We start from the raw sequence: 57,524 nt of genomic DNA, 5'->3' as shown, positions 1-57,524 counted from the left end.
CAGCGGCGAGTAGATGCCGGCCGACGGGAAGAGCGACTCCATGCCGAAGGTACGGGCCTCGTCGGGGACGATCGGCACCCAGCGCTTGCCGGTCTCCTTGTCCCGCATCAGGTCCTTGACGAGCCGGACGAAGGCCATGGTGGTGGCCATCTCCTGCTTGCCGGAGCCCTTGATCAGCGGGGCGAAGGAGCGCTCGGCCGGAGCCGGCAGGGCCACGTGGTGCACCTTGCGGGCCGGGGCAGGGCCGCCGAGCGCCGCGCGGCGCTCGTTGAGGTACCGCACCTCGGGGCTGTTCGCGCCAGGGTGGCCGTACGGGACGACGCCGTCGGCGAAGGCGCTGTCGGGGATCGGGAGCCCGAGCAGGTCGCGCATGCCCTTGAACTCGTCGATCGTCAGCTTCTTCATCTGGTGGTTCGCGTTCTTCGACTCGAACCCGGCGCCCAGCGTGTAGCCCTTGACGGTCTGCGCGAGGATGACCGTCGGCGCGCCCTTGTGCTCCAGGGCGGCCTTGTACGCGGCGTAGACCTTGCGGGGCTCGTGGCCGCCGCGGGAGCTGTGGAAGCACTCGGCGATCTTCGCGTCGGAGAGCACGCCGGCCAGCTGCACGAGCTCGGCGTTGGCGCCGAAGAAGTGCTGGCGGATGTAGGCCACGTCGCGGGTCGCGTACGTCTGGAACTGCGCGTCCGGTACCTCGCGCAGGCGGCGCACCAGGGCGCCCGTGGTGTCGAGCTGGAACAGCTCGTCCCAGGCGGAGCCCCACAGCGACTTGATGACGTTCCAGCCGGCGCCGCGGAACTGGGCCTCCAGCTCCTGGACCACGCGGAAGTTGGCGCGGACCGGACCGTCGAGGCGCTGCAGGTTGCAGTTGATGACGAAGGTCAGGTTGTCGAGCTGCTCGCGGGAGGCCAGGGCCAGGGCAGCCGTCGACTCGGGCTCGTCCATCTCGCCGTCGCCGAGGAAGGCCCAGACGTGCGAGTTGGCGGTGTCCTTGATGTTCCGGTTCTGCAGGTAGCGGTTGAACCGCGCCTGGTAGATCGCGGAGAGCGGGCCCAGGCCCATGGAGACCGTCGGGAACTCCCACAGCCACGGCAGGCGCCGCGGGTGCGGGTAGGACGGCAGGCCGTTGCCGCCGGACTCCTGGCGGAAGTTGTCGAGCTGCTGCTCGGAGATGCGCCCGTCGAGGAAGGCGCGGGCGTAGATGCCGGGGGAGGCGTGGCCCTGGATGTAGAGCTGGTCGCCCGATCCGTCGGCCTCCTTCCCGCGGAAGAAGTGCTGGAAGCCGGTCTCGTAGAGCCAGGCGGCCGAGGCGAAGGTGGCGATGTGGCCGCCGACGCCGTACTTGGAGCCGCGGGTCACCATGGCGGCCGCGTTCCAGCGGTTCCAGGCGGTGATCTTGGCTTCCATCTCCTCGTCGCCCGGGAACTCGGGCTCGGCGGAGGTGGGGATGGTGTTGACGTAGTCCGTCTCCAGCAGCTTCGGCAGGGCGAGGCCGGCGGCCTCGGCGTGCTGGAGGGTGCGGCGGAGCAGGTATTCGGCGCGGCGCGTACCGGCGGCCTTGGCGACGGCGTCGAGGGAGGCCGCCCATTCGGCGGTCTCCTCGGTGTCGCGGTCCGGGAGCTGGTCGAGCTCGCTCGGAAGGTTTCCTACGGGGTCGGACATCGGTGTGCGCCGCCTTCCGGACAAAGGAGAGGTGGTGAAAAATCCCTGACGGGCAGGACAGGGTCGATGGGCCCGGTTGGGGTCCGTCGACGACTGTAAATCGCTGATCGATGATCGATCAAACGAATGTGACATTGAAATGGCCATCCGGCCAAAAGTCGGCACCCGGTGCCATGGAATCGGGCACCCGGTGCCGGGCAAACCAGGGCATACCAACCCGTCAGGCGCGGGGCGCACACCCCAGAACATGCCGCTTCACGAGCACACCGATGTCCGGATCCTGACTGCGGAACGCCTCCACGAGGGCCGCGTGCTCCTCCGCGTACGACTTCTGGACGGTTCCCAGCCAGCGGATGGACAGGGCCGTGAAGACCTCGATGCCCAGGCTCTCCCAGGTGTGCAGCAGCACGCTGTTCCCGGCCGCCCGCACCAGCTCCCGGTGGAAGCCGACGGTGTGCCGCACCTGCGCGGTCCCGTCCTCGGTCCGGTCGGCCTCCCACAGCGCCGCCACGTGCGGCTCCAGCCCAGAGCAGTCCGCCGCCAGCCGCGGTGCGGCCAGTTCGGCCGCGATCTGCTCCAGGCCGGCCCGGACCGGGTAGATCTCCTCCAGGTCGGCCGCCGACAGGTTCCGTACGCGCACGCCCTTGTTCGGCGCCGACTCGATCAGCCGCAGCGTCTCCAGCTCGCGCAGCGCCTCGCGCACGGGCGTCTGGCTGACCTCCAGCTCCACGGCGATCCGGCGCTCGACGATCCGCTCGCCGGGCTTCCAGCGCCCGCTGACGATCCCCTCCACGATGTGCTCGCGGATCTGCTCGCGCAGCGAGTGCACGACGGGTGGGGTGATCATCGGGGCTTCATCTCCTGTGGGGCGCGCATCGCTTGATGCGTAGACAATACGGCGGAGTGGGCCGCAGGGATGCGTTCCTGGTCAGGGCCGCCGGGTGAGGCTGGTTACAAGGCGCTGCGCCGGATCACGCTCAGGGCCGTGACCGGACCCACCGACAGCCGGTACGCGCCCGGTTCGGGCGGCGGGAACGCGACGCCGTGGCGGCCGCCGCCCAGGCTCCGCAGGGCGCGGGCCACCGGACGGCCCCCGTCGGCCGGGCGGAGCTCCGCCACGGGCAGCCGCGCGTCGTCGGGGGCCGTGACCACGACCTCGTACGGGACCCCCGCGGGCAGCACGGGCACCACCTGCACTCCCAGCCGGGCGGCCGGGTCCGGGCCGTCCGCACCCCCCGCGCCGTCCGCACGGTCCACGCCGTCCGCGGTCTCGGGGAGCGGGGATCCGTCGCCCAGGAGGCCGCGCAGGGCCTCCCGTGCGGCCCGGTTGTTCTGGAGCGAGCCGTGCTGTTCGTACGGGGTGCACAGCTCGTAGGGGGCGCCCGGCCCCGAGGCCGCGCCGAGGCGGGGGACCGTGCCGTCTCCGTCGGCCCCCGGGAGCAGCGTCAGGCGGCCCCCGGCGTACCGCGCGGTCGTCGCCGTGGGCTGGCCGGTGCCGGCGATCGCGTACAGCCCGGCCTGCGGCGGGGCGCTGCGCAGGTCGGCGTGGAAGCGGGCCGCGTCCGCGAGCAGCGCCTCGTCCACGCCCGGCAGCCCCGGCAGGTCGCGCAGGTGCGCGAGCCCGTCCGGACCCTCCACGCAGGCGTAGTCGGGGGCCAGCTGGTGCAGGGAGGGCAGGCTGCGGGCGAAGGGGCCGAGGCCGGGGCCCGCGCTGTGCCCGCCCTCCACCAGGTCGGCCAGGGCCCGTACGGAGCCCCGGTGCGGGGTGCCCAGCGTGATCACGCGACGGGTGATCGCGTGCCCGCCGAGGCGTTCCACGTAGTGCCGGGCCACGAGTCCGCCCATCCCGTGGCAGAGGAAGACCACCCGGGCCTCGCGGCGCTCGGGGGCCGAGGCCCGCCAGCGCTCCAGCTCCAGGTCGATCCGGCCCTTCAGCCGCCCCGCGCTGTGGCGGCAGGACAGCCGCCAGTCGTAGGGGAACGTGAGGAGGTTGTCCGATACGGACAGGGTGAAATGGCGTTCCAGCCAGCGCAGCAGGTCCGTGTAGCCGTCCACCGGGTGCCAGATGCCCGGCAGGGCGTGCAGATCGGGCATCAGGCCGACGGGAACGACGCCGTCGCCCGGGTCACCGTCGCCGATGTCCTTCGGGAGGCGCAGGGCGCCCACCGAGCGGCCGAAGCTGCGCAGGCCGCGTAACAGGGCCGGGCCGGACAGGTCCCAGACCGCTCTGCCGTCGGCGTCCGCCAGCCGGCTGCCCAGGATCCCCGGCAGTACCACGACGAGATCCGTCACCTGTGCCCGTGCCATACGCAGCCCCCCGAGATGTCACACATGGACCCACCAGGGTATGACGACGGCGCCCCCGCCCGAAGTGGTTCCGGGCGGGGGCGCCGTACGAGTCGGCTGCCGATGCGGCGTGAGCCTTACAGGCCGAGCTCGACCTCGAACTCGCCGGCCTCGAGGATCGCCTTGACGGCCGAGAGGTACCGGGCCGCGTCCGCGCCGTCCACCAGGCGGTGGTCGTAGGACAGGGTCAGGTACGTCATGTCGCGGACGCCGATGACCGTGCCCTCGGGGGTCTCGATGACCATCGGGCGCTTGACCGTGGCACCGATGCCCAGGATGGCGACCTGGTTCGGGGGAACGATCACGGTGTCGAACAGCGCACCGCGCGAGCCGGTGTTGCTGATGGTGAAGGTCGCGCCCGACAGCTCGTCCGGCGTGATCTTGTTGCCGCGGACCTTGGCGGCCAGGTCGGCCGTGGCCTTGGAGATGCCCGCCAGGTTGAGGTCACCGGCACCCTTGATGACCGGGGTCATCAGGCCCTTCTCGGAGTCCACGGCGATGCCGATGTTCTCCGAGTCGAAGTAGGTGATGGTGCCCTCGTCGTCGTTGATCCGGGCGTTGACGACCGCGTGGGCCTTCAGCGCCTGGGCGGCGGCCTTGACGAAGAACGGCATCGGCGAGAGCTTGACGCCCTCGCGGGCCAGGAAGGAGCCCTTGGCCTGCTCGCGCAGCTTCATGATCTTGGTGATGTCCACCTCGACCACGGAGCTGAGCTGAGCCTGCGAGTGCAGCGCCTTCATCATGTTGTCGCCGATGACCTTGCGCATGCGGGTCATCTTGACGGTCTGACCGCGCAGCTCCGAGACCGCGGCGGCCGGGGCCTTGGCGGCCGGGGCGGCGGCGGCCGGAGCCGGGGCGGCAGCGGCGGCCTTGGCGACCTCGGCGGCGGCCAGGACGTCCTGCTTGCGGATGCGGCCACCGACGCCGGTGCCCGAGACCGAGGACAGGTTGACGCCGGACTCCGAGGCGAGCTTGCGCACCAGCGGGGTCACGTACGCACCCTCGTCACCGGCGGAGACCGCGGCGGCGGGGGCAGCGGGAGCGGCGGCCGGAGCCGGGGCGGCCGGAGCCGGAGCGGCCACGGGGGCCGGAGCGGCGACCGGAGCCGGGGCAGCGGCCGGAGCCGGGGCGGCCGGGGCGGCCGGAGCGGCCACGACCGGAGCCGGGGCGGCGGCCGGGGCGGCAGCGGCCGGAGCCGGAGCGGCGGCCGGGGCAGCCGCGGCCGGGGCCGGGGCGGCGGCCGGAGCGGCACCGGCGGCGCCGATGACGGCCAGGACGGCGCCGACCTCGGCGGTCTCGTCCTCGTTGATCCGGATCTCCAGCAGGGTGCCGGAAACCGGCGCGGGGATCTCGGTGTCGACCTTGTCCGTGGAGACCTCGAGCAGCGGCTCGTCGGCCTCGACGGACTCGCCGACCTGCTTCAGCCAGCGGGTGACGGTGCCCTCGGTGACGCTCTCGCCCAGGGCGGGGAGAACGACGTCCGTGCCGGAGGCGGCGGGCGCGGCGGCGGCCGGGGCCTCGGCGGCGGGGGCCGGGGCCGCGGGGGCCTCGGCGACCGGAGCCGGAGCGGCGGCCGGAACCTCGGCCACGACCGTCTCGGCCTCGGCGGGGGCGGGGGCGCCGGAGCCGTCGTCGATGACGGCCAGCTCGGCGCCGACCTCGACGGTCTCGTCCTCGGCGACCTTGATGGAGGCCAGGATGCCGGAGACGGGCGACGGGATCTCGGTGTCGACCTTGTCGGTCGAGACTTCGAGCAGCGGCTCGTCGGCCTCGACGCGCTCGCCCTCGGCCTTCAGCCAGCGGGTGACAGTTCCCTCGGTGACGCTCTCGCCGAGCGCCGGAAGGGTTACGGAAACCGACATGGTTTCAGTTGCTCCTTACGAAAGTGCGGAAGTGGTCGTCGCGCCCGTGACTGTGGATTAGTCGTGGGAGTGAAGCGGCTTGCCGGCCAGGGCCAGGTGGGCCTCGCCGAGCGCTTCGTTCTGGGTCGGGTGCGCGTGGATGAGCTGCGCGACCTCGGCCGGCAGAGCCTCCCAGTTGTAGATCAGCTGGGCCTCGCCGACCTGCTCGCCCATCCGGTCACCGACCATGTGGACGCCGACCACGGCACCGTCCTTGACCTGGACGAGCTTGATCTCGCCCGCGGTCTTCAGGATCTTGCTCTTGCCGTTGCCCGCCAGGTTGTACTTCAGGGCCACGACCTTGTCCGCGCCGTAGATCTCCTTGGCCTTGGCCTCGGTGATGCCGACGGAGGCGACCTCGGGGTGGCAGTACGTGACGCGCGGAACACCGTCGTAGTCGATCGGGACGGTCTTCAGACCGGCCAGGCGCTCCGCGACGAGGATGCCCTCGGCGAAGCCGACGTGCGCGAGCTGCAGGGTCGGGACGAGGTCGCCGACCGCCGAGATCGTCGGCACGTTGGTCTGCATGTACTCGTCGACCAGGACGTAACCGCGGTCCATCGCGACGCCCTGCTCCTCGTAGCCCAGGCCCTGGGAGACCGGGCCGCGGCCGACGGCGACCAGCAGCACCTCGGCCTCGAAGGTCTTGCCGTCCGCGAGGGTGACCCGTACGCCGTTCTCGGTGTACTCGGCCTTGTCGAAGAAGGTGCCCAGGTTGAACTTGATGCCGCGCTTGCGGAAGGCCCGCTCCAGCAGCTTCGAGCTGTTCTCGTCCTCGACCGGGACGAGGTGCTTGAGCCCCTCGATCACGGTGATCTCGGAACCGAAGGACTTCCACGCCGAGGCGAACTCGACGCCGATGACGCCGCCGCCCAGGACGATCGCCGACTCGGGGACGCGGTCCAGGACCAGCGCGTGGTCCGAGGAGATGATGCGGTTGCCGTCGATGTGCAGGCCCGGCAGCGACTTCGGCACGGAGCCGGTCGCCAGCAGGACGTGGCGGCCCTGGATGCGCTGGCCGTTCACGTCGACGGAGGTCGGCGAGGAAAGGCGGCCCTCACCCTCGATGTACGTCAGCTTGCGGGAGGCGACCAGGCCCTGCAGGCCCTTGTACAGGCCCGAGACGACCTCGTCCTTGTACTTCTGCACGCCCGCGACGTCGATGCCCTCGAAGGTGGCCTTCACGCCGAACTGGGCGGCTTCGCGCGCCTGGTCCGCGATCTCGCCCGCGTGGAGCAGTGCCTTCGTGGGGATGCAGCCGTTGTGCAGGCAGGTGCCGCCGAGCTTGTTCTTCTCGATCAGGGCAACGTCCAGACCCAGCTGGGATGCGCGCAGAGCCGCGGCGTAACCGCCACTGCCACCGCCGAGGATCACTAGGTCGAAAACGGTGCTGGCGTCGTTCGCCACGTCACGTCCTCCATGCATGTGCGCCGGGCACCGGTCCTCTGTGACCGGGCGGCGGCTGGTAATCGGCCGCTAGTTGTTCGGCCCTGTGGTGGGGGCCCTGTCCTGCCGAGAACCCATCTTCGCATTTGTCGGGGGAACGCGGGACGCCGGGCCCAGGATGTGGCAGGTCGTTCCGCCCGAAGTGAGGGTTACCAGTGCGTAGAAACCTACGGATTTCGTTGTCAGTGAACAGGCCTCAAGCCTTGATCGAGTGGGATCAAGGCTTGAGACATGTCACAGCCGGCGCTGCGGGGCTGCGTCAGCCCAGGTCGCCGGTGGCCGTACGCTCGGCCAGCCGCACCAGGGTGCGCACGGCCGAGCCGGTGCCGCCCTTGGGGGTGTAGCCGTACGGGGCGCCCTCGTGGAAGGCCGGGCCCGCGATGTCGAGGTGCGCCCAGGTGATGCCCTCGCCCACGAACTCCTGGAGGAAGAGGCCGGCCACCAGGCCGCCGCCCATCCGGACACCCATGTTGGCGATGTCGGCGGTGGGGGAGTCCATGGTCTTGCGCAGGTCCTCGGGGAGCGGCATCGGCCAGGAGGCCTCGCCGACCTCCTCGGCGATCTCGTGGATCGAGGTGCGGAAGGCGTCGTCGTTCGCCATGATCCCGAAGGTGCGGTCGCCCAGGGCCAGCACCATCGCGCCGGTCAGGGTGGCGACGTCGACGATCGCGTCCGGGTTGTCCTCGGAGGCCTTGGTCAGCGCGTCGCCCAGGACCAGGCGGCCCTCGGCGTCGGTGTTCAGGACCTCGACGGTCTTGCCGCTGTACATGCGCAGCACGTCGCCGGGCTTGGTGGCGGAGCCCGAGGGCATGTTCTCGGCGAGCGCGAGCCAGCCGGTGACGTTGACCGGCAGGCCCAGCTTGGCCACGGCCACGACGGAGGTGAACACGGCGGCGGCGCCGGCCATGTCGCACTTCATCGTCTCGTTGTGGCCGGCCGGCTTCAGGGAGATGCCGCCCGAGTCGTAGGTGATGCCCTTGCCGACGAAGGCGAGGTGCTTCTCCGCGTCGGGGTGGGTGTAGGCGATCTTCACCAGGCGCGGCGGGTTCTCGGAGCCCCGGCCGACGCCCATGATCCCGCCGTAGCCGCCCTTGGTCAGCGCCTTCTCGTCCAGGACCTGGACCTTGATCCCGTGCTCCTTGGCGGTCGCGGACGCGACGGCGGCGAAGGCCTCGGGGGTGAGGTCGTTCGGCGGGGTGTTGATGAGGTCGCGGGCGACGTTCACCTCGGTCGCGACGACCGTGGCGCGCTCGGCGGCGGCCTTGTGCTCCTTGTCGCGCGGCTTGGCGCCCAGCAGGACCACCTCGGCGAGCGGCTGCTTCGGGCCGCCGTTCTTCTCGGCGCCCTTGCCGGACTTCTTCTCCCCGCCCTGGTAGACGGTGAAGGCGTACGCGCCCAGCAGCGCGCCCTCGGCGACGGCCGTGACGGCGGAGGCGTCCTCCAGCGGGAGGGCGAACGCGGCCTTCTTCGAGCCGTGCAGCGCACGGGCGGCGGCGCCGGCGGCGCGGCGCAGGGCCTCCTCGTCGAACGCCTCGTCCTTCTCGGGGACGGGGCCGAGTCCGACCGCCAGCACGACCGGGACCTTCAGGCCGTCCGGCGCCGGCAGCTTGGTGGTCTCGCCTTCGGCGCCCGAGGCGCCGAGTGCGTCGAGCACGGCGGCGAGCTTTCCGTCGTACGCCTTGTCCACGGCCTCGGCGCCCGCGGCGACGACCGGACCCTTGGGGCCCTTCGCCACGCCGACCACGAGGGCGTCGGCGCGCAGCGTCGCCGCGCCGGCAGTGCTGAGAGTCAGAGCAGTCACGGTGGTGAAGTCTCGCTTCCGTTTGTGTTGTGGGCCGAGTGGGTGGCCGGCCATCCGCAGCGATCGTATTCCGGCCCGACGGCCGCCAGAAATGAGCCTACGCGTACCGGCTGGTCCGCACGGCACTCGAAGGTTTGGCAAGTTGTTCGATCAAGACGCCGGGAGATTCACCCATCCGTGGTTTCCGGACCAGGTTTGCCCCTTAGACCTGACGAGGTCCGAGAGACTCGACCCACTCTCGCAAGGGGGCGCGGGGTCCCTTTGCATGATTTCCACAGAGCCTCCTCGGCCCGGCCGACCGCCACAGGGCCGTAGTCGAGTGATGCCTGCGGGGGGAAAGGCCGAAATGGTCAACAAGAACCGGATGAACAGGGCTGCCGCCGCGATGGGGGTGGCAGCGCTGATGTCCGTGGCACTGCCCGCCGCGACCGCGCACGCGGTCGTCACACCGCGCATCGACCTGAAAGTGCTCGTCGTCGACGACGGCGGCAGCTCGGTCGAGGCCATCACAGCGGAGCTCCGGGACACCGGCGTCCCCTACACCAGGGTCCTCCTGGGCAGCTCCGGGCGCCCGGTCATCGACGCAGGGTTCCTCAGCGACACCGTCGACGGCCGGCCGCGCGCCAAGTACCAGGGCGTCGTGCTGCCGAACGAGAACCCGTTCGGCGAGGGCTCGGCCGAGATGGCGGCGCTCAGCGCGTACGAGACGACGTACAGCATCCGCCAGGTCGACGCGTACACCTGGGCCCACCCGGGCGTCGGCCTCGAATACACCGACAACGGCGGCTACAGCGGGCAGCTCGACGGCACGCAGGCCGCCGTCACCGCTGCCGGCAAGGCGGGCCCCTTCGGCTACCTCGGCGGCCAGGTCGCCTTCGAGGACAACTCGGCCCTGGTCCCCGAGAGCTACGGCTTCATGGGCAAGCCGCGGGCCGGCTACACCAGCTACCTCGACGCGCCCGTCGCCGGGGGACGGGCCTCGCTCGTCGGCGAGTACGCGCACGACGGGCGCAGCGAACTGGTCGTCACCTTCGGCTACAACCAGTACCAGCAGCAGTTCCGGCTGCTGGCCCGCGGCATCGTGGACTGGCTGACCCAGGGGGTCCACCTCGGCCAGGAGCGCAACTACTTCGCGGTCCACGTCGACGACGTCTTCGCCCCGGACGCCCGGTGGAGCAAGGAGCTCAACTGCACGCCCGGCGACTACGCCTGCGCGGGCGGCGAGGGCAAGGAGAGCACCATCCGGATGACCGCCGCCGACGCCCAGTACGCGGCGCAGTGGCAGACCGGCAAGAACTTCAAACTCGACCTCCTCTTCAACGCCGGCGCCGGCGAGGAGTGGAAGACCGAGAACGGCGGCACCGACGCCCTCACCGCGCAGCTGGTCGCCGACCGGGCCAAGTACCGCTGGATGAACCACACGTACACGCACCCCTTCCTCGGCTGCGTCCAGGACACCGCCACCATCCCGTGGACCTGTACGAAGAACACCGCGGGCGCGATCAACTGGATGAGCCGGGCCGACATCTCCGCCCAGATCCGCGACAACAACAACTGGGCCGCCGCCAAGGGCATCACCACCGACCGCACCGAGCTCGTCACCGGCGAGCACTCCGGTCTCAAGACCCTGCCGCAGCAGGCCCAGGACAACCCCAACTTGGCGGGCGCCCTCGCCGACAACGGGGTCAAGTGGGCGGGCAGCGACAGCTCGCGCGAACCCGCGCAGCGCGCGGTCGGCGCCGCCCTGACCGTCCCCCGCTACCCGATGAACGTGTACTACAACACGGGCACCAACGCGGAGATGGCCGACGAGTACAACTGGATCTACACCAGCCGCGCCGACGGCGGCAGCGGGGTCTGCGAGGACAACCCCGCCACCTCCACCTGCCTCCCGGCCCCCCTCGACACCGGCACCGGCTACCTGGACTACATCGTCCCCGCCGAGGCACGGACCGCCCTGCGCCACGTCCTGGCCAACGACCCGCGCCCGCACTACGTCCACCAGTCCAACCTCGCCGAGGACCGCACCCTCTACCCGGTGCTCAACCAGGTCCTCGACACCTACCGCGCGCTCTACGCGCCCAGCGCCCCGATCGTGAACCAGAGCATGAAGGACACCGGGGTCGAGCTCAGCCGCCGGGCCGCCTGGGACAAGGCCATCGCCAACAACCAGGTCACCGCCTACCGCATCGGCACCGCCGTCACCGTCAAGGCACCCTCGGGCGTCGTCGCCCCCGTGACCGCGCCCACCGGCACCAAGAAGCAGCTCCTGCTGGGCGCCGCCGACTTCGGCACCGCCTACGCGGGCAGCCGCTCGGCGTGGACCGCACCCGAACTGCTGCAGAGCGCGGTCACCCTCAAGCTGCCCAGCTGACCGCTGCCCGGCCGACCACCGTCCGGCTTCGATACCGGGTACCACCCAGCGCCGGCGCTCCACACACGGGCGCCGGCCCCTTTTCCGTCCTGGGGGGACACAGCACATGAGCCATGGGCGTCACGTCACCATGCTCACCGAAGGCACATATCCGCACGTCCACGGGGGAGTCAGCACCTGGTGCGACCAGCTGGTGCGCGGGATGCCGGAGGTCGACTTCAACGTCATAGCCCTGACCGGCTCCGGACGCGAGCCGGTCACGTGGGAGCTGCCCCGCAACGTCTACCGGCACACCGCCGTCCCGCTCTGGGGACCGGTGCCCGGCCGCGGCCGCCGCTCGGCCCTGCGGGGCAAGGCGCACCGCCGGTTCACGGCCACCTACGAAACCTTCCTGCACTCCCTGCTCGACCCGGCCCACGGCGGGTTCTCCGAAGCCCTGCACGAACTCGCCGTCCTGGCCCGGGCCGGCCGCCTCGCCGCGGCCCTGCGCTCCGAATCGGTCCTGCGCCTGCTGATGGCCGTGTGGACCCGCCCCGGCCTCCCCACCGCCGCCGCGGAGCCCACCATCCACGACGCGCTCACCGCCACCGACCTGATCGAGCACGCGCTGCGGCCGCTGTCCGTACGCATCCCGCCCGACAGCGTCGCGCACGCGGTCAGCAGCGGGCTCGCCACCCTCCCGGCCCTCGCCGCCAAGTACCTCGACAAGGTGCCCTTCCTCCTCACCGAGCACGGCATCTACCTGCGCGAGCGCTACCTCGGCTACCGCACCGCCGAGCAGCGCTGGCCCGTCAAGGCCCTGCTGCTCGGCTTCTACCGGGAGCTCAACACCGAGGGCTACCGGCAGGCCGACCTCATCACCCCGTGCAACCAGTACAACCGCCGCTGGGAGGAGCGCGGCGGCGCCGCCCCCGACCGCATCCGCACGGTCTACAACGGCGTCGACCCGTACGCCTTCCCCGACGCCGGACCCGAACCCGAGGTGCCCACCCTCAGCTGGTGCGGGCGCATCGACCCGATCAAGGACCTCGAAACCCTCATCCGGGCCTACGCGTTCATGCGCGAGGAGCTGCCCGCCCTGCGGCTGCGCCTGTTCGGCCCGGTCCCGGCCGGCTGCGAGGAGTACAAGCTGAGCCTGGAGGCACTCGGCGCCGAACTCGGCGTGGCCGACGGGATCTCGTACGAGGGCCGCATCGAGCAGGTCGCGCAGGCGTACGCGGCCGGCAGCGTCGTCATGCTGTCCAGCATCAGCGAGGGCTTCCCCTTCAGCATCATCGAGGCCATGTCCTGCGGCCGCACCACCGTCTCCACCGACGTCGGCGGGGTACGGGAGGCCGTCGGCGACACCGGGCTCGTGGTCCCGCCGCGCGAACCGGAGACCATGGCCCGCGCCGCCCTCGCCCTGCTCCGCGACGACGAACGCCGGGCCGAACTGGGGCGCCGCTCCCGCAAACGGGTCGTCGAGAAGTTCACGCTCCACCAGTCCGTGGACGGCTTCCGGCACATCTACCGCGAACTCGCCGGCCAGCCCGTCCTGCCCGTCCGCGCGGGCGACGACTGGACGCAGCGGCTCGCCGACCCCTGGTACCGCGAACTCGCCGCCGACGGGAGCCTGTGGTGAGCGGATCCCTCTGGCTGCGCGTCCCCGGCGGCGACACCCTCCCCGCCATCCCCCGGCCCCGCCGCACCGGGCCGGGGGACCCCGGCCCGGCCGGCGACCCCATGGACCAACTCGCCGAACGCCTCGACGGGTTGATCGCGGCGGCCGTCCACCCGGACGAGATCGCCGCCGTCCTCGAATCCGACGGGATGACCGACGAACACATCCGGCTCACCTACGGGCGCCACGACTCCTTCGGCCTCGCCGAGGAGCTCTACGCCCGCGTGCCCCGCGCCTTCCCGGAGCCCGAACACGTCCCCGACCCCTGGAAGGTCTCCCTCACCGCCTGCCTGCTGCGCGGGGTCGTCTTCGCGCTGCCCGGCCTCGCCTACGTCCTGGGCGCCCCCCTGCTGGAGGGCCCCAAGGACCGGCTCGGGCTACCCGCCGGGACGCTGACCCTGCTCGCCGGGGCGCTCATCGGCTGGGTGTGGGACCAGACCCTGTCCCACCGCGCCTACACCTGGCTGGGCCTCGGCGACCGGGCCGCCGCCGGGCGGACCCTGCTCGTCGGGGCCCCCGTCGGCGCCCTGCTCGGCATCGCCGCCGCGCTGACCGTGCCCGGCGGGCCGCCGTTCAGTTACGCGTTCGCCGCCGGGCAGGCCCTGTACGTCGGTGCCGCCACCGTCCTGCTGGTCCTCGGCCGGGAGCGGGTGCTGCTCGCCGCGCTCGGCCCGATGGCCGCCGGGGCGGTGCTCGCGCTCTTCACCGACCCGCCCGTGCCCGTACGGGTGGGCCTGCTGGCGGTGTCCCTGCTGGCCGCCTGCGCCCTCGCCGTACGGGAGCTGCCGGTGGCCGAGGGCGTACGGGCCGGTGTGCGCCGGATCCGGGTCCGGGCCGGCCACCGGCCCGGGGAAGGCCCGGTGCGCTGGCGGATGCTGCGGGGCGCCGAGGAGGAGTACGGCCCGCGCGGACCCGGGATCGGGGACTCCGTGCCGTACGGGATGTTCGGCCTCGGCACCGGCCTGCTGGTCCTGTACGCCGCCCTGGGGGAGGTGCTCGCCGGGGGGCCCGCCGAGGCCGTCGCCGCCCCCTCGGCGGTGGCGCTCACCCTCAGCATGGGGCCCGCCGAGTGGCTCCTGCACCGGTTCCGCAGCGGGAGCCTGGCCGGGCTGCGGGCGGCCCGCTCGCCCCGGCAGTTCTGGCTGCGGATGCTCGGCACGCTGGGCCGCTGCCTCGCCGCGTACCTGGCGGTGCTGCTGGCCCTCGGGCTGGCCGGCACCCTGCTCTGGCCGGGCGCCCCCGGCCTGACCGGGGTCCGGGCCGCGACCCTGCTGCTGCTCGGCGCCGTCATGTGGACCGGGCTGCTGCTCCAGTCCTTCGGGGCGGTCCGGCCCGCGGCCGCGGTCTGCGCCTCGGCGGCGCTCGCCCAGAGCCTGGCGCTGCTGCTGGGGCTGGGGCAGCCGCGGCTCGTCCAGCTGGTGGTGGCGGGCGCGGCCGCGGCCGTGCTGGGTGCGCTCGTCTGCCTCCTGCTGGGCCGGGCGACGGCCCACCGCTGATCCCGCCGATCCCGCTGATCCCGTAAAACGTCCTCGTACACAGCGACTTGGTACAACGTGACCCCGTACAAGAAGAAGGTCCTGATGCTGCTGGTGCCGCTCTACGAGCACCCCGCCGACCGGCCCGAGGACTGGGAGCGGCTCATCCGCTCCGCCGGCCGGCTGCACTCCGTGGTCCTCAACCCCGCCAGCGGGCCGGGCGAGGCCCCCGACGAGCGGTTCGCCGCCGTGGCGCAGCGGCTGCGCGACGCCGGGGTGCCCGTCCTCGGGTACACCGACACCGACTACGGGCGGCGCCCGCACTCCGCCGTGGTGCAGGACCTGCTGCGCCACCGCGACTGGTACGGCGCCGACGGGGCCTTCCTCGACCAGGCCTCCGCGGATCCGGCGCTGCTCTCGCACTACGGGCGGCTCGGCATCGCCGCCCGGGCCGCCGGCGCCCGTACCCTCGTCCTCAACCACGGGGTCCACCCGCACCCCGGCTACGCCGAACTCGCCGATCTGCTGGTCACTTTCGAGGGGCCCTGGGACGCCTACCGGGACGCCTCGGTGCCGCCCTGGACGGCCGAGCACCCCGCCCAGCGGTTCTGCCACCTCGTGTACGCGGTCCCGCCGGGCGCGCCCGCCGGCGAGCTCGCCCGGCAGCGGGGGGCCGGGGTGCACTGCGCGGTCCCCGGGACCGGCGCGCACCCGTGGGGGACCCTCCCGTACGCCCTGGAGGCCGCCGGATGACCCGCTCGCCGCGCGGCGCGGTGCGCGTCGGCCGCGTCCTGCCGCTCGCCCTGCTGCTCCTGCTGGCCGCCTGCGCCACCGAGGGGCCGGAGGAGCCGGACGACGTGTCGCCCGCCCCGGCGCCCGGGGAGCGCTGGCAGCCCGCACCGGGCGTCAGCTGGCAGTGGCAGCTCACCGGGGAGCTGGACACCTCGGTGAGGGCGGCGGTGTACGACGTCGACGGGTTCACCACCACCAAGGAGCAGGTCGGCGCCCTGAAGACGGCCGGCCGGCGGACCGTCTGCTACCTGTCCACCGGCGCCTGGGAGGAGTTCCGCCCCGACGCCGAGGCCTTCCCGAAGGCGCTGCTCGGCGAGGGCAACGGCTGGGAGGGCGAGCGCTGGCTGGACATCCGGCGGCTCGCCGAACTGGAGCCGCTGATGGCCAAGCGGTTGGACATGTGCCGCGAGAAGGGCTTCGACGCGGTGGAGCCGGACAACATGGACGGCTACCGCAACACGTCGGGCTTCCCGCTCACCGCCGAGGACCAGCTGGCGTACAACCGGCTGATCGCGAAGCTGGCGCACGACCGGGGGCTGGCGGTCGGGCTGAAGAACGACCTCGACCAGGTCCCGCAGCTGGTGGGGGACTTCGACTTCGCCGTCAACGAGCAGTGCGCCCAGTACGACGAGTGCGAGCGGCTCACCCCGTTCATCGCGGCGGGCAAGGCCGTCTTCCACGTGGAGTACGAGGGCCGGATCGGCCAGTGGTGCGGGCAGTCGCAGGAACTGAAGCTCAGCTCGCTGCAGAAGAAGTACGAACTGGGCGCCTGGCGGCAGTTCTGCCCCTCTAGGTGACGGGGAGGACGGCGTGCACCCGGTAGCCGCCGCCGAACCGGGGCCCGGCGAAGCAGGAGCCGCCCAGGGCCGTGGCCCGCTCGCGCATGCCGAGCAGCCCGTGGCCGCCGCCCTCGCCGTCGTCCTCCCCGGCAGCGGCGGTGCCGCCGTCGTCCAGCACGGTCACCTCCACCGAGGCGTCCACCCGGACCACGCTGACCTCGGCCCGGACCTCCGGCCCGGCGTGCTTGCGCACGTTGGTCAGCGCCTCCTGGATCACCCGGTACGCCGCCAGGTCCACGGCGGCCGGCAGCGGATCCCGGTCCCGGCCCAGTTCGACCATCACCTTCACCGGCAGCCCGGCGTGCCGGAAGGTGTCCACCAGCTCGTCCAGGACGGCCAGCCCCGGCGCCGGCTCGGTCGGCGCCTCCGGGTCGCCGGACTGCCGCAGCAGCCCGACCGTGGCCCGCAGCTCGTTCAGCGCCGAACGGCTCGCGTCCCGTACGTGGGCCAGGGCCTCCTTGGCCTGGTCGGGACGCTTGTCCATGACGTGCGCGGCCACCCCCGCCTGCACGTTGACCAGGGCGATGTGGTGGGCCACCACGTCGTGCAGGTCCCGGGCGATCCGCAGCCGCTCCTCCGCGACCCGCCGCCGGGCCTCCTCCTCGCGGGTCCGCTCGGCCCGTTCGGCCCGCTCCCGTATGGCGTCGATGAACGCCCGGCGGCTGCGCACGGCGTCGCCGGCGGCCGCGGCCATCCCGGTCCACGCGAAGATGCCGATGTTCTCCTGCGCGTACCAGGGCAGCGGGCCGGCCAGCATGGCCACGCCCGTCAGCCCCGCCATCGTGAGCAGGGCGATCCGCCAGGTGGTGGGCCGGTCGGTACGGGAGGCCAGCGTGTACAGGGCGATCACCGTGGACATGGCGACCGGGGCCCGCGGTTCGCCGGTGGCCAGCTCCAGCAGGCACAGCCCGATGGTCACGGCGAGCACCGTGCGGGTGTGCCGGCGCCGGAACACCAGCGCGGCCGCACCCAGCACCATCAGCAGGAGGGAGAGCGGCTCGGGGGTCTGGGTCCCGAAGGTGGGCCCGTGCGGCCCGTGCGGATCGGCGAAGGAGCCGACGACCATCGAGACGAGCGCCCCGAGCGCGAGGACGGCATCGGTGGCGAGCGGATGGGCCCGCATCCAGTGCCGGGTGGGGGCGAACGGCCCGAGGTCTGTCGTCACCCCGATACGGTACGGCCTGCCCCGGGCGGGACGGGCGGGCCCGTCAGGTGCCGGGACGCTGCGGGGGCAGCGGGGCCGGCGGGGGCGGGCGCCGGCCGAGGGGGACGCGGGAGCGCTCCGGTCCCCACTTCGCGCGGACCACGCACACCGCCATGACGGCGGCGATGGCCGCCAGGTGCTCCTTGCCGGCCAGGTTGTCCTTGACCAGCACCTCGCCGATCATCACCGCGATCACGATGGCGCCGGTCAGGTAGGCCCGGTACCGCCAGCACACGTAGATCGCGAGGCCGACCACCGCCGCCGAGGGCCCGGTGTCGTTGACGACGCGGTCCGACACGGGCAGGCCGAAGGGGTGGCCGGGGCCCAGCGAGAGCCCGATCCGCGCGTACGTGGTCCCGGCGAGGGTGGCGACGTAGCCGATGGCCAGCGTGCGCCACCAGCCGATGCAGATCTCCGAGATCCCGAAGACCAGCAGGATCTGGGCGAGCGCCCCCCACACGGGCAGGTCGAGGGCGGGGACGAACAAGGACAGCGGGGTGCGCAGCAGGGCCAGCCACAGCGGGTCGGCGGCTTTCACCGAGCCGAGGTTCTGGACCGGCTGGAACCCCCAGGACGTGTTCTGGACGATCTGGAAGACCGAGGTCAGGCAGACGGCCCCCAGGGTCATCGGGGCCGCCCGCCACTTGTCGCGGACCAGGGCGTCCCGGACGGTCCAGAACAGGGGCCCCCACTCGCGGCGGGCGAACCGCCGCAGGGGGGTGGTCGTCCAAGCCGTCAACGATTGGTCTCCAGATGCTTGCGGTTCAGCCACTTCGGCAGCCCGGGAGCCTCCAGGAAGCCCTCGGCCCGCCCCGCCGCGATACCGATCCGCAGCAGGTCGGAGCTCTTCTCGAAGAGCATGAACCGCGGCTCCCAGATCGGCCGGTATTTGGCGTTGGCCCGGTAGAGGGACTCGATCTGCCACCAGCGGGAGAAGAAGCTCAGCAGCGAGCGCCACATGCGCAGCACCGGACCCGCGCCGAGCTTGGACCCCCGCTCGAAGACGGAACGGAACATCGCGAAGTTGAGCGAGACCTGTGTGACGCCGATCTCCTTGGAGCGTTCGAGGAGTTCGATGACCATGAACTCCATCAGGCCGTTCTCGGAATCGCGGTCGCGGCGCATCAGGTCCAGCGACAGCCCCTTGGGGCCCCACGGCACGAAGGACAGCACGGCGCGCAGATCGCCGTTGCCGTCGGTGCACTCCAGCATCACGCACTGGCCGTCGCCGGGGTCGCCCAGTCGGCCCAGTGCCATCGAGAAGCCGCGCTCGGTGGCGCCGTCGCGCCAGTCGTCGGCCCGCGTGAGGAGTACGTCCATCTCGTCGGCCGGGATGTCGGCGTGGCGGCGGATCCGGACGGTGTACCCGGCGCGCCTGACGCGGTTGTAGGCCTGCCGGACGGTCCGCATGGCGCGGCCCTCCAGGGTGAACTCGTCGGTCTCCACGATGGCTTCGTCGCCGAGCTCCAGCGCGTCCAGTCCGTGGCGCGCGTAGATCTGCCCGGCTTCCTCGCTGGCGCCCATCACGGCCGGCACCCAGCCGTGCTCGCGGGCCTCGGCCAGCCAGGGCTCGATGGCACCGGGCCAGGCCTCGGGGTCGCCGATCGGGTCGCCGGAGGCCAGCGAGACGCCGCCGACGACGCGGTACGTGACGGCCGCCTTGCCGGTCGGGGACCAGATGACGGACTTCTCGCGGCGCAGCGCGAAGTAGCCGAGCGAATCGCGGTCGCCCTGCTTGGCGAGCAGCGCGCGCAGCTTCTCCTCGTCCTCCGCGGTAAGGGGGTCGACGGCGCGGCGCGAGCGGAAGGCGGCGAGCAGCACGGCGATCAGGAGCAGCGTGGACATGACGTTGATCACGATGTCCACCCAGCCGGGCGTGGTGATCGCGGCGTAGTCGCGGGCGTTCGGCTCCAGGGTGATCAGCCGCATCACGCCGTACCGCCAGCGGGCCAGGAACGTGGCCTCGGCGGCGTCCGGGTCGGTGTTGGCGGCGCCGACGATCAGCGCGGCGAGCAGCGAGGTGCACAGCAGGCCCACGGCGCCGACGGCGGTGGCCAGCTTGGGGTTGGAGCGGTCGCCCTTGGCGTAGAACTCGCGGCGGCCGAGCAGCAGGGCGCCGACGAAGGCCGCGGTCAGGGCGAGGGAGACCCAGTTCTGGGTGTGGTCGCGGAACTCCGGGTAGCAGAGGTTGAAGTCACCGCTGGTGCACGGGGCGAAGGCCGCCGTGGCGAAGGCCAGCAGCAGCATGCCGCTGAGCACCAGGTTCAGGATCCAGGCGGCCCGCTTGCGGCGGCCCATGGTGACCGCGAGCAGCAGCGAGAACAGGCCGGAGGCGAAGCCCGCCGTGAGCAGGTACGGGGTGTAGAAGTCGGCGGTGTTGTGCCGGCGCAGGTCCTGGCCGAGCGAAAGCCACACCGCGCTCAGGAAGTTGACGAAGGTGACGGCGCGCAGGTACCAGACCGCGAACGCGGCGCTGCGCCGCGAGCGGGCCGATCCCCGGCCGGTCTCCCGGCCGCCCCCCTCGTCCTTCTTCTCGTCTTTCCTGCTGTTCGTGTCCTTGCCGGACGCCTGGGCCGCCTTGGCGGCCTTCACGGCGGTCCGGTCGATGTCTGCGCTGGTCAAGCGGGCCTCTCCCATGAAACGCGATGATATGGGGCGCCGCCGTGCACGGGTGGCCCGGTCCGGGGGCGCGCGGCCGGTCGGGCCGCAGCGCCCCGGAGCGGGCGCTACGGGGTGTCCCCCTGGTCGTTCGGCTCCTGCGCCGCCTGCTCCGGGAGTTCCGCCGCGAGTGCGGCGGCCGCCTGGACCAGGGGGAGGGCCAGCAATGCCCCGGTTCCTTCTCCCACAGTGACGCCGTGGTCGAGCACGGGGTTGAGTGCCATCCGGTCCAGGGCCTTCGCCTGCCCCGGCTCCCCGCTGGCCTGTCCGGCCAGCCACCAGTCGGGAGCCCGGAACGCGGCGCGCTGGGCCACGAGCCCGCACGCTGCGGAAACGACCCCGTCGAGGATGACGGGCGTACGGCGCACCGCGCACTGGAGCAGGAAGCCGGTGATCGCGGCCACGTCCGCACCGCCGACCGCCGCGAGCAGGGCCACCTGGTCGCCGAGGACCGGGCGGGCCCGGCGCAGCGCGTCGCGGATCGCCGCGCACTTGCGCATCCAGGTCAGGTCGTCGACGGGCCGCCCGCCGCGCCCGGTGACCACGGAGGCATCGGTTCCGCACAGGGCCGCGACGAGCGTCGCCGCGACCGTGGTTCCACCGACGCTCAAGTCGCCCAGGACCACGAGGTCGGTGCCGGAGTCGGCCTCCTCGTCGGCGATCCGCATGCCGAGCCGCAGGGCCGCTTCGGCCTCTTCCCGGGTGAGCGCGTCCTCGACGTCGATGCGCCCGCTGCCGCGGCGCACCCGGTGGCGGACCACGTCCTCGGGCAGCAGCCCGGGCTCGCAGTCCAGACCGGCGTCCACGATCCGTACGCCGGCGCCGAGGCGCCCGGCGAGGATCGACACGGGGCTGTTCCCGTCGAGCACCGAGCGCACCAACGCGTGGGCGCCGCCGGGGGTCCGGGCGGACACCCCCGCGGCGGCGATCCCGTGGTCGGCGGCGAACAGCACGACGCGGGGCCGCTCGATCGGACGGACGGGCACCCGCCCCTGCGCGGCGGCGAGCCACTCGGCGAGCTCGTCGAGCCGCCCCAGTGCCCCGGCCGGCACGGCCAGCCGCTCACGGCGTTCCTCGGCGTCACGCCGGACGCCCCCGTCGGGGCGCTCGATCAGATCGGAGAAGTCGTCGAGATTCAGCGTGGTCATCTGCCAGAGCGTACAGCGGGTAAGGCCCTCCCCAAGCCCCGTCCCGCGACCTCGCCGGGCGGTGCGCGCGGTCACTCCTTCAGGACCACCGCCTGCCCGGCCACCACCAGCAGGACGTGCTCGCACTCGCCCGCCACCAGGCTGTTCAGGCGCCCCAGTTCGTCGCGGAACCGCCGCCCGGAAGCGGTCGCGGGAACGACCCCCGAGCCCACCTCGTTGCTGACGGCCACCACCGTGCGGCGGGTCGCGCGCACCGCGGCCACCAGCTCCGCCACCCGCTCCCGCAGCTCCTTCTGGCCCTGCCCCGCCCAGACGGCGTCGTCCCAGGCGCCCACCCGGTCCATCGCGTCCGTCAGCCACAGCGCCAGACAGTCGATCAGCAGCGGCGGCCCTCCCTCCGCCAGCAGCGGCGCGAGCTCGCAGGTCTCCACCGTCCGCCAGCTCGCCGGCCGCCGCTCCCGGTGCAGGCCGACCCGCGCCGCCCATTCCGCGTCGCCGGCCCGGGAGCCGCCGGTTGCCACGTACACCACCTCCGGGAAGCCGGCCAGGCGCCGCTCCGCCTCGACGGACTTCCCCGAGCGGGCCCCGCCGAGCACCAGCGTCCGGCGCGGCAGGTCCGGCACCGCGTGGTACTCGCCGACCGTCACGGTCGTCCCGTCCGGCACCGCCCGCGCCCCGGCCGCGGCGCACCGGCGCTCCAGCTCCCGGCCCGGCGGGACGTCGTGGTCCAGGTGCACGGCGATCACGTCCGTCGTCGGCCCGGCGGCGCCGCTCGCCCGCAGCCGGGCCAGCGCCTCCGGCCGGCCGAGCACGTCCGCGAGGACCATGTCGTACGGGCGCTGCCCGACGACCCCGTCCGTCCCCGCCGGCGCACCGCCGGGCGGGAGGTACAGCAGCCGGCTCCCGTCGGGGCCGGTCACCTCGTACCCGGTGCCCGGCGCGTCCATCGGCACCGCCCGCACCCGGTGCCCGCTGATCACCGCGAGCTCCCGCCCGTCCGGCACCCGCCCGGCGGCCGGCAGCCCCGGGGGCAGCTCCACCGGCGGTCCGTCGTGCGGATGGGTGAGCAGGACCTGCCGTACGCCGGCCAGCGAATGCCCCGCGCGGGCGCCGGCCAGCACCGCCCCGGGGGTCAGGTCGAGCAGCAGCGCCCCGTCGACGAGCAGGGACGTCGCGGTGCGCGCGCGGGGGCCGACGGAGACCGCGCAGGCCGCGCAGGGACAGCCGGGGCGGGGCAGTCCTTCGGGTGTGCCGGTGCCGAGCAGAGTGAGTTCCACAGGAAGATCCTCCCGCGTCCCCGAGAGTGCTGCGCGCCCGGCTACTCTGCGGGCAGACTTAGGGCACCCCTGGGCGGGAAGCGTGCGGGAACGTGCGAGCAGCGGACGAGCAACGGAGGCGGACATGGCGTGGACGTGGCGGTTCGAGACGGCCGACGGCACCGAGACGAGCCCGGCGGTCGAGCCGGAGGAGTTCACCACGCAGGGCGACGCGGAGTCGTGGATCGGCGAGGTGTGGAAGGAGCTGCTGGACGGCGGCACCGAGACGGTGAAGCTGTCCGACGACAACGGCACCGAGCTGTACACGATGAGCCTGCGCGCGGCGCTCGACGCCTGAGCGGCAGCCGCCGACGCGAGAAGCCCGGACCCCGTACGGGGTCCGGGCTTCTGCCGGTGTCTCGGGGTTCGCTGGCTTCAGCCCCGTACGCCGCACAGGTGCAGCAGCGCGGCGACCCCGCGGTACGGGTCGGTCCGCCCGGCGCGGTCCTCGGCGGCCAGCAGCCGCTCCAGCTCCTCGTCCGGGGGGAGCTTGTCGCCGGCCTCGGTGCCGTCGGTGAAGACGCGTACGCCGTACCAGGCCGACAGCGGGGCGCCGATCCCGGACAGCGTGGCCGTGAGCCCGGCCAGCCGGTCGGCCCGTACGTCCAGGCCCAGCCGGTTCGTGTAGTCGACGGTGTCGAAGGCGGCGAGCGCGGCCGACCAGTCGGCGGCCAGTCCGGGCCGCATCGCGAGGGCGTCGCCGTTGCGCACCAGCAGGGACAGCAGTCCGCCGGGCGCCAGCATCCGGGCCAGCCCGGCCAGCATCGCGTCCGGCTCGGGCACGTACATCAGTACGCCGTGGCAGAGCACCACGTCGAAGCTGCCCGGCAGGAAGTGCGCGCCGGTCTCGCGGCCGTCGCCCTCCAGGAGCTCGACCCGGTCCTGGATCCCGGCGGGCTCGGCCGCCAGCGCCTCCTGGGCCACGGCCAGCATGGCGGGATCCTGTTCGAGTCCGGTGACCTTGTGCCCGGCGCGGGCGAGACGCAGCGCCTGGGTGCCCTGGCCCATGCCGACGTCGAGGACGCGCAGCCGCTGCCCGACCGGGAAGCGGTGCGCGATCTGTTCGTCGACCTGCCGGCCCACGAGTTCCTGGCGGACGGCGTTGCGCAGTCCGCCCAGTCCCTCAAGCCACAGCCTGGCGCCCCCCGCGAAGCCGTCCCCCGACGCTCCGGGCTTTCCTCCGGTCAGGGCCGTTCCCCGCGCTTGACCTGCGGCTTCGGCAGGCGCAGCCGGCGCATCTGCAGGGTGCGCATCAGGCCGTACGCGACCGCGCCGCGGCGCGGCTCGTCGGGGAAGCGCTGGGCGAGCGCCTTGCGCAGCCGGAAGCCGAGGCCGACGGAGTCGACGAGGATCAGGGCGATCACGCCGAGCCACAGCAGCAGGGCGATGTTCTGGATGGACGGCACCCGCACCATGCTCAGCACCAGGATGATCACTGCCAGCGGCAGGAACATCTCGGCGACGGAGAAGCGGGAGTCCACGTAGTCGCGGACGAACTTGCGCACGGGGCCCTTGTCGCGGGCCGGCAGATAACGCTGGTCGCCGTTGGCGAGGGCCTCGCGCTGCTTTGCCATCTCTTCGCGACGGCGCTCGCGGGCGCGCTTTGCATCCTCCTTGCGATTGCCGGTCGATGCCACGACGGCCTTGCGCTGCGACTGGGCCACAGCACGCTTCGGCGTCGGGCGGCCCTTGGGGGCCTGCGGGTCACGGGGCTGCGAGAGGTCGGCGCTCACCTTGTCGGTGGCGGCGGCCTTCTCTTCCTTGGAGGAACGGCTACCAAACACAAAACCCAAGCGTACGTGGTCGCGGCCGGGTACCCCACTCCGCCGGGGAACGATCCGGCAACGGCGGGCGTCTTCCCTGTGCAGGGTTCGTACGGCGGGCGCGCCGGTCGGGGGAGCACCTACTCCCTACGCCTGACACGGGCGCGAGTGGAGTCGTCCTGGAGGAGGAGCGCATCCGTACACGAACAGTGCGGTAATGGAGACAGGGCCCGTACTGTGGGTCCTGTCGGTGACCTGGAGCACAGTCCGTCTAGAAGGGGGCGCGCGAAGCCCATGAGCGGTGTCATGAAGCGTATGGGGATGATCTTCCGCGCGAAGGCGAACAAGGCCCTGGACCGGGCCGAGGACCCGCGCGAGACCCTCGACTACTCGTATCAGAAGCAGCTGGAGCTGCTGCAGAAGGTGCGCCGCGGCGTCGCCGACGTGGCGACCTCCCGCAAGCGCCTTGAGCTGCAGCTCAACCAGCTCCAGGGCCAGTCCGCCAAGCTGGAGGACCAGGGCCGCAAGGCCCTCGCCCTGGGCCGCGAGGACCTGGCCCGCGAGGCGCTGTCCCGGCGCGCCTCGCTGCAGCAGCAGGTCAGCGACCTTGAGGTGCAGCACCAGACCCTCCAGGGCGAGGAGGAGAAGCTGACGCTGGCCGCGCAGCGCCTGCAGGCCAAGGTGGACGCCTTCCGCACGAAGAAGGAGACCATCAAGGCGACGTACACGGCGGCGCAGGCGCAGACCCGCATCGCGGAGTCCTTCTCCGGCATCTCGGAGGAGATGAGCGACGTCGGCCTGGCCATCCAGCGGGCCGAGGACAAGACCGCCCAGCTCCAGGCCCGGGCCGGCGCGATCGACGAGCTGCTGGCCTCCGGCGCCCTCGACGACCAGAGCGGCCTCGGTTCCAAGGACGACATCCAGGCCGAGCTGGACCGCCTCTCCGGCGGTACGGACGTGGAGCTGGAGCTCCAGCGGATGAAGGCCGAGCTGGCGGGCGGCTCGTCGGCGCAGCAGCAGGCCATCGAGGGCGGCGCCCCCGGCAACGCCCAGCAGCCCTCCCAGACCCAGCACCGCTTCGACAAGCAGTAGGACGGGGTCCGTCATGATTGTCCGCATCATGGGGGAAGGCCAGGTGAAGGTGGCCGACAGCCACTTCTCCGAGCTCAACAAGCTGGACGACGAGCTGCTCGCGGAGATGGAGAGCGGCGACGAGGAGGGCTTCCGGCGGACGCTGGGCGCACTGCTGGATGCCGTACGGCGGCTCGGCGAGCCGCTGCCGGACGATGCGCTGGAGCCTTCCGAACTGATCCTCCCGGCGCAGGACGCCTCGCTCGACGAGGTCAAGGAGATGCTCAGCGACGACGGGCTGATCCCGGGCTGACCCGGATGTGACGGCGCCCGGCCGTCCCCCTGCGCGGGGGCGGGCCGGGCGCCGCCGTGTTTCCCGGGGCCTCGCCCGTGCTCCGGTGCCCCGGGGCTCCGGTACTTCAGTGCTTCGTCGGCTTCGTCGGCTTCGTCGGCTTCGAGATCTGCGCCCGCTCCGGATCCGGGGTCCCGCCGATGAAGTTCTCGAACTTGCGGCGCGGGGCCGCCCAGCGCCGGTCGTGGTGGAACGCGCGCAGCCTGGCCTTGGCACGGGCCCGCGGGCGATTCGCGTAGAACCGCTTCGCGTAAGGGGAGCCGGGCCGGGCCAGCCGGATCGCCCCGATCAGCGCCACGAAGGGGACGACCGTGCCGAAGAACGCGGTGCGCGCCTTGCCCTTCCACAGGGCGATCAGGGCCAGGAAGAAGTTGGTGGCGGTGTTCAGGACCACCAGCCCGCGGCTCTGCCGCTCGTCGGCGGTCAGGTCGTTGACGCCGAAGGGCAGGAACCCGCCCAGCACCAGCGCCACCAGTGCGGCGGTCAGGACCACGATCTCGACGCTCTTGCGGCCCTGCTCGCTCCAGTAGACGTCGTCGAGGTGCAGGATCAGCGCGAACTCGTCCAGTACGAGCCCCGCGCCCAGCCCGAAGATCACGGCGGAGAGCATGGCGCCGAAACCGTGCCGGCCGCTGCCCACGGCGCCGAACCCGCCGATGATCACGAGGATGACGCCGGGCACCACGTGGTGGACGTGCACGCCGCCCGGGGTGATGTTCTTGAACGGCCCCCGTCCCGCCCGGATCAGGCGGGTGATCACGCGGGTGATCAGGAACGACAGGACGAACGAGAGCAGGGCGAGGAGCAGCGGGAGTTTGCCCGGCTCGACGATGTTCCGGTACCACCAGTGCCCCATGCCGTCGGCTCCCCTGTTGTGACAGCTCCCCCGATTTTTCCCGTATGCGGCAATTTACCGCCCGCGGCGAACAGGTAGCGTTCGCGCCGATGAAAGATTCGTTCGACGACCAGCTCCCCGAGCCGCCCGAGCAGCCCCTGACGCCGCCCGACGAGCGCGCCTCGCTGCGCGACGGCGTGCGCTTCGCCTTCGGAACGCTCACCGTGCTGCCCGCCCGCATCACCCGCTGGGACCGGCCCGCGGCCCGTACCGGCATGGCCTGCGCGCCGCTCGCCGGGCTCGTCGTGGGCACCCTCGCGGCCCTGCCGGGGGTGCTGCTGCTGGTCCTGGGCGGCGGCCCGATGCTCGCGGCGGCCGTCACCGTCGCCGTACCGGCCGCCCTGACGCGGGGGCTGCACCTCGACGGGCTCGCCGACACCGCCGACGGGCTGGGCAGCGCGAAGCCGGCCGGGGCGGCGCTGCGGATCATGAAGCAGTCCGACATCGGCCCCTTCGGGGTGGTGGCGCTGCTCCTGGTCCTGCTGGTCCAGGTCGGGGCGCTGGCGGACCTCTACGCCGAGAGCTGGGTCCACGGGGCCCTGGCGACGGTCATCGCCGCCGTCACCGCCCGGCTGGCCATGACGCTGGCCTCCCGCGACGGCGTACCGCCGGCCCGCCCCGAGGGGCTGGGGGCGGCGGTCGCCGGGGTGCTCCCCAAGGGTTCGGCCGCCGGGCTCGCCGCTCTGGTGACCGTCCTGGCCGGGGCCGCCGCCCTGCCGGTGGGGCCGGGCGCCGCCGTCCAGTGCGCCGGTGCGGTCCTGATCGCCCTGGCGACGGCGGAGCTGCTGCTCCGCCGGTGCGTACGCCGCTTCGACGGGGTCACGGGCGACGTCTTCGGCGCCCTCGCCGAGATCGGGGCGACCTCGGCCCTCGTCGTCCTGGCCCTGGGCTGACAGCCCTCCCCGGTCAGGCGACCGCGTAGGGTGCGGGGCGTGGAAGAGACGCCGACGACCATCAGGGTGCTGCTCGCCGACGACCAGGCCCTGCTCCGCAGCGCGTTCAAGGTGCTGGTCGACTCCGAGCCCGACATGGAGGTCGTCGGCGAGGCCTCCGACGGGGCCCAGGCCTGCGCGCTCGCCCGGGAGACCCGGCCCGACGTGGTCCTCATGGACATCCGGATGCCCGGCACGGACGGGCTCGCCGCCACCCGCTTGATCAGCGCCGACCCCGAACTCGCCGCCGTCCGCGTGGTCATGCTGACGACCTTCGAGGTCGACGAGTACGTCGTCCAGTCCCTGCGGGCCGGCGCCTCCGGGTTCCTCGGCAAGGGCGCCGAGCCCGACGAGCTCCTCAACGCCATCCGCGTCGCGGCCGCCGGGGAGGCGCTGCTCTCCCCGGCCGCCACCAAAGGGCTCATCGCCACCTTCCTCGCCCAGGGCGGCGGCGCCGACCCCGCCGCCCCCGTCGCGCACGCCGAGCGGCTCGCCGCACTGACCGTCCGCGAGCGCGAGGTGCTCGTCCACGTCGCCGCGGGCCTGTCCAACGACGAGATCGCCGGACGGCTCGAAGTCAGCCCGCTCACCGTCAAGACCCACGTGAACCGGGCCATGGCCAAGCTGGGCGCCCGTGACCGGGCCCAACTGGTCGTCGTCGCCTACGAATCGGGACTGGTCCGGCCCCGGGCCGAATAGCGCCCGGTCGCGCACGGGCCCGGGGGCGCGGCAGCGCGCACAGCCGTGGAGTACGGCCGCGTACTGCGGACGCGGTATGCGGCACATAAAGACGCGGGACCTGGGGGCGACGCAGCGCCGCCCCGGCGTACGGAAGGCTGAAGGCCCGCGGCCTTCAGGCCCAGCCCCGCGCACGCCACTGCAGAGAGATCCCACACCCATGTCCTGGCTGTCCCGCTTCAGCCTGGCCCAAAGAGCGCTGATCGGCCTCGTGTCGATCACCGCACTGCTCTTCGGCGCCATAGCCATCCCGCAGCTCAAGCAGCAGCTGCTGCCGTCCATCGACCTGCCGATGGTGTCCGTGCTCGCGCCGTACCAGGGCGCCTCGCCCGACGTGGTGGAGAAGCAGGTCATCGAGCCCATCGAGGCCGCCCTCAAGGGCGTCGACGGCATCACCGGCATCACCTCCACCGCCAGCGAGGGCAACGCCCTCATCATGGCCAGGTTCGACTACGGCGACAGCGGCACCAAGCAGCTCGTCGCCGACGTCCAGCAGGCCGTGAACCGGGCCCGCGTACGGCTGCCCGCCGAGGTGGACCCGCAGGTCGTGGCCGGCTCCACCGACGACATCCCCACCGTCGTCCTCGCCGTCACCTCGGACAAGGACCAGCAGGCGCTCGCGGACCAGCTGGGCCGCTCCGTCGTCCCCGTCCTCGAAGACATCGAGGGCGTCGGCCAGGTGAGCGTCGACGGGGTCCAGGACCTCCAGGTCGCCGTCACCCCCGACAACGCCAAGCTCGCGGCGGCCGGCCTCGACGGCGCCTCCCTCGCCCAGGGCCTCCAGGCGGGCGGCGCGACCGTCCCCGCCGGCTCCTTCGACGAGGCCGGCAAGAACCGGACCGTCCGCGTCGGCGGCGGCTACACCTCCCTCGCCCAGCTCCAGGACCTGCGCCTGAGCGCCGGCCCCGGCAGGCCGGCCGTGCGCCTGGGCGACGTCGCCACCGTCACGCAGGAGCCCGCCAAGGCCGTCTCCCTCACCCGGACCAACGGCAAGCCCAGCCTCGCCCTCGTCCTCACCATGGACAAGGACGGCAGCGCCGTCGCGATCTCCGACGCCGTCCAGGACAAGCTGCCGGAGCTGCGCTCCGCACTCGGCGCGGGCGCCGAGCTGACCGTCGTCAGCGACCAGGGCCCGCCCGTCGCCAAGTCCATCTCCAGCCTCACCACCGAGGGCCTGCTCGGGCTGCTCTTCGCGGTGATCGTGATCCTGGTCTTCCTGGCCTCGCTGCGCTCGACGCTGGTCACCGCGGTCTCCATCCCGCTGTCCGTGGTCCTCGCGCTGATCGTGCTGTGGACCCGCGACCTGTCGCTCAACATGCTGACCCTGGGCGCCCTCACCATCGCCATCGGCCGCGTCGTCGACGACTCGATCGTGGTCCTGGAGAACATCAAGCGCCACCTCGGCTACGGCGAGGAGCGCGAGGCCGCGATCATCGCCGCGGTCAAGGAGGTCGCCGGCGCGGTCACCTCCTCCACGCTCACCACCGTCGCCGTCTTCCTGCCGATCGGCTTCGTCGGCGGCATGGTCGGCGAGTTCTTCGGCCCGTTCTCCCTCACCGTCGCCGCGGCCCTGCTGGCCTCGCTGATCGTCTCCCTGACCGTCGTTCCCGTGCTCTCGTACTGGTTCCTGCGCGCGCCCGAGGGCGCTGCCGAGAATCCGGAGAAGGCGCGGCGCGAGGCCGAGGAGAAGGAGGCGAAGAGCCGCCTCCAGCGCTTCTACGTACGGACCCTGGGCCTGGTCACCCGCCGCCGGATCGCCACCCTCACCGTCGCGGTCGTCCTGCTCATCGCCACCTTCGGGATGGCGCCCCTGCTGAAGACCAACTTCTTCGACCAGGGCGAGCAGAGCGTCCTGACGGTCAAGCAGCAGCTGCCCCCGGGCACCTCGCTGGCCGCCTCCGACGCGGCGAGCCGGCGGGTCGAGAAGGCCCTGACCGGGATCGAGGGCGTCAAGGACTACCAGGTCACCGTCGGCTCCTCCGGCTTCCTGGCCGCCTTCGGCGGCGGTACGGGCTCCAACCAGGCCTCGTACCAGGTCACCCTGGAGGACTCCGGCGACTCCGAGGGCGTCAAGAAGCGCATCGAGGACGCGCTCGGCAAGCTCGACGGCATCGGCGACACCAGCATCTCGGCGGGCGGCGGCTTCGGCAGCCAGAACCTGAGCGTGGTCGTCAAGGCCGGCGACGCGGAGGTCCTCGCCAAGGCCGCCGAGCAGGTCCGGGCCGAGGTGGCCACGCTCGACGACGTCACCGACGTCCAGAGCGACCTCTCCCAGTCCGTGCCCCGGATCTCGGTGACCGCCACCCCGAAGGCCGCGGAGGCGGGCCTGAACCAGGCCGCCCTCGGCGCGATCGTCGCCCAGGCCGTACGGGGCAACCCGGCGGGCAAGGCCGTACTGGACAACACCGAGCGGGACGTCGTCATCAAGTCCGCGCACCCGGCCACCACCCTGGCCGAACTGCAGGCGCTCCCCGTCGGCCCGGTCAAGCTCGGCGACGTCGCCGAGGTCAAGGAGGTCCCCGGCCCGGTCTCGATGACCCGGATCGACGGCGCCCGCGCCGCCACCGTCACCGCGAAGCCGGTCGGCGACAACACCGGCGCGATCGGCGCCGAGCTCCAGACGAAGATCAAGGCCCTGGACCTTCCGGACGGGGCCACCGCCACCATCGGGGGCGTCTCCGAGGACCAGGGCGACGCGTTCGCCTCCCTGGGCCTGGCCATGCTCGCGGCCGTCGCGATCGTGTTCATGCTGCTCGTGGCCACGTTCCGGTCGCTGGTCCAGCCGCTGGTCCTGCTGGTCTCCATCCCCTTCGCGGCGACCGGCGCGCTCGGCCTGCTGCTGGTGACCGGCACCCCGCTGGGCGTCCCGGCGATGATCGGCATGCTGATGCTCATCGGCATCGTCGTGACCAACGCGATCGTCCTGATCGACCTGGTCAACCAGTACCGCGCCCAGGGGCTCGGCGTGGTCGAGGCCGTCATCGAGGGCGGCCGGCACCGCCTGCGCCCGATCCTCATGACGGCCCTCGCGACGATCTTCGCGTTGCTCCCGATGGCGCTCGGCGTCACCGGCGGGGGCGGGTTCATCTCGCAGCCGCTCGCGGTGGTGGTGATCGGCGGCCTGGTCAGCTCGACCCTGCTGACGCTGCTCCTGGTGCCGACCCTCTACACGATGATCGAACTCCGCAAGGAGCGCCGCCGCGCGAAGCGCGAGGCCAAGCGCACGGCCCGCCTGACGGTGGTCCCGTCCCCGGAGGAGTCCTCGGACGAGGAGTCTCCGGTCAGGGTCTGACGCACGGTCCGGTGAACGCCGAAGGGCCGCCCCTCCCCGGTCGGGGAGGGGCGGCCCTTCGGGCGTACGGGAGGGGACGGCTACGGGAGGGCGAGCATGCGCTCCAGGGCGAGCTTCGCGAAGCTCTCGGTCTCCTTGTCGACCTGGATCTGGTTGACGAGGGTGCCCTCGGCCAGGGACTCCAGGGTCCACACCAGGTGGGGGAGGTCGATGCGGTTCATCGTCGAGCAGAAGCAGACCGTCTTGTCGAGGAAGACGACCTCCTTGTCCTCCGCGGCGAATCGATTCGCCAGGCGGCGGACGAGGTTCAGCTCGGTGCCGATGGCCCACTTGGAGCCGGCCGGGGCCGCCTCCAGCGCCTTGATGATGTACTCCGTCGAGCCGACGTAGTCCGCGGCCGCGACGACCTCGTGCTTGCACTCGGGGTGGACGAGGACGTTCACGCCGGGGATGCGGGCGCGCACGTCGTTGACCGAGTCGACCGAGAACCGGCCGTGCACCGAGCAGTGGCCGCGCCACAGGATCATCTTGGCGTCCCGCAGCTGCTCGGCGGTCAGGCCGCCGTTCGGCTTGTGCGGGTTGTAGAGCACGCAGTCGTCCAGGGACATGCCCATGTCGCGGACGGCGGTGTTGCGGCCCAGGTGCTGGTCCGGCAGGAAGAGCACCTTCTCGCCCTGCTCGAAGGCCCACTCCAGGGCCTTCTTCGCGTTGGACGAGGTGCAGATCGTGCCGCCGTGCTTGCCGGTGAACGCCTTGATGTCGGCGGAGGAGTTCATGTACGAGACGGGGACCGTCGCCCCGGCTACGCCGGCCTCGGTGAGCACGTCCCAGCACTCGGCGACCTGCTCGGCGGTGGCCATGTCGGCCATCGAGCAGCCGGCGGCCAGGTCCGGCAGGACGACCTTCTGGTCGTCCGAGGTCAGGATGTCCGCGGACTCCGCCATGAAGTGGACGCCGCAGAAGACGATGTACTCGGCCTCCGGCTTGGCCGCCGCGTCCTTGGCCAGCTTGAAGGAGTCGCCGGTGACGTCGGCGAACTCGATCACCTCGTCACGCTGGTAGTGGTGGCCGAGGATGAAGACCTTGTCCCCGAGCTTCTCCTTGGCCGCGCGGGCGCGGGCGACCAGGTCCGGGTCCGACGGCGACGGCAGGTCGCCGGGACACTCCACCCCGCGCTCGCTCTTGGGATCGGCCTCGCGGCCGAGCAGCAGCAGGGCAAGGGGCGTCGGCTGGACGTCCAAAGGCTGGGCGGTGGTCACGACACGCACCCTTTCTGTTCTGCGACTAGGGGACTTCTGAAGCGGAGCTTCGACTTCTCGTCTATTTGACGCTATCTATGATAGCCGCTTCACGTCACTTTGACGATGCCGATAGTGTCGATGTGACGAATTCGCCCGGGATGAACCCCGCGGTCCGTCAGGTCCGCCTCCGCGCGACGGTGTGCGAGCATGAATATCTGAAACATGCGTCGGGTCCGGAATGAATCCGCGGACCCGCTCGTTGCCATCGACGGCAAGAGTCCGACGTTTCCCTGCCTTCGGCGGGGAGCCGCCCACTTCGGGAGTGAATGCAGATGTCCGTACAGGACGACAAGACCACTGTGAGCGACGGCATCCTCCTGTCCGACGCCGCCGCCGAGAAGGTCAGGACCCTGCTGGAGCAGGAAGGCCGCGATGACCTGGCGCTCCGCGTCGCCGTCCAGCCCGGCGGCTGCTCCGGCCTGCGCTACCAGCTCTTCTTCGACGAGCGCTCGCTCGACGGCGACGTCGTCAAGGACTTCGACGGCGTGAAGGTCGTCACGGACCGGATGAGCTCCCCGTACCTGCACGGTGCCTCGATCGACTTCGTCGACACCATCGAGAAGCAGGGCTTCACGATCGACAACCCCAACGCCACCGGCTCCTGCGCCTGCGGCGACTCCTTCAGCTAAGCCCGTAGCGAGTACGGACGACGGGAGGCCCCCGGCACCTTCGGTGCCGGGGGCCTCCCGTGTGCTCGGCGGGATACGGGCTACTGCCGGGGGAGCGGCTTGCCCGTGGTGGCGTCGATCACCTTGCGCTCGCCGAGGGGCTGCTGGAGCGTCGTGGACACCGTCATGTCCTGGGCGAGCATGATGCAGGCCCGGCCCGGCTCGTTCGGGGTGTCGGTGATCCTCACCGAGACCGAACCGGCCTCCTCCCGCGCCTCCAGGGCGTACGTGCTGCACACCCCGCCCCAGAAGTTCACGGTCAGCGTCCGGTCGGCCTCGCGGTACGAGGCGCCGGGGAGGGTCCGCCCGCCCTTGGGGGCCGACGGCACCGCGGAGCCGCTCTCACCGGCCGGCTGGACCACCGTGCGGCCGGGCCCGCCGTTGCTGCCCGCCACCTCGAACAGCCAGGCCGGGACCAGCCCGCGCGCCCCGTCCACGGTCCCCGGGGCCAGCCCGAGCACCGCCCCCTTCACGGTCTCGGTCCGCGGCGGCTTCATCGGCCGCGGCTCCGGGTTGCAGGGAGGCGTGTCCCCGGGGCCGACCGGGGTGTCCGGGGTCAGCGGGACCGAGGTCGCGCAGCCGCTGGGCCCCGGGTCCGTACCGCCGGATCCCGCCGAGGAGCGGTTCAGCCGGGCCAGCGCCTCGACGGCCCCGACCACCGGCTGCTCGGCGGCGCGTACCGGGGCCTTCAGCTCGCCGCCGCCCGCCACCACCTGGGAGTCCGCGCCGACGCTGATCTTCGTGGCCCAGCCCTGGGTGGGCAGCCCGTCGATCACCGGGTCGGCCGTCACCACGCGTACGGAGCCCTGCGTGAGCCGGGCGTCCAGCTTGGCCCCGCTCTGGCCGAGCGCCGCGAGCACCGGGGCGGCGGCGGCCTTGGCGGCCTCCTCGCTCACCGGGGTCCCGCCCTTGGCGTCCGCCCCGGCCTTGCCGTCCGCGCCGTCCGCCTGGGGCAGGGTGGCCGGGCCGCAGGTGTCCTTGCCGCGCTTGCAGTCGTCGCCGGCGCCGCCCGTCCCCTGGCCCCCCGTCCCCTGGAAGCGGGAGTAGTTCCAGGTGCCGGGGGCCTTGTGGTTCACCGTGAGCCGGGGTCCGGAGCCGTCGGCGCCCTCCCCGGCCTGCCAGGTCTCACCGGTGAGCCGCGGGGCGCCCGGGATGCCCAGGGCCGTCGCGAGCCGCGCCGCCTCCTCCGGTCCGACCTCGCCGGTCGCGGCGAAGGACGGCGCGGTCGCCGGGGCGTCCGGGAGCTTCACGTCGGCCCGGTACGTCACCCCGCTGCCGTGCGGGTCCGGCTCGCCGGGGGCGATGCCCGGCCCGGAAGGGCTCGGCGCGACGCGGGGCGCCGACGCCGCGCTGTCGGCCGTACGGACGCCCTGCTTGCCGTCGCCCGAGGCCGCAGACGCCCAGTACGCCGTACCGCCGCCCGCGAGCAGGACGGCGGCCGCGATCGAGCCGATGGCCCAGGCCGGCCGCCGCCGTGTGCCGCGTGATGTGTCGGGTTGTTCGCTGGTCACCGCTTGCTCCTTCGCCCTCGCCGCAGTGGCTGATGCGGCTGTGACGGAACAGACGGCGAACCGGTTCCCCGATCCCTCGGCGACCGGTCGCTAGTCCCCGTACTCGGCCGTCGAGGCGATCAGGCGGGCCGAGGCCGGCGGGACGCTGATCCCGTGGATCTGCGAGGGCGCCACGCGGTCCGGCCGGGGGTCCGCCGGGACCGCCCAGTGCGGAGCCATCCTGGCGCAGTCACCCAGCAGCTGCGCGAACCCGGGCCGCGTGTCGGCGGCGCCCTTCTCGGCGCCTTCCTTGGGCATGCCCATGTACCCGAAACCATCGGTGTAGGTCATGGGGGCACCGTAGGCGCGGCCCGGTGGGCGAAGAAAGACCTACTACGGGGTAGTTTCGTGCGGTCGGCGACCGGGCGGCGACCGGGGTAGTTTTGACTGTCCCCCTCGCCGTCCTCCGCAGGAGCGTCCACGCCGTGCGTATCGCAGTCACCGGCTCCATCGCCACCGACCACCTCATGACCTTCCCCGGCCGCTTCGCCGACCAGCTCGTCGCGGACCAGCTGCACACGGTCTCCCTCTCCTTCCTCGTGGACAACCTCGACGTGCGCCGGGGTGGCGTCGGCCCGAACATCTGCTTCGGCATGGGCCAGCTCGGCACCCGCCCGATCCTGGTCGGCGCCGCCGGATACGACTTCGACGAGTACCGCGCGTGGCTGGACCGGCACGGCGTCGACACGGAGTCCGTGCGGATCTCCGAGGTGCTGCACACCGCGCGCTTCGTGTGCACCACGGACGCCGACCACAACCAGATCGGCTCCTTCTACACGGGCGCGATGAGCGAGGCCCGCCTGATCGAGCTGAAGGCGGTCGCGGACCGGGTGGGCGGGCTCGACCTCGTCCTCATCGGCGCCGACGACCCCGAGGCGATGCTGCGCCACACGGAGGAGTGCCGGACGCGGGGGATCCCGTTCGCGGCGGACTTCTCGCAGCAGATCGCCCGGATGGACGGCGAGAACATCCGCACCCTGATGGAGGGCGCGACGTACCTCTTCTCGAACGAGTACGAGAAGGGCCTGATCGAGTCGAAGTCCGGCTGGACCGACGAGGAGATCCTGGGCAAGGTCGGCACGCGCGTGACCACGCTGGGCTCGCGGGGCGTGCGCATCGAGCGGGTCGGCGAGGAGCCGATCGTGGTCGGCTGCCCGGACGAGACGGCGAAGGTGGACCCGACGGGCGTCGGCGACGCGTTCCGCGCCGGTTTCCTGACCGGCCTCGGCTGGGGCGTGGGTCTGGAGCGTGCGGCGCAGATCGGCTGCATGCTGGCGACCCTCGTGATCGAGACGCTGGGCACGCAGGAGTACACCCTGGCGCGCGCCCACTTCATGGAGCGCTTCACGAAGGCCTACGGCGAGGACGCGGCGTCCGAGGTCCGCGCCCACCTGGCGGCGTAGCCCCCCGCGCCACACCCCGGGCGGGGCCGGATCCGGCCCCGCCCGGGGTCACACCCGGCGGCGGACCGTGTACGCGACCCCCACCGGGCGCGGGGCCTCGCCCACGTACGTGTGGCCGCGCATCGTGCACCAGGCCGGGATGTCCAGGCGGGCCACCTCGTCGTCCGAGAGGACGGTGACGGTGCCGCCGACCGGCACCGTGCCGATGGCGCGGGCCAGCTCGATCACCGGCTGCGGGCAGCGCAGGCCCAGGGCGTCGATCTCCAGCGCGTCCGACACCGGCGCCGCGGCGGCCGGTTCGGCCACGCCCAGCGTGGCGCGGACCCCCGCCACCACCCCCGGGAGCACCTCCAGGAAGCCGTTCACCTCCTGCGCCGTCGTCCCCGGCGGCAGGGAGACGCGTACGTTCCCCTCCGACAGCACGCCCATCGCCCTCAGCACGTGACTCGGGGTCAGCGTGGAGCTGGTGCAGGAGGAGCCGGAGGAGACGGAGTAGCCCGCCCGGTCCAACTCGTGCAGCAGCGTCTCGCCGTCGACGTACAGACAGGAGAACGTGACCAGGTGCGGCAGCCGCCGCTCCGGATCCCCGACGACCTCCACGTCCGGCACCAGCCGGGCCACGCGCCGCCGGATGCGGTCCACCAGGATCCGCAGGCGGGCCGCCTCCGCGTCGGCCTCGGCCCGTACGGCCCGCAGCGAGGCCGCCGCCGCCACGACGGCCGGGAGGTTCACGAAGCCGGGCGAGCGGCCCGACTCCCTCTCGTCGGCGGGGAATTGGGGCGAGAAGCGGACGCCCTTGCGGACCGCCAGCAGCCCGACCCCCGCAGGACCGCCCCATTTGTGGGCGCTCGCGGTGAGCACCGACCAGGCCCCCTCCACCGGTCCCCAGCCCAGCGACTGCGCCGCGTCCACGAGCAGCGGCACCCCGGCCTCCGCGCAGACCTCGGCCACCTCGGCCACCGGCTGGACCGTGCCCACCTCGTGGTTGGCCGACTGGAGGCAGGCCAGGGCCGTCGACGCGTCCAGTACGGAGGCGTATCCGGCGGGGGAGACCGCGCCCGCGCGGTCGACCGGGACCTGGGTCACGGTCCCCCCGGTGGCCTCGTGGGCCGCCGCGGCGTGGAGCACAGAACTGTGTTCGACCGCCGATACGACCAGATGACCGCCGACGCGTCGGCGCCCGGCGAGCGCTCCCGCCACCCCGGTGTGAACCGCGTGCGTCCCCGAAGGAGTGAACACGAGCTCGTCGGGGCGACAGCCCACGGCCTCCGCCGCCGCCTCCCGAGCCGCGTCCAGCAGCAGCCGGGCGCGCCGGCCCTCCCGGTAGAGCCGGGCGGGGTCCGCCCAGCCCTCGTCCAGGGAGGCCTGCAACGCCTGCCGGGCCACGGGGTGCAGGGGAGCGGCGGACGCGGTGTCGAAGTACGGCATACGGGCACGCTAACCGGCGACCGGGGACGTCCGAGGTCAGGGGGCGTCAGATGCCCTCCGGAAGCCGCCATTCAGGGGGTGTTGGGCCGTCCCCCGTACGGCGGATCCATCCCTTCGGGGGCAGTAGCGGCGCGTTGGGCACCCTCCCCGCGCGACCCCAAATAGCGTCCAGTAGGGTTTGGTCCGCATAAACATCCAAACCCCTGCCTGCGTCAGGGCCGGCGACCGACCCGAATACGGCCGCGGCCGGCCGCGCGGGCCGAGACTCTCGGGAAGGCGCTACGTGAGTCCCTACGGCTCCGACCGCTCGCCGCGGCGCCCGATGCGGCGGAAGCTGCTGCAGGCGCTGACTGCGGGCGCGGTCCTGGCGACCGCCACTGGTTGCTCGTACAACTGGCAAGACTTCCCCCGGCTCGGAATGCCCTATCCGGTCACGGAGGAGGCGCCTCGCATCCTGTCCCTGTGGCAGGGGTCGTGGGCAGCTGCCCTCATCACGGGCATCCTGGTCTGGGGCCTGATCATCTGGAGCGTCATCTTCCACCGGCGCAGCCGGACGAAGGTGGAGGTCCCCCCGCAGACCCGGTACAACATGCCCATCGAGGCGCTGTACACCGTGGTTCCGCTCATCATCGTCTCGGTGCTCTTCTACTTCACCGCGCGTGACGAGTCGAAGCTCCTCGCCCTCACCCCGAAGCCGGCTCACACGATCAACGTGATCGGCTTCCAGTGGAGCTGGGGCTTCAACTACGTCGAGAACGTCGACGGCGATGCGGCGACCCCGAAGGCGGGCGAGGTTCCCAAGGAGCTCGCCAACATCCCGGACCGCTTCACCAAGGAATTCCCCGCGGGCGCCGAAGGCGTCTACGAGAAGGGCGTCCCCGGCGACCGGAACCTGGAGACCGGCAACCCCGGCCCCACGCTCTGGCTGCCGAAGGGTGAGAAGGTCCGTTTCATCCTGTCGTCGAACGACGTCATCCACTCCTTCTGGGTGGTCCCCTTCCTGTTCAAGCAGGACGTCATCCCAGGCCACACCAACGTCTTCGAGGTCACCCCGTCCCAGGAGGGCACCTTCGTGGGCAAGTGCGCCGAGCTCTGCGGCGTCGACCACTCCCGGATGCTCTTCAACGTCAAGGTCGTCTCGCCCGAGGTCTACCGGGCGCACCTCAAGGAACTGGCCGAGAAGGGGCAGACCGGCTTCCTCCCGGCCGGCATCAAGCAGACTGACCCGGCCCGGAATGCGGAGACGAACAAACTGTGAGCATCCTCAACGAATCTCAGGGTGCCGCCGCCGACTCGTATGAAAACGAGCTGCCGGTGCGGCGCAAGCAGCCGGGCAATGTCGTCGTGAAGTGGATGACCACTACCGACCACAAGACCATCGGCACGATGTACCTGGTCACGTCGTTCGTGTTCTTCATCATCGGCGGCCTGCTGGCGCTCCTCATGCGCGCCGAGCTGGCTCGTCCGGGCACGCAGATCATGTCGAACGAGCAGTTCAACCAGGCGTTCACCATGCATGGCACGATCATGCTGCTGATGTTCGCCACCCCGCTCTTCGCGGGCTTCGCGAACTGGATCATGCCGCTGCAGATCGGCGCGCCCGACGTGGCGTTCCCGCGGCTGAACATGTTCGCGTACTGGCTGTACCTCTTCGGCTCGACCATCGCGGTGGCCGGCTTCGTGACGCCGAACGGCGCCGCCGACTTCGGCTGGTTCGCCTACTCCCCGCTGTCGGACGCGGTCCGCTCGCCGGGCATCGGCGCCGACATGTGGATCATGGGTCTGGCCTTCTCCGGCTTCGGCACGATCCTCGGCTCGGTCAACTTCATCACCACGATCATCTGCATGCGCGCCCCCGGCATGACGATGTTCCGCATGCCGATCTTCACCTGGAACGTGCTGCTGACCGGTGTCCTGGTCCTGCTCGCCTTCCCGGTGCTGGCCGCCGCGCTCTTCGCGCTGGAGGCCGACCGCAAGTTCGGCGCCCACGTGTTCGACGCCTCGAACGGCGGGGCATTGCTCTGGCAACACCTCTTCTGGTTCTTCGGACACCCAGAGGTGTACATCATCGCGCTGCCGTTCTTCGGAATCGTCTCCGAGATCATCCCGGTCTTCTCGCGCAAGCCGATGTTCGGTTACATCGGCCTGATCGCGGCGACGATCGCGATCGCCGGCCTCTCCGTGACCGTGTGGGCCCACCACATGTACGTCACCGGCGGTGTGCTGCTGCCGTTCTTCTCCTTCATGACCTTCCTGATCGCGGTCCCGACCGGTGTGAAGTTCTTCAACTGGATCGGCACCATGTGGAAGGGCTCGCTGTCCTTCGAGACCCCGATGCTCTGGACGATCGGCTTCCTGGTCACCTTCACCTTCGGTGGTCTGACCGGCGTCATCCTGGCCTCGCCCCCGATGGACTTCCACGTCTCCGACTCGTACTTCGTCGTCGCGCACTTCCACTACGTCGTCTTCGGCACCGTGGTGTTCGCGATGTTCGCCGGCTTCCACTTCTGGTGGCCGAAGTTCACGGGCAAGATGCTGGACGAGCGCCTCGGCAAGATCACCTTCTGGACGCTGTTCATCGGCTTCCACGGCACGTTCCTGGTGCAGCACTGGCTGGGTGCCGAGGGCATGCCGCGCCGTTACGCGGACTACCTCGCCGCCGACGGCTTCACCGCCCTGAACACGATCTCGACGATCAGCTCGTTCCTGCTGGGCATGTCGATGCTGCCGTTCATGTACAACGTCTGGAAGACGGCGAAGTACGGCAAGAAGGTCGAGGTCGACGACCCGTGGGGCTACGGCCGTTCGCTCGAGTGGGCGACGTCCTGCCCGCCGCCGCGGCACAACTTCCTCACCCTGCCGCGCATCCGCTCGGAGTCGCCGGCGTTCGACCTGCACCACCCTGAGATCGCGGCCCTCGACCACCTTGAGGACCACGGCGTGGCCCCCAAGTCCGTCGCGGGCGGCAAGGAGGCCGGCAAGTGAAGATCCAGGGCAAGATGTTCCTCTGGCTCTCCTTCTTCATCCTGATCATGGCCGTCGTGTACGGCGTGTGGTCGAAGGAGCCCGTCGGAACCACCGCGCTCTTCCTGGCCTTCGGCCTGAGCGTCATGATCGGCTACTACCTGGCCTTCACGGCCAAGCGCGTGGACGAGATGGCCCAGGACAACCTGGAGGCCGACGTCGCCGACGAGGCGGGCGAGCTGGGGTTCTTCTCCCCGCACAGCTGGCAGCCGCTCTCGCTGGGCATCGGCGGTGCGCTCGCGTTCATGGGCGTCATCTTCGGCTGGTGGCTCATGTACTTCTCGGCCCCGATCATCATGATCGGCCTGTGGGGCTGGGTGTACGAGTACTACCGCGGTGAGAACCAGAACCAGTAGGACCGCAGCACCGAGACAAGACCTGGGGCCCGGACACCTCCAATGGAGGAGTCCGGGCCCCTCGTTTGCAGTCACCCCGCGCGCAGCAATGGTCATACCTTCATAGCGTGGGCTCCATGAAGCACTCACCGCGTCTTTGGACGGTACTCAGCGGCTCCGTGCTGGTGGCGTCCCTCGGGGCCGGCGCCACCGCTTGCGGGCCCGGAGACAACCCGCTGTCAGCCCGCCCGTACGACGCGGGCGACCTGGTCGTCTTCAACCAGCCGCCGGGCGGGCGGCCCGTCGACCCCGAGAAGCCCCTGGAGATCACCGCCAAGGGCACCGGCGGCAGCCGGATCACCGACGTGTCGGCCGTGGACACCCAGGGACGCCGTCTCGCGGGCGAGCTGAGCGCCAAGGGCGACCGCTGGCACAGCACCGTCCCGATGGCCGCCGGCGTCCACTACACGGTCCTGGTGAACACCGAGGACGAGCGCGGCGCTCCGGGGCAGCGCAGGCTGACGTTCGAGACGACTCCGGCCGACAAGGTCCTCAAGGTCGAATTCGGTCCGGACGAGGGCAAGTACGGCGTCGGACAGCCCCTCACGGCCGAACTCAACGAGCCCATCGCGGACAAGGCCGCCCGGGCGATCGTGGAGCGGGGCCTGGTCGTCTCCACGCCCTCGGGCGTCGAGGGCGCCTGGCACTGGGTGGACGACAAGCACCTGCACTTCCGCCCCAAGGACTACTGGCCCGCGCACTCCACCGTCTCCGTACGGAGCAACCTGGAGGGCATCAAGATCTCCGACGAGCTCCACGGGGCCGCGTCCAAGCCGCTGACACTGGAGATCGGGGACCGCGTCGAGGTCACCACGGACGCGTCCGCGCACTACCTGACGTTCGAGCGCAACGGAGAAGTGATCAACACCATTCCGGTGACCACCGGAAAGCCCGGCTTCTCCACCCGCAACGGGGTCAAGGTGGTGCTCGGCAAGCAGTACTTCGTCCAGATGCGCGGCGACACCGTCGGCATCGGCGGCAGCGAGTACTACAACCTGCCCGTCTACTACGCGACCCGTGTCACCTGGAGTGGTGAATACGTGCACGCCGCGCCGTGGTCCGTGGACTCGCAGGGCTCCGAGAACGTCAGCCACGGCTGCACCGGCATGAGCACGGGCAACGCCGCCTGGTTCTACGAGAACATCACCGAGGGCGACATCGTCCGGGTGATCAACAGTATCGGCGAAGACATGGAGCCCTTCGGCAACGGCTTCGGCGACTGGAACCTGGACTGGAAGGAGTGGCGCGACGGCAGCGCCCTCCTCAAGGGCACCCAGGAAGGCCGCAGTCCGATGGACCAGGCCCGGCTGCGCCCGCAGGTCTGAGCCCGGCCGGCCCCGGCCCGCGACCCGGGCCGAAGGCCCGTACGGCCCCATACCGGCACGCCGAAGCCCGTACGTACGGATTTCGGCGCGCCGGTGCCGGCCGCGCCTCAGGCGGCCGACGACAGCCGGGAACGCACCAGGCCCGCCAGGGTGTCCGCGAACTCCACCGGGTCGACCGGAAGGGTCACCGCCGCGTCCGCGCGGCTCCAGGTGGCGAGCCAGGCGTCCTGCGGACGGCCCATCAGCAGCAGCACCGGCGGGCATTGGAAGATCTCGTCCTTGATCTGCCGGCACACGCCCATGCCGCCGGCCGGAACTGCCTCGCCGTCCAGCACGCACGCGTCGATCCCGCCCGCGTCCAGCTCGCTCAGGACGGCCGGGAGCGTGGCGCATTCCACGAACTCGACCGGCGGAAGGTCCGCGGCCGGCCTGCGCCCGGCCGCCAGCCGCACCTGCTCGCGGGTGCTCGCGTCGTCGCTGTAGACCAGAACCCGTGCAGTCGACCGCATTTCGTTCCTCCACGGTGCCGTGAATCACGTTGATGTTGCGCGGGATGCTACTCCGTCCGACCCGGTGTCAACATCGGTTCGGGCAGCCTCGCCGATGTAGGTCCCGGGGCCGATCTGATGGGCCGTTCGGGCCTTGCACACGCCCCTGACACTCCGAACGGCACCCCCCGGGGTGAGGGCGGGATAAGCGACCGACATAATGTCGGTCGTGGCGACAGCAACGACAGTAGATACCGGGCACGCGCACCCGACGGTCAACCGGCCGAACCTCGTCAGCGTCGGAACCATCATCTGGTTGAGTTCCGAGCTGATGTTCTTCGCGGCCCTCTTCGCGATGTACTTCACCCTGCGATCCGTGACAGGCGCCGAGTACTGGTCAGAGCAGGCTTCGGCCTTGAATCTGCCCTTCTCGGCGACGAACACGACGATCCTGGTGCTTTCCTCCCTCACCTGCCAGCTCGGCGTATTCGCGGCCGAGCGCGGTGACGTGAAGAAGCTCCGGTCGTGGTTCATGATCACATTCGTCATGGGTGCGATCTTCATTGGCGGCCAGGTGTTCGAGTACACCGAGCTGGTCAAGCACGAGGGCATGTCTCTCAAGTCAGGTCCGTACGGCTCGGTGTTCTACCTGACCACCGGCTTCCACGGTCTGCACGTGACGGGCGGTCTCATCGCCTTCCTGCTGGTCCTCGGCCGGACGTACGCGGCCAAGAGGTTCACCCACGAACAGGCCACGTCGGCCATCGTCGTGTCCTACTACTGGCACTTCGTCGATGTCGTCTGGATCGGCCTCTTCGCGACGATCTACCTGATCAAGTAGCGAACACGTCACCGGGCCAGACCCGGCACTCCATCCAGAAACACCGACGCAGAAGATCCTGACACCGGGGTAATCCGTGAAAAAGCTCTCCGCACGACGACGCCATCCGCTGGCGGCGGTCGTCGTTCTACTCCTCGCGCTGGCGGCCACTGGGGGGCTGTACGCCGCCTTCGCCCCCGCGGGCAAGGCGCAGGCCGATGAAACCGCCCAGTCCCTCGCCATCGAGGAGGGCAAGAAGCTCTACGCCGTGGGTTGCGCAAGCTGCCACGGAACCGGCGGTCAGGGTTCCACTGACGGCCCCAGCCTGGTCGGCGTCGGCTCCGCGGCCGTCGACTTCCAGGTGAGCACGGGCCGCATGCCCGCCCAGCAGCCCGGCGTGCAGGTGCCGAAGAAGCCGGTCGTCTACGAACAGGCGCAGATCGACCAGCTCGCCGCCTACATCGCCTCCCTCGGCGCCGGCCCCAGCGTGCCGACCGAGAAGCAGTACGACCCGGCGGGCGCCAACATCGCCAGGGGTGGTGAGCTCTTCCGCAACAACTGCGCGCAGTGCCACAACTTCACCGGCGAAGGCGGCGCGCTGACGAACGGCAAGTACGCCCCGAACCTTGAGGGCGTCTCGCCGAAGCACATCTACGAGGCCATGCTCACCGGCCCGCAGAACATGCCCTCCTTCCCGGACAGCACCATGCCGACGAAGGAGAAGAAGGACATCATCGCGTACCTCGAACACGTGAACGGCGACAAGTCGAACAGCCCCGGTGGTCTCAAGCTCGGTGGCCTCGGCCCCGTCTCCGAGGGTCTGTTCGGCTGGATCTTCGGTCTGGGTGCGCTGATCGCTGTCGCCGTCTGGGTCGCGGCCCACACCGCTAAGGCCAAGAAGTCATGAGTAGCCAAGACATTCCCGAAGAGAAGCACCTGCCGAGCGAGCAGGGCGACGCGCACCACGGTGGCGTCGCAGTCGCGGACAACCCGTTCGCCGACCCGGGCCTGCCGGTCCACAAGCCCCGTATCCAGGACATCGACGAGCGGGCCGCGAGGCGCTCCGAGCGCACCGTGGCGATGCTCTTCACGCTGTCGATGCTGGCCACGATCGGCTTCATCGCCTCGTACGTCGCCATCCCGGTCGACAAGATCGTCTACATCTTCCCGATCGGGAAGGTGAGCGCGCTGAACTTCGCGCTCGGTCTGACCCTGGGCACCGCCCTCTTCTGCATCGGCGCGGGCGCGGTCCACTGGGCCCGCACCCTGATGTCCGACGTCGAGGTCGCCGACGAGCGCCACGAGATCGCGGCCTCGCCGGAGCTCAAGGCGAAGGTCATGCAGGACTTCGCCGACGGTGCGCAGGAGTCGGGCATCGCCCGCCGCCCGCTGATCCGCAACACCATGCTGGGCGCGCTGTCGATGCTGCCGCTGTCCGCTCTCATGATCATGCGCGACCTGGGCCCGCTGCCCGAGGAGAAGCTGCGCAAGACCGTGTGGGCCAAGGGCAAGCTGCTCATCAACGACAACACGAACGAGCCGCTGCGTCCCGAGGACGTGCAGGTCGGTTCGCTGACCTTCGCCAGGCCCGAGGGCCTGGAGGAGGAGCAGCACGACTTCCAGACTCAGATCGCCAAGGCCGCCCTGATGATCGTCCGCATCAAGCCGGAGGACATCAAGGACAAGCAGGAACTTGAGTGGTCCCACGAGGGCATCGTGGCCTACTCGAAGATCTGCACCCACGTCGGCTGCCCGATCAGCCTGTACGAGCAGCAGACCCACCACGTGCTCTGCCCGTGCCACCAGTCCACCTTCGACCTCTCCGACGGCGCCCGAGTCATCTTCGGTCCGGCCGGCCACGCGCTTCCGCAGCTGCGGATCGGCGTGAACGGTGAAGGCTTCCTCGAAGCGCTCGGCGACTTCGAAGAGCCCGTCGGTCCTGCATTCTGGGAGCGCGGATGAGCACTGCCACTGACACGAAGCGACCGGCGCCCTCCAAGGGCGAGCGGGTAGCGGACTGGGCCGACGGACGCCTGGGCATCTACAGCCTGGCCAAGTCCAACATGCGCAAGATCTTCCCGGACCACTGGTCCTTCATGCTGGGTGAGATCTGCCTCTACAGCTTCATCATCATCATCCTCACGGGTGTGTACCTGACGCTGTTCTTCCACCCGAGCATGAACGAGGTCGTGTACCACGGCTCGTACGTGCCGATGCAGGGTGTCCAGATGTCCGAGGCCTTCGCCTCGACTCTGAACATCAGCTTCGAGGTCCGCGGCGGTCTGCTCATCCGGCAGATCCACCACTGGGCGGCGCTGATCTTCGTCGCGGCGATGCTCGTGCACATGATGCGCGTGTTCTTCACGGGCGCGTTCCGCAAGCCGCGCGAGGTCAACTGGATCTTCGGCTTCCTGCTGCTGGTCCTCGGCATGTTCACCGGTTTCACCGGTTACTCCCTGCCGGACGACCTGCTCTCGGGCACCGGTGTCCGCTTCATGGAGGGCGCGATCCTGTCCGTGCCGATCGTCGGCACGTACCTGTCGTTCTTCCTCTTCGGCGGCGAGTTCCCCGGCGGCGACTTCGTCGCGCGGTTCTACTCGATCCACATCCTGCTGCTGCCCGGCATCATGATGGGCCTGCTGGTGGCCCACCTGATCCTGGTCTTCTACCACAAGCACACCCAGTTCGCGGGTCCCGGCAAGACGAACAACAACGTCGTCGGCATGCCGCTGCTGCCGGTCTACATGGCCAAGGCCGGAGGCTTCTTCTTCCTGGTCTTCGGTGTCATCGCGGCCATCGCGGCGATCGCCTCGATCAACCCGATCTGGGCGCTGGGCCCGTACCGGCCGGACCACGTGTCCACCGGCGCGCAGCCCGACTGGTACATGGGCTTCTCCGAGGGCCTCATCCGTGCGATGCCCGGCTGGGAGATCAACCTCTGGGGCCACACGCTCGTCCTGGGCGTGTTCATCCCGCTGGTGATCTTCCCGCTGGTGCTGGCCGCGATCGCGGTGTACCCGTTCATCGAGTCCTGGGTCACCGGGGACAAGCGCGAGCACCACATCCTGGACCGCCCGCGCAACGTCCCGACCCGTACGGCCTTCGGTGTGGCCTGGCTGACGTGGTACGTCATCCTGCTGATCGCCGGTGGAAACGACATGTTCGCGCAGTACTTCCACCTGTCGATCAACAACATCACCTGGTTCGCCCGTATCGGCTTCTTCGTCGGCCCGGTCATCGCCTTCGTCATCACCAAGCGGATCTGCCTCGGCCTCCAGCGCCGGGACCGGGACAAGGTGCTGCACGGTCGCGAGACCGGCATCATCAAGCGCCTGCCGCACGGTGAGTTCGTCGAGGTCCACGAGCCGCTGGCGCAGGGCAAGCTGCACACCCTGACCGCGCACGAGCAGTACAAGCCGGTCGAGATCGGCCCGACGGTCGACGAGAACGGTGTCGAGCGCAAGGTCGGCCGCATGGAGAAGCTCCGCGCGAAGCTCAGCAAGGGCTACTACGCGGAGGACAGCCAGATTCCGAAGCCCACGGTGGAGGAGTACAAGGAGATCCAGAGCGGCCACGGCCACCACTGATCCCGCTTGAGGGACTGATTCAGGTCAGTCCTGGTGTCGCCACGGCAAGAGCCCCGTCCAGTGTCCGGACGGGGCTCTTTGCCGTCCCCGGGGCTGGATAGGCTGAACCCCTTCCCATTCGAGTGGGCCCCGGCATACCGGGTGGCCGATCAACAGCAGGAGCGGACCATGAACGTTGCGACCCCGGCAGGCGGCGACAGCGTGGCGGCCCGCGGCTGGCCGGGTCTTCTCGACGCCCTGCTGACCGGCCAGGACCTGCGCGCCGAGGAGACCGCCTGGGCCATGGACCGGATCATGCGCGGGGAGGCCACGGACGCCCAGATCGCCGGCTTCGTGGTGGCGCTGCGGGCCAAGGGGGAGACGGTCGCGGAGATCAACGGCCTCGTGCGCTCGATGTACGGGCACGCCAACCTGATCGAGGTGCCGGGCCGGACGGTGGACATCGTCGGCACGGGCGGCGACGGGGCCAAAACGGTGAACATCTCGACGATGTCCTCGATCGTGGTGGCCGGCACGGGGGCCAAGGTGGTCAAGCACGGCAACCGGGCCGCGTCGTCCGCGAGCGGTTCCTCGGACGTGCTGGAGAAGCTCGGGGTCAACCTGGACCTCACCCCGGCGAGGGTGGTCGAGGTCGCGGAGGAGGCCGGCATCACCTTCTGCTTCGCGGTGAAGTTCCACCCGGCGCTGCGGCACGTGGCGGCGGCCCGCAAGGAGCTGGGCATCCGGACCACGTTCAACTTCCTCGGCCCGCTCACCAACCCGGCGCGGGTACGGGCGCAGGCCACGGGCGTGGCGGACGCCCGGGTGGCGCCCATCGTGGCGGGCGTGCTGGCGGAGCGGGGCTCCTCGGCGCTGGTGTTCCGCGGGGACGACGGCCTGGACGAGCTGACGACGACCGCGACCTCCCGGGTGTGGTGGGTCCGCGACGGCCGGGTGGACGAGCGGTCCTTCGACCCGCGCGACGTCGGCATCCCGCTGGTCGACGTCTCGGCGCTGCGGGGCGCGGACGCCTCGTACAACGCGGACGTGGCCCGCCGGCTGCTGGCCGGCGAGCCGGGCCCGGTGCGCGACGCGGTCCTGCTGAACTCGGCGGCGGCCCTGGTGGCCCTGGACCCGGGCACGGATTCCCTGGAGGACCAGATCCGCAGCGCGATCGCCCGTGCGGCCGATTCCATCGACTCGGGCGCGGCCCGCGCGGCCCTGGACCGCTGGGTGGCGGCCAGCAACGCCTGAGCTCTCCGAGCGGCTCCTGATCGCTTCCGGCCAAGGCCCCGGTCCACCATGCGGACCGGGGCCTTGTGCATGCGGGATCTTGTGGCAGGATGCTGACCAGGTCACGAGTGACAGCGTTTTGGCCCCGGCTTGCTGTCCGGCAACCCTCCTTCCGTGGCGGGGTGCCCCGGGTGATGACCAGGTCGTGGGCAGAAAGGCCTGCGGCAAGCGCGGATCCCTCGATACCAGGGGTCCTGGTCTGTCGAGGAGCTTTTCCGTGAGCAAGCGAATGCGATAGGGCGACTCCGCCCCTTCTTCACCCTCCGTGCGGTCCCGAATCGTCCGCGCGTCGAGGCAACTCCCGTACCTCTGGCACATGTGCATCCGCGCATCCGCTGCATCCGCACACCCGTTTCCGGGGATGCCCGCAGCATGCGGGGTGCACCCCACGTACGGGCCGTCCGAAGCCATTCAGCCTGTCCTGCCGGGAGATACCGCCATGTCCACGTACCCGAACGCCGCCGTCACCACCACCGCCGCCGCCACCGAGGCCGTCGACCCCGCCTGCGCCCGGCCGCTGCCGGTCCTCGGCCGGGACGTCACCGTCCCGCTCGTCACCGGCGGCGAGGTCACGTACGCGGCACTCGACTACGCGGCCAGCGCCCCCGCGCTGCAGCGGGTCTGGGACGACGTCGCCGCCTACGCCCCGTACTACGGCAGCGTGCACCGCGGGGCGGGCTACCTCTCCCAGCTGTCCACGGACCTCTTCGAGCAGAGCCGGGTGACGGTCGCCGAGTTCCTCGACTGCCGTCCGTCCGATCAGGTGGTCTTCACCCGGTCCACCACCGACTCGCTGAACCTGCTCGCCGCCGTGCTGCCGGCCGACTGCCAGGTGTTCGTCTTCGAGACCGAGCACCACGCCTCGCTGCTGCCGTGGGCGGACGCGCAGGTCACGTACCTCGACGCGCCGCGGACCCCGGCCCAGGCCGTGCAGACCCTGGAGCGGGCGCTGGCCGAGCGCGACCCTTACGGCCCGGCACTGGTCTGCGTCACCGGCGCCTCCAACGTCACCGGTGAGCTGTGGCCGGTGAAGGAGCTCGCCGCCGCGGCACACGCCCACGGCGCGCGGATCGTCCTGGACGCCGCCCAGCTGGCGCCGCACCACCCCGTCTCCGTGCAGGAGCTGGACGTCGACTGGGTGGCCTTCTCCGGGCACAAGCTGTACGCGCCGTTCGGCTCGGGCGTACTGGCCGGGCGCGCGGACTGGCTGCAGCAGGCGGAGCCGTACCTGGCCGGCGGCGGCGCCTCCCGCAAGGTCGCCCGCCGCGCGGACGGCGGCGTCGACGTCGAGTGGCACACGACGGCGGCCCGCCACGAGGCCGGCTCCCCGAACGTGATCGGCGTCTACTCGATCGCCTCGGCCTGCAAGGCCCTGACCGAGGCGGGCTTCGACGGCCTCGTCGCCCGCGAGCGCCACCTGATCGCCAAGGTCCGCGAGGGCCTGGCGGAGGTCCCGGCGGTCCGCATCCTGTCCCTCTTCGGCGACGACGCCCCGCGGGTCGGCGTCATCTCCTTCGTGGTGGACGGCTGGAACAGCTCGCACTTCGCGGCGGCGCTGTCGGCGGAGTACGGGATCGGCGTCCGCGACGGCCTGTTCTGCGCCCACCCGCTGGTCCGCACCCTGCTGGGCAGCGAGCCGCAGGCCCAGGGCGAATGCGGAGCCCCCGAGGCGGCCCCGGGTGAGCGCTCCCTGAACGCGATCCGCGTCAGCTTCGGCGCCGGCACCCCGGACGAGCACGTCGACCGCTTCGTCGGCGCAGTGAGGGAACTGGTCACTTCGGGAGCCAAGTGGCAGTACCGCACGGAGGAAGGCCGCTGCGTCCCGGCCGTCTGACACCCGTGGGGATCACGCTCAGCGGTCCTGCCGCGGCCGTCTGCGCCCTTGCGGCCGCACGGGAGGTGCCCCGGCGTACCGTGACCGGCGGCGGCGGCGGGGGGCGCGGCGCGGGGTGTGGCGTACTGCGGGCCGGGCCGGGCCGGAGGCGTCAGGCGTCGAGGCCGATGGCGAAGGCCGCTTCCAGGTCGTGCTGGGAGTACGTGCGGAACGCCACGTGGGTGTCGGTCGCCTCGACGCCCGGGATCTTGCTGATGCGGCCCGGGATGATGTCCGCGAGGTTCTCGTGGCGGGCCACGCGGACCAGGGCGATCAGGTCGTACGTCCCGGTGACGGAGTAGACCTCGCTGACGTTGTCCAGCGCGGCGATCGACTCGGCGATCTCGGGGATGCGGTCCACGCTGGTCTTGATGAGCACGATCGCGGTGATCACGGCTGGCTGTCTCCCTCGGTGGCCGTCGCTGGTCGCCTCACTCTAGTCGTACGCCGATAGCGCACCCACGCGTAGACGAAGCCGAGCGAGAAGCCCACCACGTGGGCGAGGTAGGCCACCCCGGGGCCGCTTCCCGCGCGGTGCGCCGCCACCCACTGGAGGGCGAACCAGAACAGCAGGACCACCCACGCCGGGAAGCGCAGGGGGAGGAAGAGGAGGAAGGGGAAGAGGCTGGTCACCCGCGCCCGCGGGAACAGGCACAGGAAGGCCCCGAGCACCGCCGAGATCGCACCCGACGCACCCACCAGCGTCTGAGCCGAGGAGGCGTTGGCCGCCGCGTACGCCGCCAGCGCCAGGTAGCCCGTGCAGATGTAGAACGACAGGAACTCCGGCCGCCCCATCCGCTCCTGCGTCATCACGCCGAAGACGTAGAGGAACAGCATGTTGCCGAGCAGGTGCAGCCAGCTGCCGTGCACGAACAAGGCGGTCAGCGGTGTCAGCAGGGCCCGCGCCGAGCCGGTGAAGAGTTCGTCGGGGACCACGCCCCAGCGCCGGAAGTACGCGGTCCCCGTCTCCAGTAACCGCTCACCGGTCCCGTACGAGGGATCGAGCCCCGAGGCCGGGCCGAGCAGGAACACCACGCAGCAGCCCGCGATCAGCGCGTGGACGACCACCGGGCCCCGAGCGGCTTCCCGCAGGGCCTGCCACTTTACGATCATGCGATCGAGCATGACCCAAGCGGACCCGCCCGAAGCACCGGCAGGCCGTAGGGTTACGTGCTGCGGTCCGCCGATTGACGCGGACGGCGGCTTTAATTGAATCAGCTACGAAGGAGAGAGCGGCCTGATGACGGTTCCCCTGCCGACCGACACCACCCGGTGGCGCTGCACGCTGTGCGGCAACCTCACGCGTTTCGACGTCACTCGTTCGTCGAAGGTCGTGGAGTACGTCCACCTGGACCTTGCCGGGGAGCCCAAGGTCGAGGAGCGCGAGGTGGTCAATGAGACCATCGAGTCGGTCCGCTGCCGGTGGTGCAACGCCGTGGACCAGATCGAGCTCGTGGACAGGCCGGGCGCGGACTCCTGACGGAGCCCCGCCCACAGGTGAATGACGGTAGGGGTGACGGATTGTGGAGCCAGCAAGCGGCGCTGAGCCGGCCGACGCGGCCGGCGACGCCGCCGAGGTGCTCGACCGCCCGCTGCCGGAAGGCGTGCGGCGCCGGGTCGTCGCGCTCGTCTCGGACGCCTTCGGCGGACTGACGGTCGCGGACCTCCCGGCGCAGCTGCGCCAGTACGCCCGGTTCACCCCGACCCGGCGCGCCAAGTTCGCGGGCAACGCCATGGCCGCGGCGGTGGAGACGGACGCCGTCTTCCGGGGCCGCGTCGCCGAGAAGCTCCGCGAGGCCCAGGCCGACCTGGCCGGTGCGCTGGATTCGGGCGCCCCGCCCGCCGCCGCCGACCCGCTGGACGTGGCGGCCGCCGCGTACGTACTGCGCCCGGTCGGCTGGGTGAAGCTGGTGGCCGCCGCGGGCGAGGAGGCGCAGCGCGCCGACGCCGAGCGGGTCGGCGAGGAGACCCGGCGCGAACTGGACCGGCTGCGCGAGGAACTGGCCCAGGCACGGGACGCGCAGCGCCTGGGCGGCGAGCAGGTACGGACCGAGCTGGACGCGGCGCGCAAGGAAGCGGAATCGCTTCAGCGCAAGCTGCGCAGCGCCCAGAGCGACGTGAAGCGCGGCGAGGCGGCCCTGCGCAAGGTCACCGCCGAGATCGACGGGATCCGGGGCGAGGCGGCCGCGCAGGTGGCGGCCGCAGAGAGCGAGACCCGGCGCCTCAAGTCCCGCCTCGCGGAGGTCGAGACGGCGCTGGAGACCTCCCGCCGGGCCACCCGCGAGGGCCGCAGCGTCGAGGACATGCGGCTGCGGCTGCTGCTGGACACGGTGCTGGACGCGGCCCAGGGGCTGCGCCGCGAGCTGGCGCTGCCGCCGGTCTCGACGCGGCCGGCCGACACCGTGGACGCGGTGGAGCCGGGCCGGATGACCCCGAAGGACATCGCGGCACGCGCCCTGTCGGAGACGGATCCGGCGCTGCTGGACCAGTTGTTGGCGCTGCCCCAGGCCCATCTGGTGGTCGACGGCTACAACGTGACGAAGACCGGCTATCCGACGATGCCGCTGGAGAAGCAGCGGCTGCGGCTGCTGGGCGGGCTGTCGATGCTGGCCGCGCAGACGGGCGCGGAGATGACGTGCGTCTTCGACGGCGCGGAACTGGCGGCCCCGGTGCTGCTCGCGCCGCCGCGCGGGGTGCGGGTGCTGTTCTCCAAGCCCGGGGTGACGGCGGACGAGCTGATCCGCCAGCTGGTGCGCGCGGAGCCGCCCGGCCGGCCGGTGGTCGTGGTCTCCACCGACCGCGAGGTGGCCGACGGCGTGGCGAAGGCCGGCGCCCGGCCCGTGACGTCCGCTTTGTTGCTGAAGCGGCTTTCGCGCGTTTCGTAACTCCTCGGCGCAATGCCCGATTTGGCAGGGCCGACAGGGAACGTACCGTCAAGTGTCCTGCACGGAGCGTGGACTGTAGGTAAAGAAGCTGGTCGGCGGCGAAGTTTTTTGCCGACAGGATTTGAAGTGATCACAGCGAGGTCACTAGGGTCGGGTCAAACCTTCGTGCGGTAGGTCACTCATTCGGGGTGCCGGCGGAGGTGTCGCCGAGTCGCGTTCCCTTCGGCGGTTCCAGGAAGAAGGAGCTCGCCTCCGTGGCGTCCCACCGTCGACCCAAGCAGCCGACCCGCACGCGTGTGACCGTGCTGACCGCCACGGCCGCCGCGGCCGTCGCCCTCTCCGCACACGGCGCCTCCGCCGCTCCGGCCCAGCCGAGCAAGGACGAGGTCAAGTCCAAGGTCGACGCCCTCTACGAAGAGGCGGAGCAGGCCACCGAGAAGTTCAACGGGGCCAAGGAGCGCCAGGAGACCCTGGAGAAGGAGATAGGCCAGCTCCAGGACGCGGTCGCCCGCGGCCAGGACGAGCTCAACCAGCTGCGCGGCACGCTGGGTTCGATGGCCAGCGCCCAGTACCGCACCGGCGGCATGGACCAGTCCGTCGCCCTCTTCCTCTCCGGTGACCCCGAGACCTACCTCGACAAGGCCTCCACCCTGGAGCAGTTGAGCGGCAAGCAGGTCGAGGCGGTCCAGAAGATCCAGGCCAAGCAGCGCTCCCTCGCGCAGAAGCGCCAGGAGGCCGCCGGCAAGCTCGCGGACCTCGACGCCACCCGCAAGGAGCTCGGCGAGAAGAAGAAGGCCTCGCAGGACAAGCTCGCCGAGGCCCAGGCCCTCCTCAACACCCTGACCGCGCAGGAGCGCACGGCCCTCAGGGACGACGAGTCCCGCGCCAGCCGCAGCGACAGCGACCGCGCCGACCTCGGCAACGTCAAGGCCTCGGGCCGCGCCGGCGCCGCCCTCGCGGCCGCCAAGACCAAGCTGGGCAGCGCGTACGTCTCCGGCGCCACCGGCCCGAGCGCGTTCGACTGCTCCGGGCTGACCCAGTGGGCCTACAAGCAGGCCAACGTCAGCATCTCGCGCACCACCTTCACCCAGGTCAACGACGGCACGCGCATCGGCCAGAGCCAGCTGCAGCCCGGCGACCTGGTGTTCTTCTACTCGGACCTGCACCACGTCGGCCTGTACGCGGGCAACGGCATGGTCCTGCACGCCTCGAACCCGCGCGGCGGCGTCAAGTACGAGGCCATCGGCAACATGCCGTTCCAGTTCGGCGTCCGCGTCGGCTGACGCACCCCGGTCCGAACTCCCCCTGCGGGGGCTCCTCCACGGGACGCGCCACACCGCCCATCCGGGCGAATTCCGCGTCCCCGCTGTGACCACACGCCCCGCCGGTGACCTGCGTCTCCGGCGGGGCGTCGTCGTGTGCGCCCTCGGGGGGTCGTTGGCCGGTGCGTGGCGGCGCGGTTACTGTCTGCCAGCGCGGAACCCGGCACCCTGCCGCCCACGGAGGGCGGACCCGGTCCCGCGCAGCGGAAGGGAGCGGTTCCAGTGGCGTCCCATCGTCGGCCCGGGCTCGGCAGCCTCGACAGGAACACCAAGGCCACCGTCCTGACCGTCGCCGCGGCCACCGCCGCGGCCGCCATGACGGGCGCGACGGCGAGCGCGGCCCCGACCCTGCCGCAAGAGCCCGCGGCCGGCGCCCGCGCCCAGGTCGACCGGCTCTTCGAGGAGGCCGAACAGGCCACCGAGCGCTACAACCGGGCGGGCGAGCGGGCCGACCGGCTCCGCACCGAGATCGACCGGGCCCAGGACGCGCTCGCCCGCGGCCAGGACCGCATCAACACCATGCGGGGCCTCCTCGGCACCTTCGCCGGAGCCCAGTACCGCTCCGGCGGCATCGACCCCGCCGTCGAGCTGATGCTCTCCGAGAACCCGGACGAATACCTCGACAAGGCCTCCCAGCTGAACCGGCTGACGGACCGGCAGACCCGGCGGCTCGACGAACTGCGCAAGGAGCAGCGCCGGCTGGGCCAGCAGCGCCACGAGGCCTCGCAGAAGCTCGCCGAACTCGACTCCGTACGGGCCGACGTGGCCCGCCAGAAGCGCGCCGTCACCGCCAAGCTGGCCGCCGCCCGACGACTCCTCAACGCCATGCCCAGCCAGGAACGGGCCGACTTCGAACGGGCCTCGCGCTCCGGCGAGCGCCCCGGAGGCCTGCCCGAGCTGAACTCGCCCGGCCCCTCCTCGGGCCGCGCCGCGACCGCCGTGATGGCCGCCCGGGCAGCCGTCGGCCGTCCGTACATCTGGGGCTCCACCGGGCCCTCCGGGTTCGACTGCTCCGGGCTGATGGTGTGGTCGTACCGGCAGGCGGGCGTCTCCCTGCCGCGCACCTCGCAGGCCCAGCGGTACGCGGGCCGCCAGGTCCCGCTCTCGCAGGCGCAGCCGGGCGACCTGGTCACGTACCGCTCGGACGCCAGCCACGTCGCCATGTACGTCGGCAACGGCCAGGTCGTGCACGCCCCCTACCCGGGCGCGCGGGTGCGGTACGACCCGGTCGGGATGATGCCCGTGTCCTCCGTCACCCGTCCCTGACCCGCCCCCGCCGCGGGGCGTGCGTACGATCGTCGGATGTCCCCGCTCCACCGGCTCCTCGTGCGCGCACTGCCGCTCCTGCTGAGCGCGCTGCTCGCGGGATGCGGGGCGCCCGCGGTGCGGGACCCCGCCGAGGGGGACGTCCGGGACGCCGTCGCCGCCTGGTCGCGGACGCCGCCCGCGCCGCTCGCCGGTATCCCGCTGGAGGGATGGGCGTACGAGGTCTCCGCGGTCCGCCGGGACGGCGATCGGGCCACCGCCCGCGCGCAACTGCGCTACCGGCTCACCGGCTACGACACGGCCCCGGCCGGATCGGCGCGCGAGGTGCTGCTGAGCCGCGACGGCGCGGACGGCGGGCCGTGGCGGGTCACCGGGGACCGGCCCGCGCCGGGCGCGCCGCCGCAGCTGTGGGACCAGGGCCCGGTGGAGGCGGTCAAGGGCGCCCACGCGCTGGTGCTCGGCGTCGGGCAGTCCCCGCAGACCCTCTCCGCGGTCGCGGCGGAGGCCGAGCGGGCGGTGCCCGCGGCGGGCGCCGCCTGGCCGCGGGCGTGGGCGGGCCGGGTGGTGGTGCTGGTGCCGGGCTCCCTGGAGCGGATGGCGGAGCTGCTGGGGCGGCCGGCCGCCGAGTACCGGGGCATGGGGGCCGTCACGACGGGCCGGGTGGGCGCCGCGGCGGCCCCCGCCGACCGGGTCGTCGTCAACCCGGAGGGCTGGACGCAGCTCAGCGCGGCGGGCCGGGGCGTCGTCCTGACCCACGAGGTCACGCACGTCGCCACCCGGACCGCGACCACCGCCCGGACCCCGCTGTGGCTGTCGGAAGGCTTCGCGGACTGGGCGGCGTACCGCGGCGCGGCCGCCACCGCGCAGCAGGCCGCGCCCGCGCTGGGCCGGGCGGTGCGCCGCGGGGAGCTGCCGGCCGCGCTCCCCGCCGACGCGGCGTTCACGTTCGGCGGCGACCCGGAGGCCCTGGCCCGCGCGTACGAGGGCGCGTGGCTGGCCTGCCGGCTGATCGCGGCCAAGTGGGGCGACGCCACGCTGGTCAGCCTCTACGAACGGGCGGGCCGCGAGCCCCTGGCCACGGCCCTGGAGGAGACCGTCGGCGGCGATCTGCCCGGCCTGACGCTGGCCTGGCAGGCCGGCCTCCGCGCGGAGCTCGGCGCGCCCTAGGTGTTCTGTCCAGGGAGGTTGTGGACGGGTGATGTAGGTCTCCGCTGAGGGATCTTGAAATGGGTGAGGGCCTTCTGGCCTGGTGTGG

49 protein-coding genes and 1 riboswitch (1 of these 50 running past the window's edge) are annotated in these 57,524 nt (G+C 71.8%); of the genes, 28 read left to right on the top strand and 21 right to left on the bottom strand.

Annotated elements, in window-relative coordinates; translation table 11 throughout:
• From aceE to ACIBAD_RS25710, 6 genes are all read right to left on the bottom strand, one after another.
• Positions 1-1,659: the 5' portion of a pyruvate dehydrogenase (acetyl-transferring), homodimeric type gene (gene aceE / locus ACIBAD_RS25735; RefSeq protein ID WP_398908716.1), read on the bottom strand. Its footprint begins 1,032 nt before the window's first position; only the first 1,659 of its 2,691 coding nucleotides appear in the window; its start codon is at positions 1,657-1,659; the stop codon falls past the left edge of the window.
• A 220-nt stretch (positions 1,660-1,879) separates the two neighbouring features.
• Positions 1,880-2,503: a GntR family transcriptional regulator gene (locus ACIBAD_RS25730; protein ID WP_398908852.1), complete on the bottom strand. Its 624-nt coding sequence runs from the start codon at positions 2,501-2,503 to the stop codon at positions 1,880-1,882.
• Between the two features lie 107 nt (positions 2,504-2,610).
• Positions 2,611-3,966, bottom strand: a complete 1,356-nt coding sequence (locus ACIBAD_RS25725) for a lipase family alpha/beta hydrolase (RefSeq protein WP_398908714.1) — start codon at positions 3,964-3,966, stop codon at positions 2,611-2,613.
• Positions 3,967-4,082: 116 nt separating this feature from the next.
• Positions 4,083-5,867, bottom strand: a complete 1,785-nt coding sequence (sucB, locus tag ACIBAD_RS25720) for a 2-oxoglutarate dehydrogenase, E2 component, dihydrolipoamide succinyltransferase (protein WP_398908712.1) — start codon at positions 5,865-5,867, stop codon at positions 4,083-4,085.
• 57 nt (positions 5,868-5,924) lie between these two features.
• Entirely contained in the window at positions 5,925-7,313 is a 1,389-nt protein-coding gene (gene lpdA / locus ACIBAD_RS25715; RefSeq protein ID WP_134075139.1) for a dihydrolipoyl dehydrogenase, read from the bottom strand.
• 298 nt (positions 7,314-7,611) lie between these two features.
• The gene (locus ACIBAD_RS25710; RefSeq protein WP_398908710.1) at positions 7,612-9,153 is read right to left on the bottom strand and encodes a leucyl aminopeptidase; all 1,542 of its coding nucleotides are present in this window, start codon (positions 9,151-9,153) and stop codon (positions 7,612-7,614) included.
• Between the two features lie 346 nt (positions 9,154-9,499).
• On the opposite strand from ACIBAD_RS25710, the gene ACIBAD_RS25705 reads away from it, so the two are divergent.
• The 5 genes from ACIBAD_RS25705 (at position 9,500) to ACIBAD_RS25685 (ending at position 16,251) form a co-directional block, all read left to right on the top strand.
• Positions 9,500-11,527, top strand: coding sequence for a hypothetical protein (locus ACIBAD_RS25705; protein ID WP_398908707.1), 2,028 nt, complete (start codon positions 9,500-9,502; stop codon positions 11,525-11,527).
• A gap of 106 nt (positions 11,528-11,633) precedes the next feature.
• Positions 11,634-13,148 (top strand): GT4 family glycosyltransferase PelF, encoded by a 1,515-nt coding sequence (gene pelF, locus ACIBAD_RS25700; protein WP_398908705.1) that lies wholly within the window; start codon positions 11,634-11,636, stop codon positions 13,146-13,148.
• The gene (locus tag ACIBAD_RS25695; RefSeq protein ID WP_398908703.1) at positions 13,145-14,683 is read left to right on the top strand and encodes a hypothetical protein; all 1,539 of its coding nucleotides are present in this window, start codon (positions 13,145-13,147) and stop codon (positions 14,681-14,683) included. Before pelF ends, ACIBAD_RS25695 begins: the two co-directional genes overlap by 4 nt.
• 84 nt (positions 14,684-14,767) lie before the next feature.
• Positions 14,768-15,415 (top strand): spherulation-specific family 4 protein, encoded by a 648-nt coding sequence (locus tag ACIBAD_RS25690; protein WP_134075819.1) that lies wholly within the window; start codon positions 14,768-14,770, stop codon positions 15,413-15,415.
• A complete protein-coding gene (locus ACIBAD_RS25685) occupies positions 15,412-16,251 on the top strand; it encodes an endo alpha-1,4 polygalactosaminidase (protein WP_134075135.1) in 840 nt (279 codons plus the stop codon). The genes ACIBAD_RS25690 and ACIBAD_RS25685 overlap by 4 nt, the downstream gene beginning before the upstream one ends.
• On the opposite strand, the gene ACIBAD_RS25680 is transcribed toward ACIBAD_RS25685, so the two are convergent.
• The 5 genes from ACIBAD_RS25680 to ACIBAD_RS25660 form a co-directional block, all read right to left on the bottom strand.
• A complete protein-coding gene (locus tag ACIBAD_RS25680) occupies positions 16,244-17,416 on the bottom strand; it encodes a histidine kinase (protein WP_119097726.1) in 1,173 nt (390 codons plus the stop codon). The genes ACIBAD_RS25685 and ACIBAD_RS25680 overlap by 8 nt on opposite strands.
• 85 nt (positions 17,417-17,501) lie before the next feature.
• A complete protein-coding gene (locus ACIBAD_RS25675; RefSeq protein ID WP_208329140.1) occupies positions 17,502-18,236 on the bottom strand; it encodes a hypothetical protein in 735 nt (244 codons plus the stop codon).
• Positions 18,233-20,134 carry a phosphatidylglycerol lysyltransferase domain-containing protein gene (locus tag ACIBAD_RS25670; protein ID WP_398908699.1) on the bottom strand — a complete coding sequence of 634 codons (1,902 nt, stop codon included), beginning with the start codon at positions 20,132-20,134 and terminating at the stop codon, positions 18,233-18,235. The genes ACIBAD_RS25675 and ACIBAD_RS25670 overlap by 4 nt, the downstream gene beginning before the upstream one ends.
• Positions 20,135-20,223: 89 nt before the next feature.
• The gene (gene cobT, locus ACIBAD_RS25665) at positions 20,224-21,303 is read right to left on the bottom strand and encodes a nicotinate-nucleotide--dimethylbenzimidazole phosphoribosyltransferase (RefSeq protein ID WP_134075133.1); all 1,080 of its coding nucleotides are present in this window, start codon (positions 21,301-21,303) and stop codon (positions 20,224-20,226) included.
• Positions 21,304-21,374: 71 nt separating this feature from the next.
• Entirely contained in the window at positions 21,375-22,580 is a 1,206-nt protein-coding gene (locus ACIBAD_RS25660; RefSeq protein ID WP_398908696.1) for a bifunctional adenosylcobinamide kinase/adenosylcobinamide-phosphate guanylyltransferase, read from the bottom strand.
• Positions 22,581-22,704: 124 nt separating this feature from the next.
• Between ACIBAD_RS25660 and ACIBAD_RS25655 the strand changes: the two genes are divergently transcribed.
• The gene (locus tag ACIBAD_RS25655; protein WP_053692955.1) at positions 22,705-22,917 is read left to right on the top strand and encodes a hypothetical protein; all 213 of its coding nucleotides are present in this window, start codon (positions 22,705-22,707) and stop codon (positions 22,915-22,917) included.
• A 77-nt stretch (positions 22,918-22,994) separates the two neighbouring features.
• Here ACIBAD_RS25655 and ACIBAD_RS25650 read toward each other — a convergent pair whose 3' ends face one another.
• Together ACIBAD_RS25650 and ACIBAD_RS25645 are read right to left on the bottom strand one after the other, a co-directional pair.
• Positions 22,995-23,753: a class I SAM-dependent methyltransferase gene (locus tag ACIBAD_RS25650; RefSeq protein WP_134075818.1), complete on the bottom strand. Its 759-nt coding sequence runs from the start codon at positions 23,751-23,753 to the stop codon at positions 22,995-22,997.
• Between the two features lie 50 nt (positions 23,754-23,803).
• On the bottom strand, positions 23,804-24,412 hold the full coding sequence (locus tag ACIBAD_RS25645) for a DUF3043 domain-containing protein (RefSeq protein WP_134075132.1): 609 nt from the start codon (positions 24,410-24,412) through the stop codon (positions 23,804-23,806).
• A 264-nt stretch (positions 24,413-24,676) separates the two neighbouring features.
• On the opposite strand from ACIBAD_RS25645, the gene ACIBAD_RS25640 reads away from it, so the two are divergent.
• Together ACIBAD_RS25640 and ACIBAD_RS25635 are read left to right on the top strand one after the other, a co-directional pair.
• Complete coding sequence (locus ACIBAD_RS25640; protein ID WP_134075131.1) at positions 24,677-25,474, top strand: PspA/IM30 family protein; 798 nt, start codon at positions 24,677-24,679, stop codon at positions 25,472-25,474.
• Between the two features lie 13 nt (positions 25,475-25,487).
• Positions 25,488-25,766 carry a hypothetical protein gene (locus ACIBAD_RS25635; protein WP_398908694.1) on the top strand — a complete coding sequence of 93 codons (279 nt, stop codon included), beginning with the start codon at positions 25,488-25,490 and terminating at the stop codon, positions 25,764-25,766.
• A 106-nt stretch (positions 25,767-25,872) separates the two neighbouring features.
• Here ACIBAD_RS25635 and ACIBAD_RS25630 read toward each other — a convergent pair whose 3' ends face one another.
• Positions 25,873-26,661: a hypothetical protein gene (locus ACIBAD_RS25630; protein WP_134075129.1), complete on the bottom strand. Its 789-nt coding sequence runs from the start codon at positions 26,659-26,661 to the stop codon at positions 25,873-25,875.
• Positions 26,662-26,750: 89 nt separating this feature from the next.
• On the opposite strand from ACIBAD_RS25630, the gene ACIBAD_RS25625 reads away from it, so the two are divergent.
• The 3 genes from ACIBAD_RS25625 (at position 26,751) to ACIBAD_RS25615 (ending at position 31,662) form a co-directional block, all read left to right on the top strand.
• On the top strand, positions 26,751-27,593 hold the full coding sequence (locus ACIBAD_RS25625; protein WP_134075128.1) for an adenosylcobinamide-GDP ribazoletransferase: 843 nt from the start codon (positions 26,751-26,753) through the stop codon (positions 27,591-27,593).
• Between the two features lie 39 nt (positions 27,594-27,632).
• The gene (locus ACIBAD_RS25620) at positions 27,633-28,331 is read left to right on the top strand and encodes a response regulator transcription factor (protein WP_134075127.1); all 699 of its coding nucleotides are present in this window, start codon (positions 27,633-27,635) and stop codon (positions 28,329-28,331) included.
• 199 nt (positions 28,332-28,530) lie between these two features.
• On the top strand, positions 28,531-31,662 hold the full coding sequence (locus ACIBAD_RS25615; RefSeq protein WP_134075126.1) for an efflux RND transporter permease subunit: 3,132 nt from the start codon (positions 28,531-28,533) through the stop codon (positions 31,660-31,662).
• Between the two features lie 80 nt (positions 31,663-31,742).
• On the opposite strand, the gene nadA is transcribed toward ACIBAD_RS25615, so the two are convergent.
• Complete coding sequence (gene nadA, locus ACIBAD_RS25610) at positions 31,743-32,930, bottom strand: quinolinate synthase NadA (RefSeq protein WP_134075125.1); 1,188 nt, start codon at positions 32,928-32,930, stop codon at positions 31,743-31,745.
• 305 nt (positions 32,931-33,235) lie between these two features.
• Between nadA and erpA the strand changes: the two genes are divergently transcribed.
• Positions 33,236-33,592: an iron-sulfur cluster insertion protein ErpA gene (gene erpA / locus ACIBAD_RS25605; protein WP_030010511.1), complete on the top strand. Its 357-nt coding sequence runs from the start codon at positions 33,236-33,238 to the stop codon at positions 33,590-33,592.
• A gap of 80 nt (positions 33,593-33,672) precedes the next feature.
• On the opposite strand, the gene ACIBAD_RS25600 is transcribed toward erpA, so the two are convergent.
• On the bottom strand, positions 33,673-35,142 hold the full coding sequence (locus ACIBAD_RS25600) for a hypothetical protein (RefSeq protein ID WP_134075124.1): 1,470 nt from the start codon (positions 35,140-35,142) through the stop codon (positions 33,673-33,675).
• Between the two features lie 90 nt (positions 35,143-35,232).
• A complete protein-coding gene (locus ACIBAD_RS25595) occupies positions 35,233-35,472 on the bottom strand; it encodes a hypothetical protein (protein WP_398908689.1) in 240 nt (79 codons plus the stop codon).
• Positions 35,473-35,606: 134 nt separating this feature from the next.
• Between ACIBAD_RS25595 and ACIBAD_RS25590 the strand changes: the two genes are divergently transcribed.
• Positions 35,607-36,584 (top strand): carbohydrate kinase family protein, encoded by a 978-nt coding sequence (locus ACIBAD_RS25590; protein WP_134075123.1) that lies wholly within the window; start codon positions 35,607-35,609, stop codon positions 36,582-36,584.
• Between the two features lie 48 nt (positions 36,585-36,632).
• Here ACIBAD_RS25590 and ACIBAD_RS25585 read toward each other — a convergent pair whose 3' ends face one another.
• The gene (locus tag ACIBAD_RS25585) at positions 36,633-38,012 is read right to left on the bottom strand and encodes a cysteine desulfurase/sulfurtransferase TusA family protein (protein WP_398908687.1); all 1,380 of its coding nucleotides are present in this window, start codon (positions 38,010-38,012) and stop codon (positions 36,633-36,635) included.
• A gap of 283 nt (positions 38,013-38,295) precedes the next feature.
• Between ACIBAD_RS25585 and coxB the strand changes: the two genes are divergently transcribed.
• From coxB to ACIBAD_RS25565, 4 genes are all read left to right on the top strand, one after another.
• Positions 38,296-39,270: a cytochrome c oxidase subunit II gene (gene coxB / locus ACIBAD_RS25580; protein WP_134075121.1), complete on the top strand. Its 975-nt coding sequence runs from the start codon at positions 38,296-38,298 to the stop codon at positions 39,268-39,270.
• Positions 39,267-40,997, top strand: a complete 1,731-nt coding sequence (gene ctaD / locus ACIBAD_RS25575) for a cytochrome c oxidase subunit I (RefSeq protein WP_134075120.1) — start codon at positions 39,267-39,269, stop codon at positions 40,995-40,997. The genes coxB and ctaD overlap by 4 nt, the downstream gene beginning before the upstream one ends.
• Positions 40,994-41,392, top strand: coding sequence for a cytochrome c oxidase subunit 4 (locus ACIBAD_RS25570; RefSeq protein ID WP_053692942.1), 399 nt, complete (start codon positions 40,994-40,996; stop codon positions 41,390-41,392). Before ctaD ends, ACIBAD_RS25570 begins: the two co-directional genes overlap by 4 nt.
• A 116-nt stretch (positions 41,393-41,508) precedes the next feature.
• Entirely contained in the window at positions 41,509-42,756 is a 1,248-nt protein-coding gene (locus ACIBAD_RS25565; protein WP_134075119.1) for an Ig-like domain-containing protein, read from the top strand.
• 107 nt (positions 42,757-42,863) lie between these two features.
• Here the strand turns inward: ACIBAD_RS25565 and ACIBAD_RS25560 are convergent, their stop codons facing one another.
• A complete protein-coding gene (locus ACIBAD_RS25560) occupies positions 42,864-43,265 on the bottom strand; it encodes a hypothetical protein (RefSeq protein WP_134075118.1) in 402 nt (133 codons plus the stop codon).
• 199 nt (positions 43,266-43,464) lie between these two features.
• On the opposite strand from ACIBAD_RS25560, the gene ACIBAD_RS25555 reads away from it, so the two are divergent.
• From ACIBAD_RS25555 to ACIBAD_RS25530, 6 genes are all read left to right on the top strand, one after another.
• Entirely contained in the window at positions 43,465-44,085 is a 621-nt protein-coding gene (locus tag ACIBAD_RS25555) for a heme-copper oxidase subunit III (RefSeq protein WP_030863506.1), read from the top strand.
• Positions 44,086-44,161: 76 nt separating this feature from the next.
• Positions 44,162-44,971 (top strand): c-type cytochrome, encoded by an 810-nt coding sequence (locus ACIBAD_RS25550; protein WP_134075117.1) that lies wholly within the window; start codon positions 44,162-44,164, stop codon positions 44,969-44,971.
• Positions 44,968-46,026 carry a Rieske (2Fe-2S) protein gene (locus ACIBAD_RS25545; protein ID WP_134075116.1) on the top strand — a complete coding sequence of 353 codons (1,059 nt, stop codon included), beginning with the start codon at positions 44,968-44,970 and terminating at the stop codon, positions 46,024-46,026. Before ACIBAD_RS25550 ends, ACIBAD_RS25545 begins: the two co-directional genes overlap by 4 nt.
• Positions 46,023-47,651: a cytochrome bc complex cytochrome b subunit gene (locus ACIBAD_RS25540; protein ID WP_134075115.1), complete on the top strand. Its 1,629-nt coding sequence runs from the start codon at positions 46,023-46,025 to the stop codon at positions 47,649-47,651. The genes ACIBAD_RS25545 and ACIBAD_RS25540 overlap by 4 nt, the downstream gene beginning before the upstream one ends.
• Positions 47,652-47,819: 168 nt before the next feature.
• Positions 47,820-48,884 (top strand): anthranilate phosphoribosyltransferase, encoded by a 1,065-nt coding sequence (trpD, locus tag ACIBAD_RS25535; protein WP_134075114.1) that lies wholly within the window; start codon positions 47,820-47,822, stop codon positions 48,882-48,884.
• A 99-nt stretch (positions 48,885-48,983) separates the two neighbouring features.
• A riboswitch (SAM riboswitch) is annotated at positions 48,984-49,100 on the top strand.
• A gap of 262 nt (positions 49,101-49,362) precedes the next feature.
• Positions 49,363-50,757 (top strand): aminotransferase class V-fold PLP-dependent enzyme, encoded by a 1,395-nt coding sequence (locus tag ACIBAD_RS25530; protein ID WP_398908682.1) that lies wholly within the window; start codon positions 49,363-49,365, stop codon positions 50,755-50,757.
• 151 nt (positions 50,758-50,908) lie between these two features.
• Here the strand turns inward: ACIBAD_RS25530 and ACIBAD_RS25525 are convergent, their stop codons facing one another.
• Both ACIBAD_RS25525 and ACIBAD_RS25520 read right to left on the bottom strand, forming a co-directional pair.
• On the bottom strand, positions 50,909-51,190 hold the full coding sequence (locus tag ACIBAD_RS25525) for an Lrp/AsnC ligand binding domain-containing protein (protein WP_030291798.1): 282 nt from the start codon (positions 51,188-51,190) through the stop codon (positions 50,909-50,911).
• Positions 51,187-51,909: a rhomboid family intramembrane serine protease gene (locus ACIBAD_RS25520; protein WP_398908679.1), complete on the bottom strand. Its 723-nt coding sequence runs from the start codon at positions 51,907-51,909 to the stop codon at positions 51,187-51,189. The genes ACIBAD_RS25525 and ACIBAD_RS25520 overlap by 4 nt, the downstream gene beginning before the upstream one ends.
• A 127-nt stretch (positions 51,910-52,036) precedes the next feature.
• Between ACIBAD_RS25520 and ACIBAD_RS25515 the strand changes: the two genes are divergently transcribed.
• The 5 genes from ACIBAD_RS25515 (at position 52,037) to ACIBAD_RS25495 (ending at position 57,436) form a co-directional block, all read left to right on the top strand.
• Positions 52,037-52,276: a hypothetical protein gene (locus tag ACIBAD_RS25515; protein ID WP_008738811.1), complete on the top strand. Its 240-nt coding sequence runs from the start codon at positions 52,037-52,039 to the stop codon at positions 52,274-52,276.
• Positions 52,277-52,316: 40 nt separating this feature from the next.
• Positions 52,317-53,681 carry an NYN domain-containing protein gene (locus ACIBAD_RS25510; protein WP_134075111.1) on the top strand — a complete coding sequence of 455 codons (1,365 nt, stop codon included), beginning with the start codon at positions 52,317-52,319 and terminating at the stop codon, positions 53,679-53,681.
• A 254-nt stretch (positions 53,682-53,935) separates the two neighbouring features.
• On the top strand, positions 53,936-54,964 hold the full coding sequence (locus tag ACIBAD_RS25505; protein WP_134075110.1) for a C40 family peptidase: 1,029 nt from the start codon (positions 53,936-53,938) through the stop codon (positions 54,962-54,964).
• Between the two features lie 261 nt (positions 54,965-55,225).
• Positions 55,226-56,269, top strand: a complete 1,044-nt coding sequence (locus tag ACIBAD_RS25500) for an NlpC/P60 family protein (protein WP_398908677.1) — start codon at positions 55,226-55,228, stop codon at positions 56,267-56,269.
• Positions 56,270-56,305: 36 nt separating this feature from the next.
• A complete protein-coding gene (locus tag ACIBAD_RS25495) occupies positions 56,306-57,436 on the top strand; it encodes a hypothetical protein (RefSeq protein WP_398908675.1) in 1,131 nt (376 codons plus the stop codon).
• Positions 57,437-57,524: the final 88 nt, after the last annotated feature.

Source organism: Streptomyces sp. NPDC051109, assembly GCF_044455885.1.
Taxonomy (GTDB): domain Bacteria; phylum Actinomycetota; class Actinomycetes; order Streptomycetales; family Streptomycetaceae; genus Streptomyces.
The sequence above is the reverse complement of the archived record's forward strand: the minus strand, read 5'-3'. Positions and strand labels throughout refer to the sequence as shown.

Excerpts from the sequence above, each read along its gene's own strand:
- ACIBAD_RS25725 (WP_398908714.1), bottom strand. The coding sequence starts at position 3,966 with ATGGCACGGGCACAGGTGACGGATCTCGTCGTGGTACTGCCGGGGATC.
- sucB (WP_398908712.1), bottom strand. The coding sequence starts at position 5,867 with ATGTCGGTTTCCGTAACCCTTCCGGCGCTCGGCGAGAGCGTCACCGAG.
- ACIBAD_RS25705 (WP_398908707.1), top strand. The coding sequence starts at position 9,500 with ATGGTCAACAAGAACCGGATGAACAGGGCTGCCGCCGCGATGGGGGTG.
- pelF (WP_398908705.1), top strand. The coding sequence starts at position 11,634 with ATGAGCCATGGGCGTCACGTCACCATGCTCACCGAAGGCACATATCCG.
- ACIBAD_RS25690 (WP_134075819.1), top strand. The coding sequence starts at position 14,768 with ATGCTGCTGGTGCCGCTCTACGAGCACCCCGCCGACCGGCCCGAGGAC.
- ACIBAD_RS25685 (WP_134075135.1), top strand. The coding sequence starts at position 15,412 with ATGACCCGCTCGCCGCGCGGCGCGGTGCGCGTCGGCCGCGTCCTGCCG.
- ACIBAD_RS25680 (WP_119097726.1), bottom strand. The coding sequence starts at position 17,416 with ATGCGGGCCCATCCGCTCGCCACCGATGCCGTCCTCGCGCTCGGGGCG.
- ACIBAD_RS25670 (WP_398908699.1), bottom strand. The coding sequence starts at position 20,134 with ATGGGAGAGGCCCGCTTGACCAGCGCAGACATCGACCGGACCGCCGTG.
- cobT (WP_134075133.1), bottom strand. The coding sequence starts at position 21,303 with ATGACCACGCTGAATCTCGACGACTTCTCCGATCTGATCGAGCGCCCC.
- ACIBAD_RS25655 (WP_053692955.1), top strand. The coding sequence starts at position 22,705 with ATGGCGTGGACGTGGCGGTTCGAGACGGCCGACGGCACCGAGACGAGC.
- ACIBAD_RS25640 (WP_134075131.1), top strand. The coding sequence starts at position 24,677 with ATGAGCGGTGTCATGAAGCGTATGGGGATGATCTTCCGCGCGAAGGCG.
- ACIBAD_RS25635 (WP_398908694.1), top strand. The coding sequence starts at position 25,488 with ATGATTGTCCGCATCATGGGGGAAGGCCAGGTGAAGGTGGCCGACAGC.
- ACIBAD_RS25630 (WP_134075129.1), bottom strand. The coding sequence starts at position 26,661 with ATGGGGCACTGGTGGTACCGGAACATCGTCGAGCCGGGCAAACTCCCG.
- ACIBAD_RS25625 (WP_134075128.1), top strand. The coding sequence starts at position 26,751 with ATGAAAGATTCGTTCGACGACCAGCTCCCCGAGCCGCCCGAGCAGCCC.
- ACIBAD_RS25615 (WP_134075126.1), top strand. The coding sequence starts at position 28,531 with ATGTCCTGGCTGTCCCGCTTCAGCCTGGCCCAAAGAGCGCTGATCGGC.
- erpA (WP_030010511.1), top strand. The coding sequence starts at position 33,236 with ATGTCCGTACAGGACGACAAGACCACTGTGAGCGACGGCATCCTCCTG.
- ACIBAD_RS25595 (WP_398908689.1), bottom strand. The coding sequence starts at position 35,472 with ATGACCTACACCGATGGTTTCGGGTACATGGGCATGCCCAAGGAAGGC.
- ACIBAD_RS25585 (WP_398908687.1), bottom strand. The coding sequence starts at position 38,012 with ATGCCGTACTTCGACACCGCGTCCGCCGCTCCCCTGCACCCCGTGGCC.
- ACIBAD_RS25565 (WP_134075119.1), top strand. The coding sequence starts at position 41,509 with ATGAAGCACTCACCGCGTCTTTGGACGGTACTCAGCGGCTCCGTGCTG.
- ACIBAD_RS25560 (WP_134075118.1), bottom strand. The coding sequence starts at position 43,265 with ATGCGGTCGACTGCACGGGTTCTGGTCTACAGCGACGACGCGAGCACC.
- ACIBAD_RS25555 (WP_030863506.1), top strand. The coding sequence starts at position 43,465 with ATGTCGGTCGTGGCGACAGCAACGACAGTAGATACCGGGCACGCGCAC.
- ACIBAD_RS25545 (WP_134075116.1), top strand. The coding sequence starts at position 44,968 with ATGAGTAGCCAAGACATTCCCGAAGAGAAGCACCTGCCGAGCGAGCAG.
- ACIBAD_RS25540 (WP_134075115.1), top strand. The coding sequence starts at position 46,023 with ATGAGCACTGCCACTGACACGAAGCGACCGGCGCCCTCCAAGGGCGAG.
- trpD (WP_134075114.1), top strand. The coding sequence starts at position 47,820 with ATGAACGTTGCGACCCCGGCAGGCGGCGACAGCGTGGCGGCCCGCGGC.
- ACIBAD_RS25530 (WP_398908682.1), top strand. The coding sequence starts at position 49,363 with ATGTCCACGTACCCGAACGCCGCCGTCACCACCACCGCCGCCGCCACC.
- ACIBAD_RS25520 (WP_398908679.1), bottom strand. The coding sequence starts at position 51,909 with ATGATCGTAAAGTGGCAGGCCCTGCGGGAAGCCGCTCGGGGCCCGGTG.
- ACIBAD_RS25515 (WP_008738811.1), top strand. The coding sequence starts at position 52,037 with ATGACGGTTCCCCTGCCGACCGACACCACCCGGTGGCGCTGCACGCTG.
- ACIBAD_RS25495 (WP_398908675.1), top strand. The coding sequence starts at position 56,306 with ATGTCCCCGCTCCACCGGCTCCTCGTGCGCGCACTGCCGCTCCTGCTG.